The organism is Pseudonocardia nigra (assembly GCF_019396355.1).
Lineage (GTDB): Bacteria > Actinomycetota > Actinomycetes > Mycobacteriales > Pseudonocardiaceae > Pseudonocardia > Pseudonocardia nigra.
The window spans coordinates 1-52,856 of sequence record NZ_JAHKRK010000030.1 but is presented as its reverse complement, the minus strand read 5'-3'; the positions used below and the strand labels follow the sequence as shown (position 1 = coordinate 52,856).

Below are 52,856 nucleotides of genomic sequence, written 5' to 3'. Positions count from 1 at the left end.
TCGGCGGCATCGTCGGCGCGGCCGTCGCGTGGGGCGTCCGGCGCGCGATGTTCTCCAACGTCGCCGGCGTCGGCGAGGGCACGTACGGGTCCGCGGCCGCAGAGGTCACGCACCCTGCCAAGCAGGGCCTGGTCCAATGCTTCTCGATCTACATCGACACCCTGCTCGTGTGCATGGCCACCGGCTTCATGATCCTCGTGACCGGCAGCTACAACGTCGAGAGCGCCGACGGTGCGGCCCTCGCCACCAACCTCGCGGGAGTCGAGGCCGGTCCGGCCTACACGCAGGCCGCCATGGACTCCGTCTTCACCGGCGCCGGCGCGCCGTTCGTGGCGATCGCGATCGCTCTGTTCGCCTTCACGACGCTGGTGGCCTTCTACTACATCTGCGAGACGAGCCTGACCTACCTCACCCGTGGAAGGCATCGGCGCCTCGGCTGGTTGCTCAAGGGCGTTCTGCTCGCCGTGACCTTCTTCGGTGCCATCCAGTCCGCCGACCTGATCTGGGCAATCGGCGACGTCGGCTACGCCTCCCTCGCCTGGGTCAACATGATCTGCCTGCTGTTCCTGGCCAAACCAGCACTCATCGCACTGCGCGACTACGACGCCCAACGCAAGCAGGGCATCGACCCGACCTTCGACCCCGTCCGGCTCGGCATCCCTCATTCCGAGTGCTGGGCCAGGCCGAGCTCGGCGGGCCGCGGCACCGGCGACACGAGCGGTGACAGCGCAGGGAGCTCCCTCACGTCCCGGGAGTAGCCGGACCCCACCGCGTGGGGGCGGGTTCGGCGCCGCGGGCGCGATCCGGCTCGCCGAGGAGCACCCGACACCGTAGTGGCCGGCCGGAGTGACCGTGCGTGCGGCGCTTGGCCAGCTGGAGAACGACGGGATCGCCCACCGACGTCATGGTTCCGGTACTCATGTGAACTTCGTGCGACCGCTCGTGAGCAGCCTGCATCTGAACGTGGGCGCTGAGCAGATGATCCGCTCGACCGGGCACGTCCCCGGGATCGCCGAGATGACCTGGCGTCAGGTGGAGTTCGCACCGAGGTGCTCGACCAGGCCACCCCGGGCCCGGTTCGGTCCGGCACCGGCTGGGGTTTTTCAGACCTGCTGTAGCCATGGCGCGATGTGCTCGCGGTCGATCCGCGTCTGATCCTCGACGATGTCGAGCATGCGCCGGACGCGTTCGGCGGCGTCTCGGGTGAGGCGGAACTCCTCGTCGCGGGTCAGCGGGACCTCAGGGCCGAGCTCCCGGGCCGACGCCACGATCCGGGGAACCAGCTCCCGGAGGTCGTTCCCGTCGTCGGCGGCCAGTCCCGGGTCGAACCCGGCGCCGGCCAGCCGGTCCTCGAGATGCTCCAGCTGATCGGTGAGCCACGCCCATGGGTTCGCGGTCAGGTCCCCGGACCACTCCCGTCCGCACGGCTCGACGCCGTCGAATCGGGAGTGGAAGTGGGCGGCGCTGTACGGGGCATCGGGCCGGTCGAGTCGTCCGAAGATGTCCGCCCGCCAGAACGTCTGGTCCACGACCGTCCGCTGCGCCGCGGACTCGGTTCCGCGGTGCGGCTGCTGCGCGAGCAGTGCCAACTCGAGGCGGGCGCCGTGTTCCATCTCCGCAGCGGTACCAATCTCGAACCACCGTCGTACGGTCACGGCGACGCGGGTGAAGGTGTAGACGATCTGCACGTGGACGCTCCGTTCGTGGTGGATGACCGAACCAGTCGCGCCGGTCACCGTCGATCCTGTACGCGGTAAGGGGCGGCCGCCACCTGCCGACAGCCGGAGGAATGGGGAGGCGGGCTCACCCGAGCTCACCGCGGGACGAACCCGACAGTCCGTTGCCGGTGAGCGGACATCGACGATCATGCGGCGGCTGTGGCTCGGGCGAGCCCGAGGTCGAGCGACCCGGGTGCGGCCTCCTGCTCGCCGAGCGGCTGCACTGGTACTTGCGGGCCCGCACCCCACGGGAGGGGCGACCCCGGCTCGCCACCACCCTGGCCGCCGCACCGGGCGACGGCGTCGACCGCGGGACGGCCTGGTGACGCACGCCGGCAAGTACCTGGTGCTCGATGGTGAGCCGGCCGACGTCACCGGCAACCCCGCGATGTCGGTGCCGTTCGGGATCGACTCCGATGGAATGCCGGGATCCACGTGCGCGGCGGGTTCGGCGACGAGGCCGTTCACGTCCGGCTCGCGACCCGGCTGACGGCGATCGCGGGCGACGACGGTGGTGAGAGCCCGCAGCTCCGGGCAACGCCTCGCCACCGTCGTTCGATCATCGCCTCGCGGTGCCTCCGCCCGCGAGGACTTCCCCTCGACTCTTTACGTCTGCACCCGCCACGTCATATGCTCGTCTTCTGTAACGCACGTTACGTACACGGTAACGCGGAGGGTGCGATGGAGGCCGGTCAGAACCTCATCGGCGGTGGCTGGCGAGCGTCGGACTCCGGCGCGACGTTCGTGACCGTCGATCCCACGAACGGCGAGACGATCGGGGTGGTCCCCGACGGCGGTGCCACCGACATCGACGCGGCGGTGACCGCAGCCCGCGACGCCCTCGGTGATCCGCAATGGGCGCGCATGTCGCCGAGCGAGCGCGCGCGGTTGCTGTGGCGCGTCGCCGACCTGCTCGAGCGCGACGCCGAGGAGATCGCCGTCCTCGAAACCCGCGACCAGGGCCAGCCGCTGCGGATCGCGCGCAACGTGAGTGTCGCCGGCGCCGTCGAGCACTTCCGGTATTACGCGGGCTGGTGCACGAAGATCGATGGCCGGGCGCCGGCGCACTCGCGCGCGGACGCGTTGAACTACACCAGGCGCGTACCGGTGGGCGTCTGCGGCCTGATCACGCCGTGGAACTTCCCGTTGCTGATCGCCGCGTGGAAGCTCGCACCCGCCCTGGCGTGCGGCAACACCGTGGTGCTCAAGCCGGCGGAGCAGACGCCGCTGACCGCGTTGCGCCTTGCCCGGATCTTCATCGAAGCGGGCTTTCCTCCGGGTGTGGTCAACGTCGTGACCGGGGGTCCGGAAGCCGGCCGCGCGCTGGTCGAGCACGACGGCGTCGACAAGGTGTCCTTCACCGGTTCCACCGAGGTCGGACGCAGCATCGTCCGTGGCTCGGCGGGCAACCTCAAGCGGCTGTCGTTGGAGCTCGGCGGCAAGGCCGCGAGCGTGATCGTCGGCGACGCCGACCTCGAACGTGCCGTGGCGGGCAACCTGCAGAGCGGCATCCAGAACTCCGGGCAGGTGTGCGCGGCGTCGTCCCGCTTCTACGTCGCCCGCCCGCGGTACGAGGAGTTCGCTGAGCGGCTCGCCAAGGCCGCCGCCGCCGTGCAGCTCGGACCCGGCCAGGACCCGGACACGCAGATGGGCCCGGTGGTCGGCGAGGAGCACCTGTCGCGGGTGGACGGCTACGTGCGCAGCGGCGTCGAGCAGGGGGCGGCGCTGCTCACCGGTGGAGCCAGGGCGGCGGGGCCGCTCGCACGCGGCAGCTTCTACCTGCCCACCGTCTTCGCCGATGCCGACGACGGGATGCGGATCGCTCGCGAGGAGATCTTCGGCCCGGTGCTCACCGTCATGCCCTTCGACGATCTCGACGAGGTGGCGGCGCGGGTCAACGACTCGGAGTACGGGCTGGCGGCCTCGGTGTGGACCCGGGACCTGGCGACGGCGCACCACCTCGCCGATCGGATCCACGCCGGATGCGTGCGCGTGAACATGGTCGCCGGCATCGATCCGGCCGCGCCGTGGGGCGGCATGAAGGCCAGCGGTTGGGGCCGCGAGATGGGCACCGAAGCGATCGAGGACTACACCGAAGTCAAGAGTGTGTGGATCGGGTTGGAGTGATCATGACGAACACCCTGAGTCCGAGCGACGTCGGCGCGCGCAGCGCCGCCGAGCTGAGCCGGCTGGACCAGGCCCACCTGCTCCATCCCCATGCGGTGGTGGGCCGCGCGGCCCCACCGTTCGTCGTGGCGAGTGCGCAGGGCGCGCTGCTGCGCGACGTCCATGGCAGGGAGTACGTGGACGGCACCTGCGGCCTGTGGCAGTGCGCTGTCGGGCACGGCAGGGCCGAGCTCGCCGACGTCGCCGCGGAGCAGATGCGGACGCTGGAGTTCTACGCGTCCTTCTGGAACCTCTCCAACGCGCCCGCGATCAACCTGGCCACGCGGCTGGTCGAGATCTCGCCCCCCGGCCTGGACACGGTGTTCTTCACCAACGGCGGGTCGGAGGGGAACGAGACGGCCATCAAGCTGGCCCGGCTGGCCTGGCACGCGCAGGGCCGGCCGGAGCGGACGGTGGTCCTCTCCCGGCTGGGCGCCTACCACGGGGTGGGGTCGGCGTCGCTCGCCGCCACCGGGCTGCCCGTCTTCCACGAGGGCTTCGGGCCCCTCAACCCGGGCTTCGTCCACCTGAGCAAGCCGCACGGCAAGCGGCTCGGTGCCGACGCCACGGATGTGCTGGTGGCCGAGCTCGAGCAGACCATCGCCGAGATCGGGGCGGAGCGGATCGCGGCGTTCATCGGTGAGCCGCTGCTCGGCGTCGGCGGCATGGTGCCACCGCCGCCCGGCTACTGGGAGCGCGTGCAGGAGGTGCTGCGCAGGCACGGGATCCTGCTGATCCTCGACGAGATCGTGACCGCGTTCGGCAGGCTCGGCCACTGGTTCGGCGCTGAGCACTACGGCATCGACGCGGACATCGTGGTGACGGCAAAGGGCCTGTCCAGCGGGTACGTGCCGATGGGGGCGGTACTGATCGGCGGGCGGGTGAAGTCCATGCTCGACGGAACGACCTTCAAGCACGGCTTCACCTACAACGGGCACCCGGTGGGCGCGGCCGTCTCGCTGGCCAACATCGACTTGATCGAGTCCGAGGGCCTGCTGGAGCGCGCCCGTGCCCTCGGCGCCCGGATCGTCGAGGGACTGCGCGTACTCGACGGGGACCCGCGCGTGTTCGAGGTGCGTGGTGTCGGCATGGCTTTCGGTGTCGAGCTCGACATCGACGATGCCACCCCGGTCGCCGACGCCGCCCGCGACCGCGGGGTGCTGGTCCGCGCCTCCGGTCCGACGATCGTCATGTCGCCCCCGCTGGTGCTGTCCGAGGCGCAGGCGGACACGCTCGTCGCCGGAGTGGTCGAGGCGGTGCGGTCGCTGTGAGCGGGGAGTACGGAGTCGATCCGGCTCGGGTGGACTCAATGCTCGAGAAGGAGACGTTGCGGTTCGAGCAGAGCCACCCGAGGTCGCGGCTCCTCAACGAGCGTGGCCGCAGCTCGATGCCGCGTGGCGTACCGCTGCACTGGATGGCCAACTGGCCGACGCCGTACCCGGTGTACCTCTCCGCCGCTCGCGGCGCGCAGCTGACCGACGTCGACGAGAACTCCTACGCCGACTTCTGCCTCGGCGACACCGGCGCGATGTTCGGACACGCCAATCGTGCAGTGGCCGACGCGATCGCCGAGCAGGCCGGCAACGGATCGACCACGATGCTGCCCACCGCGGACGCGATCGCCGTCGGCGAGGAGCTGACGCGCCGCTTCGGGCTGCCGTACTGGCAGTTGGCGACGTCGGCGACCGACGCCAACCGGTTCGCCATCCGCATCGCGCGCGTGATGACCGGCCGGGACAAGGTGCTGGTGTTCAACGGGAAGTACCACGGCTCGGTCGACGAGACCCAGGTATCCCTGCAGGACGGTCGGATGGTTCCGCAGCCCGGCGTCGCCCGCAACGCGGTCGATCTGGAACGCACCACGGCCGTGGTGGAGTTCAACGACCTCCCGGCGCTCGAACGAGCACTCGCCGCGCGGGACGTCGCCTGCGTGCTGACCGAGCCGGTGCTGACCAACGTCGGCATGGTGCCTGCCGAACCGGGCTTCCACGAGGCGCTGCGCGACCTCACACGCAGCACCGGCACACTGCTGATCATCGACGAGACCCACACGATCTCCACCGGCCCCGGCGGCTACACCCGGGCCCACGGCCTGGACCCCGACCTGTTCGTGCTCGGCAAGTCGCTCGCCGGGGGCATCCCCGCCGCCGTGTACGGCATGACCGCCGAAGTGGCCGCTGCGTTCGAGCGGTACACGGCCAAGGACGACTACCGGATCAGCCACGCCGGGTTCGGCGGCACGCTCGTCGCCAACGCCCTGACCCTGCGGGCGCTGCGGGCGACGCTCGAGCAGGTGATGACCGATGAGGCGTACGCGTACATGAGCGCACTGGCCGAGCGGTTCGAGCACGGCGTCGCGAGAGTGGTGGCCGACCACGCGCTGCCCTGGCACATCACGCGCATCGGGGCGCGGGTGGAGTACCTGTTCAGCCCGCGCGCGCCGCGTGACGGCGGGGAGGCGAAGCGGTTCCGCGCGCCGCGACTGGAGGCGGCGATCCACCTGCACCTGCTCAACCGCGGTGTCCTGCTGACCCCCTTCCACAACATGGCGCTGATGTGCCCGGCGACCACGGAGTCCGACGTGGACACGCACACCGAGGTGTTCGACGAGTGCGTGTCCGAGCTGGTGTCATGAGCGCCGCCGCACTGGTCACCGGCTGCTCCAGCGGGATCGGACTGCGCGTCGTGCACACCCTGGCCCGCCACGGTTACCGGGTCCACGCCGGTGTCCGGTCGCCGGAACGCGCGCCGGAGCTGCACCGGATGGCCGCGGACGGGCTGGACGTGCACGTGCTCCGGCTCGACGTCACCGATGCGGGATCGGTCGCCGAGGCGGTGGCGGCAGCGGCGCCGCTCGACGTGCTCGTCAACAACGCCGGGATCGGGATGTTCGGCGCCATGGAGGCGCTGCCCGAGCCGGACCTGCGCCGCCTGTTCGACACCAACTTCTTCGGTCCGCTGCAGGTGATCCGGGCAGCGTTGCCGGGCATGCGTGCGCGCGGCCGCGGTGTGATCGTGAACATCGGTTCGGTGGACGCGTGCCTGCCCGGCCGCCCGATGACGTGGTCCTACGCGGCCAGCAAGCACGCGTTGGGGGTGGCGAGCGAGGGGCTCGCCGTGGAGGTGGAGCCGTTCGGTGTCCGCGTCCGGCAGCTCGATCCGGGGTTCTTCGCCACGAGCATCCTGGACAACCGGCGCAGGCGCGAGAGCGGCTCCCTTCGGGAGGAGGGGCCGTACGCGCCGTTCCGGGAGGCGATGGAGGCAGCCGTGGCCGCCGCCGTGGCGGGGGCGGGCGACCCCCAGGACGTCGCCGACGCCGTGCTGGAGGCGATCACCGACGGGCGGGCCTTTCCCGTGCGGAGGCTGGTCGGGATCGACGCGGTGCAGGCCGTCGCCGAGGAGAGCGGTAGGACCGAGGAGGAGTCGGTGGCCACCTGGAAGCAGTCGATCGGGCTGGCGGAGTCGCCCCGATGACCGGGCAGGACATGACGGGCCGGGTGGCGCTGGTGACCGGGGCCGCATCCGGGATCGGCCGGGCGAGTGCCCTGGCCTTCGCCCGGCGCGGGGCCACCGTCGTGCTCGCCGATATCGACGCGGCCGGGGCCGAGGCGACCGCCGATCACATCACCCGCGACGGGGGGACCGCGCAAGGACACCGGGTGGACGTCGCGGAGGAGAGCGACGTGCGACAGCTGATCGCCACGATCGCCGACCGGTACGGGCGGCTGGACTTCGCCCACAACAACGCCGGGATCTCCGGCGCCGCGGGGCCGATCAACGCGATGGCGAAGGCCGACTGGGACCGCACGATCGCCGTGAACCTCACCAGCGTGTTCCTCTGCCTGCGTTACGAGCTGGAGCTGATGGCCCGCCAGGGTTTCGGCTCCATCGTCAACACCGCCTCGGTCGCCGGGATCACCGGCAACGCGACCCTCGGTGCGTACGCGGCGTCCAAGGCGGGCGTCGTCGGGCTGACCAAGGTCGCGGCGATCGAGCATGCGCCGGCGGGAATCCGGGTCAACGCGATTGCCCCGGGATTCACGCTCACCGGCATGACCCGCCAGTCGATGGCCGAGAACCCGGAGTGGGCCCGGGCGGCGCTGGCCGCGGAGCCGGTCGGCCGCGCCTCCGAGCCCGAGGAGATCGCTGATGCCGCGGTGTGGCTGTGTTCCGACGCGGCGTCCTACGTGGTCGGACACGTGCTGGTCGTCGACGGTGGGATCACCGTGGGCAGGCGCCCGCCGGACGCGGGCGCGCCGCCCGATTGACGGCTGGAGACGCTCCCGTCACGACGGCTTCCCACCGGAACCCGGGTGGTTCGTGCCGGAGACCACGGCGACCTCCAGGAGGTCCCGGCCGATGACGACCGTGCCGGAGAAGCCCTGCTGCGTTGCGGCGCTATGTCGCGTCCGAAATCGCGTCCACGTCGGCCGGCACCAGATGGTTCAACACCAGTGTTCGCGCGCCCGCCGCTTCGGCGATCGCGCCGACATCAGCGACGTCGGTGTGCGAGTCCCGCAGGTGTGCCAGCTGCTTCGGGGGGATCTGCTGGTCGGTGAAGTAGTCGATGTCGATCACTTCGTGGACGAGGACGTCGGCGTCGCGGGCGAGCCGGACGAGGTTGTCCGAACGCGCGGTGTCTCCGCTGAACACCACGGCGCCGTCCGCGGTGTCGAAGCGGAACGCGAACGACGGGTACACCGGGGGGTGGTCCACCAGGATCGCGCTCACGCGCACCCGGTCGTCCTCGAAGACGACCCACGGTTCCACCGGCGGAGCGTACGGCCCGTGGGGTCCCGCGCCGACCGCCGGAACCGTGATGTCGTGTGCGCGGAAGACCGTTCGGATGTCCGGCCGCTCGGTGTCCCGCATCCGCTCGTTGACGTCATAGGCCGTGGCCGCGACGCACGACGCGAAGTAGTCGACCGTGCCCGGTGTCGGGTTCTCCGGGTTCACGGTCGCCACCTGGCCGCCGCCGGACTTCTCCGGCAGACCGGTTGCCCGACCCGGGCCGAACACCTCGATGGGGGTGGCCACCTCACCACCACGGCGGGGTTTCCAGTTGAGCCACACCAGGTTGTAGAGGTCGGCGATGTGGTCGGAGTGCAGGTGGCTGACAAGGACGGCGCGAATGCTGTCGTAGGGCAGGCCGGCCTTGAACACCTGGTTGGCTGCGGCCTGGCCCACGTCGACGACATAGGCCTGCCCGTCCACCACGAGTGCGGAGGCGATGCCGCTGCGGCCGTTGTCGGGGAAGGGACCCCCCGCGGTTCCGAGCAGGACGACCTTGGTGCGTGCGTCGCTGCTGGCAGGCTCCGCCGCTGTGCTGACCTGCGGTAGCAGGGGAGCGGCGGTCACGGCGGCGCCCAGCGACAGGGAGCCGTGGATCAGTGAACGTCGGGTCAGGCTCATCGATGGGCCCTCCAGATTCTGCGCGGGGAAGCCGTTCGATTGGAGCGCCATGTCCGTGTCCGCGACAAAGACCGGATGTCGAGCCTGCCGATAGAAGCCCTCTATATGTCCGTTTGGGGAGTCAGCATGTCGAGGAAGATCCGGGCGGCGGGGGAGAGCACTCCAGGGCGGCGGACGAGATGGATCTCGCGCTTCAGCGCCGGATCCACCGACACCAGCACGGCACCCTCGAGCGCGGCGACCCGGGCCAGTGGGCGGGGTAGCACGGCGCAGCCCGCGCCGGCCACCACCAAGTGCAGCGCGGACTCGCGGTGGCCGACCTCCACGGCCACCGACAGCTCGACGCCCCGGCGTTCGGCTTCCTTGGTGAGCAGGTCGCGGACCAGGGTGCCCGTGAAGCCGGTGACCAGGTCCAGCGTGAGCAGCTCATCGATGCTCATCGTCCCGGTCTTCGGCTCCGGTGTTCCCGGCGGCAATGTGACCACCAGTTCCTGGTTGCCGATGTAGTCGCTCTGGAGCTCCACGAACGGCCGGCTCATCGTGTCGGCGACCCCGAGCTCGGCGGCGCCACTGCGTACCGCCTCGCGCACGTCGTCCCCGAGCTCGGACTGCATCAGGCGCACCTGTACCTGCGGGTGGGCGCGCCGGAACCGGCCGATGACCTCGGCGAGGGGATCGAGGGCCAGGGTCGGGAGGCTGACGAGGTCGAGCCTGCCCGCGGTGAGACCGACGACCTCCTGCACGCAGGCGCGGCCGACCTCCATCTCCCGCAACGCGCGGCGGGCCGAGTCGACGAGTGCCTCGCCCGCGGCGGTGACGCGCACCCCGCGCGGCAGGCGGTGGAACAGCTCGGCACCGAGCTCGCGCTCGAGCACCTTGATGGAGTGCGACAGCGACGGCTGCGCGACCAGCAGCGCGCTGGCCGCGGCGCTGAACCCGCCGTGGTCCACCACGGCCAGGAAGTACTCGAGGTGACGTCGTTCCACGGCGCACTCCTACGGCAGCGTGCCCGCACGGTCAACACTCCTGCCATAGGCGGCATCTATCCGGACGCGTGAAAAAGGGTCTGGCAGCGACCGCTTCGAGCGCGCTGAGGGCCTTCCCGTGACGCGCCGCACATGCTTTACTGCCCGTAATTTGGCAACCGGAGTTGCAGTGTAGGTAACACAATCGGTCTCCGCGCATCCGCGTTCCCGTGTCGGGGCCGGGCATCCAGGACCTGAGGAGAAGCATGCGACCAGGCACGAAGCTGGTGACGCTCGCGGCGGCGATCACCACCACCGCCGCGCTGGCGGCCTGCGGACCGACCAATGCCGAGCTGAGCAGTGTGGGCCAGGAGGAGGGCGGCAGGCAGGCGATCACCGTCGGTGCGCTGCCCATCGCCTCCAGCGCCGCCCTGCACCTCGGCATCGACAAGGGCTACTTCGCCGAGGAAGGGCTCGACGTCACGGTGCAGTCGATCCCGAACCCCGCAGGCGCCATGGCGGCGTTGCAGGGCGGACAGGCGCACTTCGCCTACACGCCGTCGATGCCGATGCTGACCGCGCTGTCGCAGGGCATCGACCTCAAGGTGGTCGCGGCCGCGGACGGCTACCCGGAGGGCGCCTACGAGCAGTGGGAGGCGAGCGGGCGCACGACCCAGCCCGACGACACCGCCGTGCTGGTGGGTGAGCAGAGCCCGATCTCCTCGCCGCGCGACCTGGAGGGCAAGATCGTCGCAGTGCCGGCCAGGAAGGCCCAGCTCGAGGTGACCATCGCGTCCTCGGTCAAGCAGGCAGGCGGTGATCCGGCCAAGGTCAAGTGGATCGCCCTCAGCTTCCAGGACATGATCCCGGCGCTGGAGAGCGGGCGGGTCGACGCCATCGGCGAGGTGACCCCGTTCGTCGAGCAGGCGAAGTCGAAGGGCGCGCGGGTGCTCGACTACCCGGGCATCAGCACCTTCCGCGAAGGTGCCGTCGGGCTGTGGGTGGCGACGGGCTCCTTCGTGGAGTCCAACCCCGACGTGGTGCAACGGTTCCGCCGGGCGATGCACAAGGCCAATTCCTACGCCAACGAGCACATCGACGAGGCGCAGGTCAAGGCGGCGGAGGTCACCAGGATTCCGCTCGAGATCCTCGAGGCGGGCGAGCCGCCGTACTGGCCGGACGCCGTCGAGCCGGCTGAGATCGACCGCGCCGCGCAGGTGATGGTGGATCTCGGGTACCTGACGGCGAAGCCCGCGACCGACGCGCTGGTGGTGTGAGGTCATGGCTGTCACCACGGGTCGCCGCACGGACCCGGCGGCGTCACGGCGAAGCTTCTCGGCAGGAGCCGCGGCCATCGCCGTCGTGCTCTGCCTGGTCGTGTGGGAGGTACTCGCCCGCGGTCCGCTGGCGGGCGGCCCGTTCCCCACGGTCGGGCAGATCGCCGGGGCGCTGATCGAGCTGGTAGGCCTGCCCGCCTTCTGGGCGTCGCTGGGCGAGACCGTCGCCACGGCGTTGATCGGGCTCGGCGCCGCCGTCGTCGTGGGTGTCGTGCTGGGCAACCTGCTCGGAGCAGTGGACTTCGCCTACCGGAGCACCCGGCTGATCATCGAGGTGCTCAAGCCCATCCCCCCGATCGTGGTCATGCCGCTCGTGCTGCTGTTGCTGGGCCCGAGCCCCGAGATGGGCGTGTTCCTGGTGTTCTTCGGTTGCGTCTGGCCGGTCCTCATCCAGACCGTCGCCGGGGTGCGCGACGTCGATCCGGTGCTGGTGGACACCGCCCGGTCCTTCGGATTCAGCCGGATGCAACGGGCCGTGCGGCTCGTGCTGCCGAGCGCAGGCGCCTTCATCGTGACCGGCGTGCGGATCGCGGGCTCGGCCGCATTCGTGATCGCCGTCGTCGCCCAGCTCGTCGGTGGCGCGCCCGGCATCGGGCACGACCTGTTCGTCGCGCAGAGCGCCGGGCTCTACCCGCAGATGTACGCGCTCGTGTTCGTGATGGGCATGGTCGGACTCGCGTTCAACCACGCCCTGCGCGCCTTCGAGAAATGGGTCCTGCACTGGCACCCGTCGGTGCGGAAGGAGGTGCTCCGGTGAACCGACGCATCCGTTCGCTCGCGACCGAGCTGTGGCTGCCGGTGCTCGTGGTGGTGCTCTGGTGGTGGGCCTCGGCCCGGGCCGACCTCGTCTTCTACCCGCCGCTCTCCGACATCCTGCAACGGTTCCAGGAGATGTGGCTGTTCGACCGCTTCCTCTCCGACGTCGTACCGAGCCTGCGCAACCTCGCGGTCGGCTACGTGGTCTCCGCACTGGCCGGGGTGGGCCTCGGCGTCATCGTGGCCAGACTGCGGCTGGTCCGCGCGGCGATCGAGCCGATCGTGCACTTCCTCCGCTCGATCCCGCCGGTGGCGCTCGTGCCGCTCGCGATCCTGGTGCTCGGCTTCGGCCCGGAGATGAAGATGACGATCATCGCGTTCAGCGCGGTGTTCGCCACCCTCATCGCCACCCTCGACGGGGTGCGCGCGGCCGACCCGCTGCTCGACGAGGTCACACAGGTGTACCGGATCTCCGGGCGCGACAAGCTGTTCCGGGTGATCCTGCCCGCGGCGGCGCCGCAGATCCTCAGCGGACTCCAGGTGAGCCTGCAGATCGCGTTCGTCGTGATGATCACCAGCGAGATGCTGGCCTCCACCGAGGGCATCGGCTACATGACGATCCTCGCCCAGCAGACCTTCGCGATCACCGACATGTGGTCGGGCATGCTCCTGCTCGGCGTGCTCGGTTACTTGCTCAACCTTCTCTTCACCGTGGCCGAGCGTCGTGTCCTGCATTGGCACATCGGCATGCGTACCCAGGCCACCAGCCGATAAGGGGCAACTCATGATGACTGAAGTCGCGACCGAACAGAACATCCCGCAGCGGGAGCAGAGGCTCGTCGTCGACGGGCTGCGAAAGGTCTACGGAACCGGGCAGAACGCCAAGACCGTGCTGGACGACCTGAGTTTCGACGTCGGCGTCGGGGAGTTCGTGTCCATCGTCGGCCCCTCCGGAGCGGGCAAGACCACACTGCTGAAGTGCCTTTCCGGCCTCATGCCGCCCACCGCGGGCACCGCCTACCTCGACGGCGAGCCGATCGAGGGGCCGCCTGCGAAGCTCGCCCTGGTGTTCCAGGAGTACACCCGCTCACTGATGCCGTGGCTGACCGTCGAGAAGAACGTCACGCTGCCGCTGACCGGCAAACTGTCCAAGAAGGACATGAAGGAGCGGGCAGCCGAGGCGCTCGACGCCGTCGCCCTCGCCGACGTGCCCCGGCGCTACCCGTGGCAGCTCTCCGGCGGTATGCAGCAGCGCGTCGCGATCGCCAGGGCCCTGGCCTACCAGCCCGAGGTGCTCGTGATGGACGAGCCGTTCGCGTCGGTGGACGCGCAGACCCGCTTCGAGCTGGAGGACCTGGCGCTCCGCGTGCGCGACCGCTTCGGCATCACGGTCGTGCTCGTCACCCACGACATCGACGAGGCCGTGTATCTCGCCGACCGCGTGGTCGTGCTGGGCGGCGCTCCCTGCGGCGTGCGCGAGATCATCGACGTCGATCTGCCCACGCCGCGCGACCAGGTGCGGACGAAGGCCGAGCCGCGCTTCACCGAACTGCGCAGCAAGGTGTTCGAGCTGATCCGCGCTCGCTGAGCCGAGCCGGAGGCGATCCGGAACGCGAAGAGGGTGGGCGGTCGCGACCGCCCACCCTCTTCGCGTTGTCCCGATCAGGCCTCGTGGACCATCGTGCCGCCCACCACGGTCAGCACCGGGGTGACCGAATGCAGCTCGTGGTCGTCGACCGCGAGGATGTCCTCGGCCAGCACGGTGAGATCGGCGAGCTTGCCAGGGGAGATGGTGCCCTTCTCGTGCTCCCTGCCCTCCTGGTACGCCGGGCCGGCGGTCCACGCCCGCAGCGCCTGCTCCCGGGTGATCCGCTCCTCCGGGCCGCTGACGGTGCCCGACCCCCGGGTCTCCCGGAGCACGAGGGTCTCGACGGCTTGGCGCCAGTCGGGGAAGGTGACCGGGGCGTCCGAACTGTCGGCCACCACGACGCCGTTGTCGAGCAGGGTGCGGATGGGCATGTTGCGGTGCCAGGTGTGCTCGTCCACCAGGCCGCGCAGCCCGTCCGAGGCCTGCCACTTGATCAGGGCGTTGGTGTTGGCCACGAGGCCGTGCTCGGCCATGAGGCGGATCGCGCGCTCGCTCGGCAGGTTCGCGTGGATCAGGACATGGCGTGCGTCCGGCCACGGGTCGGCGTCCATCGCGGCGTGGAAGGCGTCCACCACGGCGTCACACGCACGGTCGCCGGTGGCGTGCACCTGCACCTGGAAACGGCTGCGGTGCAGCAGTGTGATGGCGGCGTTCAAGGTCTCCAGGCGTGCGCTGTCGGTCTTTCCCTCGGTCACCAGCGAGCCGCAGCAGCCGTCGTCGTAGGGCTGCGACATCCACGCCGAGCGCAGGACCGGGATGCCGTCGGCGAAGAGCTTGCAACCGCCGATCCGCAGCCAGTCGTCGCCGAGACCCGACGACGATCCGACGTAGCGCATCGCCTCCTCGAGGACTCTCGTCGTCGTGGTGACCGACGGCCACGTCCAGTTGAGCAAGGTGGTGATCCGCGCGGTGAGCGCCTGGCTGCGCCGCAGGGCGACGTAGTCGCGCAGCATCGTGGGCGTGACGATCGGGTCGGTCACGCTCGTCACGCCGAGCACGTTGAGCTGCCGGATCCCGGCGAGCGTGGCGGCGCGACGCTCGCCGGCCGAGGGTTCCGCGACGTGGTCGGCCACCAGTGCGACCGCCGACTCGTGCAGTTCGCCGGTCGGTTCGCCTGTCGCCGGCTCACGCACGATGTGGCCGCCCTCGGGGTCCGGCGTCGCGGACGTGACACCTGCCGCGCGCAGGGCCCGTGAGTTGGCCAGCGCCGCATGCGCGGAGAAGTGGGTGAGCAGCACCGGATGGTCCGGGGTGATGTCGTCGAGGTCCGTCCGGTTCACCGCGACGCCTCGTGCAGCGACGTCGGCCAGCGCACCGGCAGTCCACCCCCAGCCGCGGATCCAGGTTCCGGCCGGGGTGGCGGCGGTTCGTTCGGCGACCAGTCGCCGGATGTCGGCCATGCTCGACACCGCCCGGTCGCTGACGTCGAGGCTGAAGGGCGGCCGCGACAGCCCGAAGAACTGCAGGTGCAGATGGGAGTCGTTGATGCCGGGCAGGACCGAGCCACCCGCGAGGTCGACTCGCCGCGTGCCCGGGCCGGCGAGCGCGAGGACGTCGCGCTCCGACCCGACCGCCACGATCCGCCCGTCGTGGACGGCTACCGCGGAAGCGACGGAGGAGGTCTTGTCGAGGGTGACCACTCGCCCGGAGTGCAGGATGAGATCAACGGGAGGCATGGAGCTCCGTTACGTAGATGGAAACCGTCGTTTTGTATAAGGTTACGGTTGACGGCACTTGGGGACAAGAAAGGACGGGACGTGGCGAGAACCGACCGCAGCGCAGTGGCCAAAGCCCTGGATCTGCTGACCGCACTGGCCGATGCGGACGGTCCGATGCGACTGTCCGAGCTCGCCGAGCGGGTCGATCTGCACCGGGCCACGGCCTATCGTTCGCTTGCCGAATTGACCGCGCGCAACTTCGTCGCCCGGGACGAGAACGACCGCTACATCCTCGGCTGGGCGCTGCTGCGGATGGCACAGGGCCCAGCCGCGCGCCACGCGCTCGGCGATGTCGCCCGGCCGGTGCTGAGCAGGCTCGCCGCCGACGTCGACCGCATAGCCGGGATCGAGGTTCTCGAACGGGAAGGTTGCCGCGTGATCGAGACCGTACGGTCGGAGCGCTACCAGCGTTTCCTCGGCTTCGGCGGCGAGGTGTTCGAGCCGTGGCGGTCGGCGAGCGGTCTGGTCCTGCTCGCCTTCGGGGGAGCCGAGCAGCGCGAGGGCGCTCTCGAGCGCGCCGCCGAGGCCGGTCTCGACGCGCGCGAGCTCGCCGCACGCCTCGACCGGACCGCAGCGACCGGCTTCGCCTACTCCGCGGGTGGTCTCGACCCGTTGATCGCCGACGTGGCCGTTCCGGTGCTCGAGGCGCGCGGACGGTGCCGCGCCGCCATCTCGGTCACCGGCTTCGTCCAGGATCTCAGCGAGGCCACGGTGGAGGAAGTCTCCGAAGCGGCACGTGCGGCTGCCCGTGAACTGCAGGACGTGCTCAACAACGGCAACCAGGCGGGTCAGCCGCGGGCCGGGCTCGGAGCGGGAGCGGAGGCCGGCGACGGACGTGGTGCGTACGAGCTGACGGCACGGCCAGGCGCCTGAAAGAGCGCGTTCGGCGCGTCTACTCGCCGCGAGGGGTGCACCGGTCCCGCCCCGGCCAGCAGGAGGTACCACTCGCGGTGATCACGGCCGGGCGTATGCCTCGTCTGCAGCGGACAGGTGGGGAAGCTGTCCGGGGGAGCGGGTGCCGAAGGGGATCACGTCCAGATCGTCGGGGACGTGGAAGGTGCCGTTGAACCGGCTGCCGGCGGAGAGCCAGACGGCGCGCGGCGTCGTGCCGGGCACGAGATGGTGCAGCGCCAGCGCCTTCGCCCCGGCGGCGTTCGCGATCTCCACCGCCTGGGCGGGGCTGGTGTGGGATTTCGTGTGGTGGTCGATCGACGCCTGTGCGGTCGGGCCGCCTCCGGCGTAGGTGCGGTGCACCCAGTCGAAGTCGATGGCCTCGTGCAGCAGCAGGTCGGTGCCGGTGGCCAACCGTACGAGGTTGTCGCAGGGAGCGGTGTCACCGGAGATCGTGACCGAGCCGTGCGGGGTATCGAACCGGAAGGCGAACGCCGGTGCGATCGGCGGGTGCTGCACGAGCGTGGCGGTGACGGTGACGAGCTCGTCGGAGTAGACCTCGAACGGTTCCATGCCCGCCGGTGTCGGGTTGTCGTTCGGATGGTATCCGGTGGCCGCCGGAATCCGGATGTCCTCGGGCAGGAAGTAGTCGAACGGGCTGGGGCGCAACGCATCGAGGATCCGGTCGTTGAGATCGGCGGCGTGGGCGGCCATGAAGTGCCTGAACATGCCGGTGATGCCCGGCGTCGGGTCATCGGGAAAAACCGGCTTCGGAACGGCAATGGCCCGAGGGGCAACCGGGGGCAGTGCGCCCCGGTCACCAGGACCGATGATCTCGATCTGATGCTGGTGTTCGGTGAACGTGAAGATGCCGAACACGGCCAGGCTCGCCAAGTCGACCGTGTGGTCGGAGTGCAGGTGCGTGATGAAGATGCCGCGCAACGAGCTGATGGGCAGCCCGGCGAGGTTCAGCTGGCGCCCGACCCCGTGTCCGGCGTCGACGAGGTAGATGCGGTCGTCGATGACGACGGCGGTTGCGATGCCGGAACGCTTGCCCGCATCTGCACCCGACCACCATCGCGGACCACCGGCCGTGCCCAACGTGACGACTCGCGGCCCGAGTTCGCCGTTGTTCGTCCTGGCCAGGGGAGCGGAGGTGCTTCCAGTCACGACGCGATTGGACCGCACCTTGCGCGACCAACACCAATACCAAATTTCACGTCTCCTGATAAACGGCTTCTATGGCTGGGTCCATCACTCGCCAGCTGACGCTGCAGACTCACTTGCGAGAAGCTCGAGCCAGGGGCTCAATTGCATCGAACGGCGCTGCCGGAGCCGGAGCATTGTGTCCACGGTCGCGCGCAGCGCCGTGACCCGGGCGACGTGATCGATGTCTATCGCGCCGACACCTTCTGGAGCTCCGATCACCGCGGCGATGTGCGGTGGGAGAGTGCCGAGCAGTCCGGCAACGGGGCCGGAGCGCGACTCGAGCGCACGGGCCGAGACGCGGACGGAGCCCAGTCGGTCGCCGAGGTCGACGACGGTGTCGGCGTCGAGGACGACGCCCCATCCGGTGTCGCCGATCGTCTCGAGGGCGCGCTCGAGGGTGTCGACGTCGGTGCTGGGCACGACCGAGAGGAGCGGCCGCAATCTGTACCGGCCGGCGAGTTCGGCGAGGGATTTGAACAGCGCGGCCTGGTCAGCGCCGTCGCCCGATGTCGGATGATGATCTGCGGGCCCTCGCGGACCGCTGCTGCGCCGGGCGCGCGCGGCGACGCTGCTCTTGCTCGCCCTGCCCGGTTCCACGTACCTCTACCAGGGCGAGGAGCTCGGCCTGCACGAGGTTGCCGACATCCCGGCCGCCGAGCGGCAGGACCCGGCGTTCTTCCGCAACCCGGGCGTGGACATGGGCCGCGACGGCTGCCGGGTACCGCTGCCGTGGAGCCGGGAGGGCTCGTCGTTCGGCTTCGGCGCGGGGGCGCCGCACCTGCCGCAGCCCGCGTGGTTCGCGGAGTGCTCCGTCGAGGTGCAGGACGACGACCCCGCCTCGGTGCTCTCGCTCTACCGCCGTGCCCTGGCGCTGCGGCACGAGCTGCAGAGCAACGCGGAACTGGAATGGCTGGAAACGGGGCACCCTCACGTGCTCGCGTTCCGCAGGCCGAACGGGTGGATGAGCGTGACCAACTTCGGCGAGGAGCCGGTGGACCTGCCCCCGGGCGAGGTGCTGCTCACGAGTGCCCCCCTCGCCGACGGGCACCTCGTTCGGGGGTCGACCGCCTGGCTGCGCTGAATCTCCCCGCCCCGCCGACAGCTCGAGCGAAGGACCAGGCATCCGTGCACGGTCGGCCGGTGAGCGACGGTGAGTAGGCACGTGTCGGTATGGCGGCGGGCACGACGTCGGCGGCGCCGACGCGGTCGTCGAGCAGCAGCGGCTCGGGCAGCCTTGCGCGCGGCGGGGTCGATGCGGGTGGCGCTGTCGACCACCAGCCGCGCGCGTCGCTCGCGGTTCAGGCGATCCCGGCGAGGTCGCGGCGACGACCCTCCCGGGTGACGACGACCGCCAGGAGGCACAGGGCGAGGGCTGCGATCCACACCCCGCCGAGCAGGGCGATGCTTCCGCCCGCGGCCACGACGAGCGCTGCCGCGATGGCCGGGCTGAACCCGGCGCCCAGCGTCGCGGCGCCCTGGAAGCACAGGGAGGCACCGGTGAACCGCACGGAGGTCGGGAACAGCTCGGCCATGAAGGCCGCCAGCGGCCCGAGGATGACCCCTTGGATCCCCTGGGCCACCATCACCGCAATGGTGAAACCGACGACCGTGCCGCCCTGGACGAGCAGGAGCATCGGGTAGGCGAAGAGCATGGCGCCGGCGATGCCGGCGATGAGGATGGGCTTGCGCCCGAACCGGTCGCACAGCCGGGCGCTGATGATCGTCATGACGAACATGACCACGGCCGCCAGCGCCTGGAGTTGAGCACGCCGGTCTTGTCGGCCCCGTTCACCACCGCGAAGTTGACGGCCCAGACGGTGGCGATGCCGGCGATGGTGAACTGGCTGATGCCGGTCAGCACTCCGAGAACGAGGTTCTTCGGGTACTTGCTGAACACGGTGACGATCGGGGTGCGGCGCTGCTCGGCCTCGGCCTCGAACCTCTGGAAGAGCGGACTCTCGGCAATCTTCAGCCGAATGATCAGGCCGAGGGCCACCAGCAGGATGCTCAGCAGGAACGGCAGGCGCCAACCCCAGCTGAAGAACTGCTCGTCGGGCAGGAGCGTGGTGAGTGAGACGGCCACCGTGGCGAGGATCGCACCCGCCGGCGCGCCCAGGTTGGCGAAGCTGGCGGCGAAGCCGCGCCTCCCGCCGGGAGCGTGCTTGATGGCGATCAGCATGGCGCCGCCCCACTCCCCACCGACCGCGATTCCCTGGAGAACCCGCAGGACGATCAGCAGGACCGGGGCGATGGCACCGATCTGCGCGGTGGACGGCAGCAGGCCCATGGCCGTCGTCGCGGCACCCATCATCAGCATGGAGGCCACCAGGACGCCCTTGCGGCCGATCCGGTCGCCGAAATGGCCGAAGATCGCCGCGCCGAGCGGGCGGGCCACGTACCCGGCGGCGAGGGTGCCCAACGAGGCGAAGCTCGCGAGGGCGGGGCTGAGGGAGTTGAAGAAGACCTCGCCGAAGACCACGGCCGCGGCGGTCGCGTAGAGCAGGAAGTCGTAGTACTCGATGGCGCTGCCCATGAAGCTGGACGCCAGGATGCGCCGCATGTGCCGGCTGTTGAGGCTGTTCTCGGGCGGCTCGGGGGAGCTCTCGGTCGTGCTCGTCATCCTCGTTGATGCGCTCACCATCAGACCTTTCTCGTGACGACGGTGTCGGGGACCGGGCGATGGGCGAAGGAGATGACCTCGAGGTCGTCGGGTACGAAGACGGGTCCGGCGAACGTCTCCTCCGCGCCCCGCCACACCGACGGGTCGGCGTTGCCGGGGACGAGGTGGTGCAGTGCCAGTGCGCGTGCCCCGGCCCGGGTGGCGATCTCTCCGGCCTGCGCCGGGGCGGTGTGCGACTTGCGGTGGTGGTCCAGGCTCGCGGCGGCGGTCTGCGGGTCCTCGTCCGCGTAGGCCCGCTCGGCCCAGCTGAAGTCGATCGCCTCGTGGAGGAGCAGATCGGTGCCGCGGGCCAGGCGCACGAGGTTGTCGCACGGCGCCGTGTCGCCGGAGATGGTCACCGATCCTGTGGGGGTGTCGAAGCGGTAGGCGAACGCGGGGGCGACCGGCGGATGCTCGACGAGGGTCGCGGTCACCGTCACCTGGTCGTCGCGGAAGACCTCGAAGGGCGCCATGCCCGCCGGGGTGGGATTGTCGTTGGGGTGGTAACCGGAAGCGGCAGGGACGTCGATGTCCTCCGGTAGGAAGAACCGGTAGGGCGAGGGCCGCAGGGAATCGAGCATCCGGTCGACGAGGTCCGTCGAGTAGGCCTGCATGAGCGCCGCGAACATCTCCGTGGTGCCGCGCGTGGGGTTCTCGGCGAAGAGGACCTCCGGGTGGTTCGCCGCCCGACCGGACACCGGCGGGAGCACCCCGCGGTTGCCCGGGCCGAGGAGCCTGATCGGTGGGCGGTCGGGGTCCTTGATGTTCATGAACCCGAAGACGCTCAGTGCCGCCAGGTCGATGGTGTGGTCGGAGTGCAGGTGGGTGAGGAAGACCCCGCGCAGCGACGGGATCGAGAGGCCGGCCCGCGAGAGCTGGGCAGCCGCACCCTGGCCGCAGTCCACGAGGTACGTCGCGCCGCCCACCACCACTGCTGTGGCGATGCCCGCGCGCTGCACCCCGTGCTCGTGACGCCACCACCGCGGCCCTCCGGCGGTGCCGAGGGTCACGATGTACGGCTCGAACGATTCGATCTGGTCCACGCGGTGCTCCCGCCGTCGGGCCTCATGGTCGCTCCTTCGCAGGCCGGCCAGGCTGCGGCCGAGCTGAGGCCGGCGCCCCGGCAGTTCGGGGGAGCCGGCCCCCGAGTGCTGCTGGAGGAGATGCCCACCACTATGAGCGCCGTCGCTGCGACCCGAAAATCACAAGTATCTGGAGAACTTCTTTAGAATCACTGAATGCATGACTTCACGCTGCGCCAGCTGGAGTACTTCGTCGCCGTCGTCGAGGAGGGCTCGGTCACTGCGGCCGCGCGACGGCTGCACGTCTCGCCGGGCGGCGTGTCGCTGGCCATCAGCGAGCTCGAGTCGTCGCTGAAGGTCCAGCTCACGCTGCGACGGCGAGCCAAGGGCGTCACGGTCACACCCGCCGGACGCTGGGCGGTCGAGCAGGCCCGGGCAGTACTGGAGAAGTCCGCCGAACTCCAGGAGATCGCCCGCGTCGTCCGCGGCGAGCTCGTAGGTCCGCTGCGGATCGGGTGCTTCACCACCCTGTCGCCGTGGCTCCTGCCGCGGATCATCGCCCACTTCACCCAGCAGTACCCCGGGGTGACGGTCGAGCTGTCGGAGGGACCTTCCGACGGCCTGCAACGCCGGCTGCACGACGGCGAGCTCGACGTCGTCCTCATGTACTCCAACCACCTCGCCCCCGGCGTGGACATCGAGGAGATCGTCCCGGTCCGGCTGCAGCTCGTCCTGCCTCCCACGCACCGGCTGGCAGGCCTGGACGAGGTGCCCCTGCGCGAGGTCCAGGACGAGCCGGCGATCCTCCTCGCCCTCCAGCCGGCGCAGGGGCTCGTCGAGAACATCCTTCGCGCCGCGGGCTTCGAAGCGAAGGTTCGCTGGCGCAGCACGAACGTCGAGACGATCCGCTCCATGGTGGCGCGCGGCCTCGGCTACACGATCATCATGGGCCGCCCCCACGGCGACCGGACCTATGACGGCCTTCCCCTGGCCTACAAACGGATCGCGGACGAGGTACCCCGGAACGCTGTCGTGGTCGCCTACCCCACCGGTACGACCCCGACGGCGAAGGTCCGCACCCTCATCGACTTCTGCCGCCACGAGTTCGCCGAGGAAGGGCAGCCCGTGCAGTAGAGCCCGTGGGATCAGGCCCGAGTGGCGGACGCTGCGAGCGCCTGTTCGATCCACGACACGGTCGTGGCGAGGTTCTGCGTCCACTCGGGGAGCCGGTCGCGGCGGAAGCGGGCGGTGGGCATGGCGATCGAGACGCCCGCGACCACCGTGCTGTCGGCACCTCGTACGGCGCGGCCGATCGCGGTCACGCCGGTCTCCGTCGCCTGGTCGTTGATCGCGAACCCTTGGCGCCGGACGCGGCGCAGCTCCCGTAGGAGCGCCGGCAGGTCCGCAACCGGCGAGTCGACCGCGGAGTACAGCTCGGCGAGCTCCTCGTCGGAGCGGGTCGCCAGCACCGCGCGGCCACCGGAGGCGAGGTGGGCCGGGAGCATGCGGCCCTCGCGGTCGCCGACGCGCAGCACCTGGCTGCATTCGACGGTGGCGACGAAGCGCACCTGGTCGCCGACGACGACCTGGAGGTTCGCGGTCTCGTCGGTCCGTTCGACGAGCGCCTGCAGGTGGGGCAGGGCCAGCCGGCGCATGTCGGCGACCGGCTCGACGGGCGCCTGCTTGCGCAGGACGAGGCCTGCGACGTAGCGGCGGTCCGCGTCCTGCTCGGCGAAGTCGCGGTAGACGAGCATCGCGAGCAGCCGGTGCGCGGTCGACCGGGCGACCCCCAGCCGTTCCGCCGCGTCCGTGACGCGCAGCGGCCCCTCCTGCTGCAGGACGGTGGCGAGACGGAGCGCGTGGTCGACGGAGTCGATCCCGTACGCAGGCGTGTTCTTCATAGCAGAATTCTAGCTCCCGCAGAGCAGAACGGCCGTAGCGTTCCCGGTCATGACAGGGATCGCGACGACGTCGTCGGGTCACCGGGCCGCCATCACGGTCACGGTGCTGTGCTGGGTGCTCGTCGTCTTCGACGGCTACGACCTGATCGTCTACGGGACGGTGCTGCCCGCCCTGCTCGCCGAGCCGGGCTGGGGGCTGACGCCCGCGACGGCCGGGTTGCTCGGCAGCCTCGCCTTCGCCGGGATGCTGGTGGGGGCCTTGCTCGCGGGCTTCCTCTGTGACCGGCTGGGCCGGCGCTGGACGATCCTGGCCTGCACGGTGTGGTTCTCGGTGTTCACCGCGCTGTGTGCAGTCGCCACCGGGCCCGAGATGTTCGGTGCTTTCCGGCTCCTCGCCGGCATCGGGCTGGGTGGCCTGGTTCCCTCGGCGAACGCGCTCGGTGCCGAGTTCGTCGCGCCGCGGCGCCGTTCGCTCGTGGCGACGCTGATGATGTCCGGGGTGCCGATCGGCGGTTCGCTGGCCGCGTTGATCGGGATCGTGGTCCTGCCCGGGCACGGCTGGCGTCCGATGTTCGCGATCGCGCTGCTCGCCGTCGTCGTCGTGTTGCCGATCTGCGTGTTCCGGCTGCCCGAGTCGCCCGCCTGGCTGCGCTCCCACGGCCGCTCGACGGAGGCCGAACGCGTCGAGCAGCGGTTCGGGCTGGTGCCGGAGGAGGGCGGCGTCGTCGAGCGGGTCGGCGTCTCCGCGCTCGTCCGAGCCCCGTTCCTGCGGCCGACCGTGCTGTTCGCGCTCGCCACGCTGGCCACGCTGTTCGCCTGGTACGGCCTGGGCACCTGGTTGCCGCAGCTGATGCGCACGGCCGGATTCGACCTCGGTCCGGCGCTGGCGTTCCTGCTCGCCCTGAACCTCGGCGCCGTCCTCGGGTCCCTGGTGAGTGCGTGGGGAGGGGTCCGGTTCGGGCCGGTCCCGACCGGCGTGGTCGCCTGCCTGGCAGCCGCGGGCGGACTTCTGCTGCTGCTCACCGGACCCGGCAGCGCCGTCTCCTACCTGGCGCTGGTGTTCGCGGGCGTCGGGACACACGGCACGCAGTGCCTCATCATCGCCGCGGTCGCCAGCCACTACCCGGCCGCGCTGCGCGGCTCCGCCCTGGGGAGCGCGCTCGGCGTCGGCCGGATCGGCGCCGTGGCCGCACCGCAGGTCGGCGGGTTGCTGCTCGCCGCCGGGTTCGGGGTCGACGCCAACTTCCTCGTCTTCGCCATTGCCGCCGCCCTCGCCGGCTTGGTCCTGCTGTTCGCCCCGCGGGCGGTTGCGGCGGCCCGGCCGGCCCGTACCGAAGAAGAAGGAGTGACCATCCGATGACCTCCACCCTCTCCCCGGTCTCGCTGACGGCCATCGACGCCCCGGGGCAGCCGACGCCGTCGCCGGAGCTCGAGGAGCTCTACCGCGGGTTCGAGCAGGAGCTGCTCGTGCCGCTGTGGACCGAGATCGGTGACCTGATGCCCAGCAGCCCTCGTCCTGGCGCGCAGGCGCACGCCTGGCGGTGGCAGAACCTGCTGCGGCTCGCGGAGCGGTCGGGCGACCTGGTGCCGGTCGGCCGCGGCGGTGAGCGGCGGGCGATCGCACTGGCCAACCCCGGCCTGGGTGGGGCGCCGTTCGCCACGCCGACGCTGTGGGCGGCGATCCAGTACCTCAACCCGGGCGAGGACGCTCCCGTGCACCGCCACACCCAGCACGCGTTCCGGTTCGTGGTGGAGGGCGAGGGCGTCTGGACGGTCGTCGACGGCGACCCGGTGGCGATGCGGCGCGGGGACTTCCTGCTGACGTCGGGGTGGCGGTTCCACGGGCACCACAACCAGAGCGACGCGCCGATGGCGTGGCTGGACGGGCTGGACATCCCGTTCTCCCACTACCTGGGGACGACGTTCTTCGAGTTCGGTCCGGACGCCGTGGCCGACCGGTCGACGCCTCCGCGGTCGCGCGCCGAGCGGCTGTGGGCGCATCCGGGGCTGCGGCCCGTGTCGCAGCCCGGACCGGCCGACAGCTCGCCGATCGCCGCCTACCGATGGGAGCACACCGACGCCGCGCTGGCCGACCAGCTCGCGCTGGAGGACGCCGGGCACGCGGGTGTCGTCGAGCCCGGCCACGCGGCGGTGCGGTTCACCAACCCGACGACGGGCGGCGACGTGATGCCGACCATCCGGGCCGAGATGCACCGGCTGCGCGCCGACACCCGGACCGCGACCCGCCGCGAGGTCGGGTCCGCCGTCTGGCAGGTGTTCGACGGGGCCGGCCGGGTTCGCGTCGGCGACCGCGAGTGGCCGGTCGAGCGCGGTGACCTGGTCGTCGTCCCGTCCTGGCAGCCGTTGACCGTCACCGCCGAGACCGAGTTGGACCTGTTCCGGTTCAGCGACACCCCGATCGTCGAGCGCCTGCACGCGGACCGCGTCCAGGTGGAAGGAGCACCCGCATGAGACTGGCCACCCTGCGTACGACCGACGGCACCCGCGCGGCCCGGATCGAGGACGGCACGGCCGTCGAGCTGGACGCCCCGGACGTCGGGGCGCTGCTGGCCGATCGGCGGTGGCGCGAGCGGGTCGCCGCGGACGGGCCCCGGCACGACCTCGCCGGGGTCGAGCGGGCCCCGGTGGTCCCGCGCCCCGGGAAGATCTTCTGCGTCGGGCTGAACTACGGCACCCACATCCTGGAGATGGGCCGGAAACTGCCGCAGTTCCCGACGCTGTTCGCGAAGTTTCCCGAGGCGCTGGTCGGGCCGGCCGACCCGATCGCCCTCGACCCGGCATCCGTGGCCGTGCGTGCACGCCGTCGACCTGGCCGCCGGGCTCACGTTCGCCGACTTGCCGGAACCGTTCTGCGCGGCGCTGCTCGACGACGTCGCGCGCCGGCGCGGGGCCCGCCCGGGCCCGGCGCTGCTCCTCGTGACCCCGGACGGGGTCCGTGAGGTGGCGGGAGAGGGCACCCAGCGGCGCGTCGAGCTCCCGCTCGCCGACGCCACCGAGTGGATGACGGGCCGCGCCGACCGTCCCGACCTGCCGGCGTTGCCCCGATGGTTGTGAAGGAGACAGCGATGACTACGAAGATCGACACCGATGTCGTCGTCGTGGGCGGCGGGATCGGCGGACTGGGCAGCGCGCTGGCCCTGACCCGGGCCGGCGTCCGCGTGCGCGTGCTGGAACAGGCCACGGAGTTCGGCGAGGTCGGCGCGGGCCTGCAGATGGCCCCCAACGCCACCCGCATCCTGCGCAGCTGGGGGCTGCTGGAGCGCGTCGTGGCTCGCGGTGTCGTGCCGCAGCGGCTGGCCATGCGCGACGCCGTGGACGGCCAGGAGCTGACCCACCTCGACCTGGCCGACGTCGAGCGCCGCTACGGCGCCCCGTACGTGGTGATCCACCGCAGCGACCTGCACGCGATCCTGTTGGAGGCGTGCCGGGAGGCCGGCGTCGAGCTGGTGACCGACGCCGCCGTCACCGGCGTCGAGCTCGGACCCGACCGCGCGGTGGCCCTCGGCGACGGGCGGCACGACGGCGGGCGGATCGTCCTCGCCGCCGACGGGCTCGGGTCCCGGCTGCGGCGGCGGCTCAGCGCCGACGAGCCGGTCAGCTCCGCCTACGTCGCCTACCGGGGGGCGGTCCCGCTCGAGGACCTGCCCGACACCGGCGGGCTCGCCCTGCACGAGGTCGTGGTGTACGTGGGGCCGCACTGCCACCTCGTGCAGTACCCGTTGCGCCGCGGCGAGATGTTCAACCAGGTGGCCGTGTTCCGGTCGCCGCGGGCGCTCGCGGGGGAGGAGGACTGGGGGACGCCGGACGAGCTCGACACCGCCTTCGCGGACACGTGCGAGGCCGTCCGCTCCGCCCTGCCGAACCTGTGGCGCGACCGTTGGTGGCGGATGTACGACCGGGAGCCGATCGACGGCTGGGTGGACGGCAGGCTCGCCCTCACCGGCGACGCCGCCCACCCGATGCTGCAGTACCTCGCGCAGGGCGCGTGCCAGGCGCTCGAGGACGCCGACTGCCTCGCCGCGCAGGTCGGCAAGCAGGCCGGCGCCGAGCAGCTGGACCGCAACACCCTCGACCGGGACACCCTCGACCGGGACACCCTCGACTGCGACACCATCGACTGGGACACGGCGCTGCGCGACTACGCCGACGTCCGGACGGCGCGTACCGCCCGGGTCCAGCGCACTGCGCGGGCCTGGGGCGACCTGTGGCACTGCGATGGGCTGTTCCGGTCCGTGCGCAACGCGATGCTCCGCGACCGGGAGCCCACGGACTACCGGTACGTCGACTGGCTCTACGGCGTCTGACCGCCGCGCGGCAGGTTCCTCGGCGGCGTCCGGGCCTTCGTCGCGACGTCGTGGAACACCTTTTGGTCGAGTCCGCTGTCCGCCGTCGAACCTGTCCATATCGAGGGTTCGGCAATCGTTGAGATGGTGGAAGCGGGCGACGAGGCCTGCCCGAGCCGAAGGGAACGCAGCTGCGATGACGTACTACATGCTCCGGCCTGCAGCGAGCGACGGGGCCGCGCGCCCGCCGATGACCGGGCAGGAGATCGAGGAGACCACGCAGGCGGTTCTCGCGCTCGAGGCCGAGATCAAGTCGGCCGGGGCGTGGGTGTTCGGCGGGCGGCTCCACGACCCCTCGACCGCCACGGTGGTGCGGGCGACCGGGGACGACGTGATGACCACCGACGGCCCCTTCGCCGAGACCAAGGACCACCTCGGAGGCTTCTACGTCCTCCAGGCCGACGACCTGGACGGGGCGCTCGCCTGGGCGTCGAAGGTGTCGGCCCTCATCCGGACGTCCATCGAGGTGCGGCCCTTCGTGGCCGAGATGACCTCCTGACCGACTGCCATCGCCGTGACGAGCGACAGTGCCGCGATCGGCCGGATCTTCCGCGAGGAGTCCGGCCGGTCGTTGGCTGCCCTGATCGGGATCTTCGGTGACGTCGACCTGGCCGAGGACGCGGTCCAGGAGGCGTTCACCGTCGCCGTGCGCCGGTGGCCCGAGGACGGGACCCCACCGAACCCGGGTGCGTGGATCACGACCACGGCGCGCAACCGGGCCGTGGACCGGCTCCGCCGCGACGCACGCGGCTCGGAACTGATCGAAGCGGCGGCCCGGACCACATCGCCGGGGTGGGACGGTGACCCTGCGACGGCGGCGGCGGAAGGCGAGCCCGTGCCGGACGACCGCCTGCGCCTGATCTTCACCTGCTGCCACCCGTCGTTGGCCCCGCAGTCCCAGGTCGCGCTCACCCTCCGCCTGCTCTGTGGCCTGTCGACGGCCGAGGTGGCCCGCGCCTTCCTCACGGTCGAGCCCACGATGGCCAAGCGCCTGGTGCGGATCAAACACAAGATCAAGGCAGCCAACATCCCCTACCGGGTCCCGGACGAGCCCGAGCTTCCCGACCGGCTGCGGACGGTGCTCACCGCGATCTACCTGATGTACACGACCGGTCAGGGCAGGCCGCGCCCGGAGACCGACCTGTGCGCGGAGTCGATCCGGCTCGGGCGGATGCTGCGCCGGCTCATGCCCGACGAGCCCGAGGTCGCCGGCCTGCTGGCCCTGATGCTCCTGACCGAGTCCCGCCGCGGGACCCGGACCGACGAGCTCGGCGCGCTCGTGCTCCTGCGGGACCAGAATCGCGCCGGCTGGGACCGCGCCCTGATCGGGGAAGGTCACGGTCTCGTCCGCTGGTGCCTGCGCCGCAACGAGCCGGGACCCTTCCAGCTGCAGGCCGCGATCGCCGCGGTGCACGCCGACGCCAATTCCTTCGCCGACACCGACTGGCCCCAGATCCTCGCCCTCTACGACCAGCTCCTGGCGGTGGCACCGACCCCGGTCGTGGCGCTCAACCGGGCCGTGGCACTGGGCGAGGTCCGGGGACCGGCGGCCGGGCTCCGCGAGATCGACGCGCTCGCGCTGGCCGACTACCACCCGTTCCACGCCGCGCGCGCGGAGTTCCTGCTCCGTCTGGGCCACCGCGACGAGGCCGCCGGCGCTTTCCGGCGCGCCGGCGAGCTCGCCCCTCCCGGAGCCGAGCGGGACTTCCTGCGCGACCAGGCCGAGCGGGCGCGCACGTCGCGATGAGCCCATCACCCGCCCGGTAGGAGAGCATCCGGACCTGATCGGCACCCGCTCGGATCGATGGAGTCGACGGCCGCTCGCGCGGCGTGGCGCAACTCGAGGTATCAGCAGCAGCCGGGGTCACTCCTCCCCAGCGACCACTCGACCCCTTGGGCCGCCGATCGGGCGCCCGTGGACGCGAGTCGACGGCGGGCAGGGTCGGCGATCCGGGAGGCGGCATGGGACAGCGAAACGATTCGGTCGTCGTCGATCTCGAGGCGTCCCGCCGCCGCCGGACCCGCAACCGTGGCCCGGATCCGGCGCTCGCGCTGACGTTGCTCGGCGGTTTCGCGCTCGAGGTGGCGGACGAGGTCGTCGACGTGCCCGCCGGAGCGCAGCGGCTCGTCGCGCTGCTGGCCCTGCGCGGCCGGACCAGCCGCAGCCGGCTCGCGGGCACGCTGTGGCCGGAGACCACGGAGCACCGTGCGCTCGCGAGCCTGCGGACCGCGATATGGCGGGTCAACCAGGTGGCGGACCGCCTCGTCGCGTGCACCAGCGGCACCGTCGATCTCGGTGCAGGAGTCGACGTGGACGTCCGACGGCTCGTCCGGGGAGCGCTCGTCATGCTTCGCGAACGGCCGACGGGTGCGGTGGAGGATGCCCAGGACCTGCTCGAGGACGGCGACGAGCTGCTGCCGGACTGGGAGGACGAGTGGCTGCTCGCCGAGCGGGAGCGACTGCGCCAGATGCGCCTGCACGTCCTGGAGACGATCGCCGCGCGGCTGTCGGTGAGCGGGCACCACGGGCTCGCACTGGAGGCCGCGCTCGCGGCCCTCCGGGTCGACCCGCTGAGGGAGAGCGCCCACCGGGCCGTGATCCGGATACACCTCGCAGAGGGAAACGTCGCCGAGGCCCGGCGCGCCTTCGACCAGTGCTGCCGGGTGCTCGTCCGGGATGTCGGGGTGGAGCCGTCGGCGGCGACGAGCGGACTGCTGCCGCGGGCGCCCCGGTCGCCGGGCCAGGTGCATTCCGCCGTGCGCGTGGGCGATGTGCCGGTCGGTTGAGGTGCGGCCGGTGGTCGGGTGTATCAGCGGCCCGCCCGCCGCCTCCTCCTCGCAGCCGGCCACCCGGCCGGCAGAGGAACGACCACCGTTGGAGGGGTTGTGACCGGGACCAACGAGCGGCGCTACTGCGTGCTGGCCGTCAACGGGCCCATGGCGGGCCGGACCAGGGCCGCGCTGATGGACGAGTTCAAGTGGCAGGGGGGCACCCGCATCCGGGTGGGGTTCACGGACGGCGATCCGGAGCTGCAGCAGCGGGTCCGCGCCGTCGCCGAGCAGTGGACCGGCCCGGAGATGGCGAACCTGCGGTTGCAGTTCGTGCCCGACTCCGAGACCGCGGACGCCGACATCCGGGTCGCGTTCAAGCAGGGCGACGGTTCCTGGTCCTACCTGGGCACGGTGTGCCGGCAGATCCCGGCGGCGGAGCCGACCATGAACTACGGGTGGCTCACGCCCCAGTCGTCCGACGAGGAGGTGCGCGAGGTCGTGCTGCACGAGTTCGGCCACGCCCTCGGGCTGATCCACGAGCACCAGAACCCGGACCGCCCGATCGCCTGGAACCGGGCAGCGGTGATCGCCGACCTCTCCGGGCCACCCAACAACTGGGACGAGGCGACCATCGAGCACAACATCTTCAAGAAGTACGACCCGGACGAGGTCACGACCACTCCGGTCGACCCGCGGTCGATCATGATGTACCCGATCCCGGCGTCCTGGACCACGGACGGGTTCTCGGCGGGGTTCAACACCGACCTCTCCGACGTCGACCGCGCCTTCATCCGCGACGCCTACCCCTGGTGACCGACTACGCCGTCGTCGTCGGTGTGACCAGGTACCCGGAGCTGGCCGCCGACGGCGCGGCGCCGGATCTGCAGGGCCCGGACAACGACGCGCAGGACGTGTACGGGTGGCTGGTCGACCCGGCGGGCGGCGGGCTGGACCCGGCCGACGTGAAGCTGATCCACACCCCGGGACCGGGGTTCGACCCCCTCGACCCCCAGCCCGCGAGGGGGCCGGTCGAGGGGGCCCTGAGCTGGGTCGAGAGGCAGACGAGGAACACCCCGGGCAACCGGCTCTACCTGTACTTCTCCGGGCACGGGTTCGCCCCCGTGCTCGAGGAGGGGGCGCTCTTCACGGCCGAGGCCTCCCAGCCCGTCCCGTTCTACGTCTACGCGCACGGCTGGCTCCGGGCGTTCCGCAGCATCCAGTGCTTCCGCGAGTACGTGCTGTGGATGGACTGCTGCATGAACTTCCAGCTGTCGATCCCGGTCAGCGAGCCGCCGATCCGGCGGGCGGCGGGCACCCGCGTGCCCGGCCCGGCGTTCGTCGGGGTGGCGGCGCAGACGGGGAGTGCGCTGGAGCATCGGATGGCCGACGGCAAGGTGCACGGCGTCTTCACCTGGACCCTGCTCACGGGGCTGCGCGGCGGGGCGTCGGACGAGCGTGGCCGCATCACCGGCGAGAGCCTGCGGACCTTCCTGTTCAACGCCATGCCGGAGTTCCTCCCCGAGGAGGTCAAGCGGGGCACCGCGGTGGATGTACGGCCGTTCGTCCGGGCTGACGACGGCATCGTATTCTGCCGGTTGCCGGCCAGGCCGAGGCACCGGGTGCGGCTCCGGATGCCGGCGGACGTGGCCGGCGAGCAGCTGACCCTGTGGACCGGCGGGCCGCACCGCCGCGTGGTGTCCGAGGTGCTCACCGGTCCGGTGTGGACCGGATCGCTGGTCCGCGGGCTCTACGTCGCCGAGGTCACCGGCGTCGGGCTGCGGCACGGGTTCCAGGTCAGCGGCGCGGGTGACGTCGAGGTCGCCGTGACCCGGCAGGGGTCCGCGGTCGTGGAGGCCGACGGGTCGGAGCTGTTCGTGCTGGATCTCGAGGCGGAGAACGCCGGCGCGACGATCGTGGTCACCGATCATCGTTTCGAGCGCGTCCTCACCGAGACCGGCAGGCTGCGGGAGCGTGACGCGCCGGGCGTGTACAAGATCCGCGTGTCGTTCGGACGCGACATCGCGACGGTGTCCGACGAGATCGTGCTGCTCGACCGGGACCTCGTGGGCGCCAGGCCCGCCGCCCCGCAGCTCTCGTCCCCGGCGCCGCTGCGCGCAGGCACCGCCACCGCGCTCGACCGCGGCGCGGCGCCGTCACGCGCACCCGCGGAGCCGCCCGGAGACGTCGCGGCGCCTGCCGCCGGGCGCGCACGGGTGGCGATCCAGGCGACGCATCCGCAGCGTCCGGCGCCGGGGAACCCGCCGGCCGGGTGGGAGCTCCGGGACGTCGACGGCGAGCGCGCCGCCGACCTGGTCGAGGACGGCAGCCCGGACGTGACCGGAGCGGACGTCGTCGCCACCTGGGAGGGCGAGGTGGCCCCCGGCGGGTACTTCCTGCGGCGGCACGTGCCCGGCGGCCACGTGTTCGAGGGTGTGGTGGTGGCCTCGGCGGGCTGGACCACCCAGATCGCCCTGCGGGGCGCCGGAGGTGCCGGGCCGGGGGTCGACGCCGCGGTCTTCATGCACGCGTCCGACGGCCGACCCGGGCCGGCGGGGCAGGACGCGGTCGTCGAGGCGGCGCGGATGGCGCTCGGACAGGGCGCCAACCCGTTCGGGGAGGGGCGGGGAGCGGAGCTGCAGGACCTCCTGCTGCACCGGTACGAGGACCCGATCGCGAAGATCATCGGCTGCCATCTGCTGATCGTCGCGATGGACGCCGCACCGGTCCCCGACCCCGCCACCACCGCACTGCTCGACTCGGCACTGCGCGACCTGCACGCGATGGTGGGGGCCGGACATCCCGACGTCGCCGCGCTGGGCCTGCGAGCGGCCGACCCGCGGCTGCGCACGGAGCGGCCGTTCACCCTGCCGCCGGTGTTCCGGCGCAGCTGGCAGCTGATCACCGAGGCCAGCTACGACCGACCCGACCTCGTCCCGGCGCAGCTCTGGGCCCGTGTGCACGCGTCGACGAGCGTCGGCCCGTTCTTCGTCTGGGCCGCCGACGACCGCACGCGCGCCGCGCACGCCCAGCAGCTCGGCCGGTGGGTGACCGAGAACGCCGGTGCCCCCGAACCGGCGGCGGGGACCACGCGCCGGGGTGCCCGCCCGCCCGCGCAGGGGGTCGGGCGGCGCGGGCCGCTGCCGGACGCGCTGCGCGACGCGGCCCGCAGGCTGCACGTCCCCGCCGGGGCGGCCGCCGCGCTGTGGGTGGGCGGCGCCGATCCGCCGCGGCGATCACCCGCGCGGGGCTGACGTGCACGAGTTCCCGGTCACCGCCGAGCTGTCGGTCTCGTTCCAGCGGTACGCCTACCCGCCGACGGGTGTGATCAGCGCGCTGCCGGCGAGCTGTGGCGCACTGCCCGTCGTCGCGGCCGGGGACGGCCGCCTGCTGGTGCCCGCACCGCAGGGGGAGGCGTTCTGGGTCGGGTTCGTGGCCACCCACGGTGCCCCGGTCTCCGCGGTCCGGGCCGTGGCGGTGCTGCACGGCGGGGAACGGGTCGACCTCGCGACCGGGGCCGCGCCGGAGCCGGATGACGATGCCGCGTTCCGGGTCCCGCCGCGGTTCGCGGCCGAGGGCGTGCCACGGGGGAGCGGGACGTGGTGGGCGCTGGCGCGGCATCCCGGCGCGGCCGCCGCGCCGGCCTGCCGGAGCCTGGAGCTGGCGGTCCGCTCCGGGCCTCCCGGCGGCGGGACGCGGGTGACGGCCCAGGCGTACCTCGTCGGCGTCGCGGAGTTCGAGGCGCGGGCGGGCGTGCGCCTCCCGCCGCTCGACCCGGGCGCGCGGTACGGCGGATGGCGGCTGCCGTGACCCGGTATCAGGGCGGGGCGCTGCGAACTCCTCGACACGGCGCTCCTCGGTGGGGGAGCTGCCCGGACCGGGGAGGTGTGACGTGACCGGACCGCACGACCGGACACCGGGGTCCGCGAACGGGTCCGCAGCGGTGGGCCCGTCGATGCGGACGCACTACATCCACATCGGCGCCGCCGATGTGGCCGGGCACCCGGTGCGGGTGTGCGTCGACCGCTGCGCAGGCGGGTCGGCGACGCCGGTCGGGACCATCCCGGCCGCACTCCCGTCCCTGTGCGGGCGGCCCGCGGAGCAGGCCGTCCAGGAGGCGATGCTGAGCGTCACCGACTCGGCCGTGCCGGTGGATGCCGTCGGCAGGTACCTGCACGACCTGCTCGACGCGGCGGGCGCGGCGGCGCCGTGGGCCGTGCAGCGCGACACCCGCTCACCGGTCCGGACGATGCTGCACATCGAGCCGCCCGCGCTCGCGGCGATGCCGTGGGAGCTGCTCCGCTACCCGAACGAGGTGCTGCCGTTCCAGGACCGCACCAACCCGAGCGTGCGCGTCCGCACCCCGTGGCTGGCCCCGGAGCCGATCACGCTGCCGGTGCGGGTGCTGGCCGTGGTGTCCGACCCGGACAACGCGGCGCTGGCCGCCGACGACGAGCTCGACGCGCTGTACGGCGCGCTCGCCCGGCTGCCCGGGCAGTGGCACGTCGAGCTGCTGCGGGCGCCGTCGGACGAGGTGCTCTTCGCGACCTACGCCGGACTGCGGCCGCACGTGCTGCACGTCATCGCGCACGGCGTCCCGGAGCCTGCGCCGCCGCACGGCGCGGCGCTGCAGATGCTCGCCGGGAAGACCGGCGAGGGCTGGCTGCTGCGCACGATGCACGTGGCCAACGAGGTCAGGGCCCACCCCCCGCGGCTGGTCGTGCTCAACGCGTGTCGCAGCGCGAGCACCGGCGACCAGCAGCTCGCGCGCAGCCTGGCCGGCTCGTTCCTCGAGCACGGCAGCGCGGCGGTGGTCTCGATGCAGGGCGACGTGCGCTCGGCCGCCGCCGCTCGCTTCGTCGCGCGGTTCTACCGGGCGTTGGCCGAGGGCGACACCGTCGACGTCGCGGTGGCGAGCGGCCGGGTCGCGCTGCGCAACGCCGCCACCGACCCGCGCGAGTGGGCACTGCCGACGCTGACGGTGCGCGCCGACCCCGGGGCACTGCTGCGCGTCGTCCCGCCGGTGCAGCTGCCCCCCGGCTACCCGGACGCGAGCCTCTCCTTCGGCCCGGTCAGCAGGCTGGTGAACCACTCGGGCTGCCGTCGGCAGCTCTGGGACGCGGTCGACCCGGAGCGCCCCGGCCCCGACCGCAACCGCCTCGTCGTCATCCACGGGGGCCGGAAGGTCGGCAAGAGTTCCGTCGCCCGGTCCGCCCTGCTGACCTGCCACCTGCGGGGACGCCAGGTCGCGCTGGCCGCCCTCGGTGACCAGCCGCTGAACTTCGAGGACGCGCTGCGCCGCATCCGCGACGAGCTGTCGGCGCGGCTCGGCCCGGCGGTGCTGGAGCCGCGCCGCCGGTTCGACCACGCCATGGCCTACCTGCTCGACGGCCACCTGCCCGAGCTGCCCGGGCCCGGCGGCTACCGCGGCGACGACGGCCGCAAGTTCAGCCCGCCGTCGGACGAGCGGTTCGACAAGCTCGTCGCGGCGGCGTTCGGCGCCTTCCGCACCATGCTCGCCGAGATCGCCGGCGCGGGCGAGCTCACCCTCGCGATCCACCGGCTCTCGGCCGTCGTGGACCGGCACCTGCCCTACGTCGCCGAGCACCTGCTCCGGCCGATCGTCGCCGGGAACCCGTCGAACGTCCGGCTGATCCTCCTGGACGGCACCGCGAAGGTGCCCGACCTGCTGCCCGACGAGCTGGCCGCGCAGGCCGTCACCGTCGCGGTGGAGGCGTTCGACCGCGGCGACCTGGTCCGCCTCGTCCGGGAGTACTGCGCGCGGTCGGGTGACGAGTTCACCGCGGAGTGGAAGGCCCGTACCGAGGAGGTCGGCAGCAAGCTGAAGGAGCCGACGTGGCGACCCGAGGTGATCAAGCGGATCGAGGGCTTCATCAAGATCGGGGAGCTGCTGTGAACGCGTCCGGGCTCGACCTCGCGCGCCGTCTCGACGCGGGCGAGAGCCTCGCGTCGATCACCCTCTCGCGGCTCAGCCCGCCGGCACGGGCGACCTTGCTGCGCTGCGCCGTCCCGCGCGTCTTCGACGCCTCGACCTACGACGCCGTGCTGCGCGCCGACGGCGGGCCCGAGCTGCACCAGCTGCTCGACCGGGAGTACGTCGAGAACGGGTACCCCGGCCACCGGATGGTCGAGGACATGCGGGCGGCCGCGCTGGACGCCTGGTGGCTCGACGCCGGGGCGCAACCGCTGACCACCCCGGTGCCGCCCGCGTTGGTGGAGTTCGCCCGCGGCCTCGCCGCCCACCTCCGCGCCCGCGGTGAGGACGTGGAGGCGCTGCACGCGCTGCGCCTCGTCGACGAGGACGAGGCGGCCGAGCTGGTGCGCGCGCTGGGCCGCGAGGCCGACGCCGTCCTGGACATCGCCGGGTACCAGAAGATCCTGGACGCGCTGGTCGCCACCGACCGGCCGACGCCCGGTCCCGGGCTGGCCGCCCTGCGGGGCGACCGGCTGGCCTACTTCGAGGCGCGCGCGATGTGGGAGGCCGAGTGGTGCCAGTCCGCCCGGTACCTGCCTCGCCCGCCGGCGGAGGTGGCCCTGCGCCGGCTGCTCGACGACGAGGGTCCCCGCGTCCTGCTGCTCCAGGCGCGCGGCGGGATGGGCAAGACCATGCAGATGCGCTGGTTCGTCGCGCGGCACTGCGTGCCGGAGCCGCTGCGCGTCCCGTGCGCGCTCGTCGACTTCGACCGGATCGAGCCGGTCAAGGCGATGCGCTACCCGTGGCTGGTCCTGCTCGAGATCGCGAGCCAGCTCGACCAACAGGTGCCCGGCGGATACTTCGCCGACCTGCTGGCCAGCGACGGCGTGTTCCTTCCGATGCTGCAGCGGCACACCCGCAAAGCCGTCTCGACCCTGCATCCGGGCGCGGTCGACGGAGCGGAGGTGCTCGCCCGGTTCGTCTCGAGCCTCGCGGCGGTGGCGACCGGGACACCGGTCGTCGTCGTGCTCGACACGCTGGAAGAGGCGCTGCTTCGCCCCGCGGGCGATCCCGGCGCGCTCCTGGAGGTGCTCTCCGACCTCCTCGACGCGGTGCCCGGTCTGCGGCTCGTGCTCAGCGGGCGCTACGACCTGCAGGGCAGGCTGGGCCCCTTCGCGCGCAGACACCCGCACGCCGAGCCGCTGAACCTCGGGCCCTTCGCCCCGGCCGAGGCCGGCAGGTACCTGACCACCGTGCGCGGCCTGCACCGGCCGGACGTCGTGGACGCGATCGTCGCGCAGAGCGAGGGGGTGCCGTTCACCCTCGCGCTGTTCGCCGACTTCCTCGGCCTCGCCCCGGCGACCACGGCCGCCGAGATCACCGCGTTCGAGCAGCCCCGGCTCATGTACGTGATCGAGCGGATCGTGGAGCGGATCGCCGAACCCGGTGTGCGCTGGCTGCTGCGCTACGGCGTGGTCCCACGGCGTCTGTCGTTCGACTTCCTCACCGGGGTGGTCGCCCCGCAGCTGGCCGACTCCATGGCCGGGACCTCCCCGCACGACCACCCGGAGCGCGACCAGCGCCCGGTCGACCGCAGCATCCGGATCTGGCCGACCGACGTCCCGGTCCCGGAGTCGCCCGCCGCGTGGCGGGCGCTGTGGGACGAGCTGTGCCGCTACGCGAACACCTCGTCGTGGGTGTCGCCGGACGGGCCTGATGCCGTGAGCTTCCACGAGGCGGTGCTCGAACCGCTCCGGGAGCTGCTGCGCCCGCACCCGGTGTTCCGGCTCCTGCACGCCGACGCCGCGGCCTTCTTCGAACGCCGCGCGCGCGAACAGCCGCACGAATGGTCGGCGGCGATCCGCGAGGCGGTCTACCACCGGTTCCAGGCCGAGGGGCCGGCCGCGGAGGCGTTCTGGGGGGCGGCGGTCGCCGAGGCCTGGCGGTCCCACGGCCCGATCACGGTCGCCGAGGTCGCGGGGGAGGTCCTGGGTACCGAGTACCTTGACGACGACGGGCCCCGGTGGTTCCGCTCCGACCCGTCACAGGCGCGGTCGGTGCCCCTGCTGTCCTGGCAGACCGTCGCGGACGCGCGGATCGAGCTGGCCGACGCGCTGGTCGCCAGGGCACTGGCTGACGGCGCCGGCCCCGGCGACGAGCTGTGGAGCAGCGCCGAGCGGGAGCTGCGCACTGCCCGCCGGCTCGGCGAGACCCGACGCGACGTGGCGCTGCAGGACGTGCGGCACGCGGTGGTCGCCGCGCGGATCCTCGTGGACGCGCGCCGGGACGCGGCGCGGGCGCACACGTTGCTCGACGCCGTGCGGGACCGGCCGATGACCCACGCGCAGCGGGCCCGATGGGCGCACGTCCTCGGCGACGCGCTGCGGCAGGTGGGCGGGCCCGAGGTCCACTACGAACAGGCCTACCAGCTCGCCAGGCGCGCAGGTGACGGGGGCGACGGGGTGGTCCCGATCGTGCTGTCGGCCGCCGACCTCGAGCTCGAACGCGGCGACGTCACGGTCGCCCTGACCTGGGTGGAACGGGCCCGCGCCGCGGCGGTGGGCGACCGCGACCGGGCGGCAGTGCTGATCGCCCACGCCGCCGCGCTCACCCGCGCTGCACGGCCGTACGAGGCGCTGCGGGTGCTCGACGACCTGCCCTGCGCCGACGCCCGGGGGCTGCTCACGACGGCCCGTGCGCAGCTCGTCGCGAAACGCGCGGCCGACGCCGTCGCGACGTGCTCGCAGGGCCTGGATGCGGTGTCCGGGCCGGCGGGCGCCGAGCTGGCCGCAGCCCTGCTCGCGTGCCGCGGCCTGGCCCACGGGCAGCTGTTGGCGTTCGGCCCCGCGGTCGACGACCTGGTCGCCGCCCACGGGCAGGCCCGCCACCACCGCGACCGGCGAGCCGCCACGCGCTACAGCCTCGCCGCCGCACAGCTGCTGCTGCACGAGGTGGGCGATCTCGGCGAGGCGGCGGAGCGGCTCACGGAGGCCAGGGAGATCGCCTCCGGGGACCCCGCCGCCCGGCTGCAGATCGACCTCCTGCAGGCCGAGCTGCGCAGCCGGCTCGGAGGGGAGGACGCGGCGCGCGACCTCCTCGACCGGATGCCCGAGCTCTCGGCGCGTCCGGGACCACTGACCCGGCAGATGATCGAGATCGCGGTCAGCGCGCTGATCGCCGGGCCGGAGGAGCGCGCGGTGCCGCTGCTGGCCGGTGCGCTGACGCAGGTCCGGCCCGCCGGCGCGCGGTCGGCGATGCTGTGGCGGCTCGCTCACGCGTCGCGGACGCTCGGCGGGGTCCCCGGCGGTGTGGCCGACGGTGCGCCCCCCGACATCGTCGCGCTCCTGGAGCCCGACGGCGACGCCGGGCCGCAGGACGGCGCCGTCCAGCGGCTCCTGCGGGCGGGTCTGCTCCACGTGCTCGGCGAGCACCGCGCCGCCGCGGCGGACGCCGGTGCCGCCATGCGAGTGCTCGCCGACTCCCCGTCGGCGGTGCTGGCCGGGCTGCGTGCCGGGGGCGAGCTGCCGTCGGGCGTCGAGCTGCCGCGGGAGGCCTCGATACGCGGAGCCGCCGCCCTGCTGCTCGCGGGCAACGCCTTCGCGGCCGGCGACCTCCCGTCGGCGGTCGGGCTGTGCGACGAGGCCGTGCTGCATCTGGGCCGGTCCACCCGGCGCAACGGCTGGCAGGCGCGAGCGCTGGAGCTGAAGGGGGACCTCGCGGCCGCAGGCGGGGACGGGCGCGAGGCCCGGCACATCCGGGCCCAGGCGGCGGCCGCCTATGCCGCGCTCGGGGACGAGCCGGCGCACGCGGCGACGATGCAGCGGATCGGCGCGGACATCGCGGCCGGACAGGCCCGCGCGGTGCGGCAGGACTTCGCCGAGCTCCGGCTCCGGGAGCCGGCCGGGCCGCGCGGCGATGTCGAGGTCGGCTGGACGTGGCCCGGACAGGAGACCGCTCCGACGGTCACGGTGCCCGCACCGGCGCTGGGGCTCCCGTGGCCGGCGCGCGACGCGCTGCAGAAGGTCGTGGCCCGGCTCGACGCCGACCCGGGCGGCTGGGCCGCGACGGCCGGGCAGTGGCTGCTGGGCGACCGGGGGCCGGGTGGCTGGGGGTTGGGCGGGCCCGGCTCCGGCAGCGCGGAGCTCCGCCTCGACCTCGCACCCGTTGCGGCGATCCTGCCGTGGGAGCTCGTCCGCGACCCGGTGTCGGGCGTGCCGCTGCTGCGGCACCCGGCCGTACGGCTGGTCCACCGGCAGGTCCGCGGCCCGGTCGCGCGCCAGGTGCGCCACCTGCAGCGCGCGCTGAACCGCGTGGGCGCGACCCCGCCGCTCGACGTCGACGGGATCGTCGGACCGGCCACCGCCGCCGCGCTGCGCGCCTTCCAGAGCCGCACCGGCGTCGCCGACGGGGTCGCGGGCGCGAACACCTGGTCGGAGCTCGCCGCCGAGCTGCGCCACGCGGCCACCCGCCCGTTGCGGGTGGTGGTCCTGCAACCCTCGGCGGAAGGCCAGATCGCGCAACGCCGGGGCTCGGAGTACCGGGGCGTCGCCGACGCCGCACGGCAGTACGCCGCCCTGGGCGCTCAGGTGCTGCACCGCGAGGTCGGCGCGGCCGACCTCGCGATGCACCTCGTCGGGGAGATCCGGTCGTTCCGGCCCGACGTGCTGCACCTCGGCGCGTCGGTGCGGCGGTCCGGCGGCGCGGTCATGCTGGACTTCGGCGGCCCGGTCGACCCCGTCGGCCTGCACGTCACGGCGATCAACGAGATGGCCCGGTCGACGAGCAGCGCCACCGCAGCACCACTGGTGGTGCTCGACACCGACACGCCACCGAGCCGGCCGGAGGCGGTCCGCGCGCTGCTGCTCCGCAACGAGTTCGCCCATCGGCTGGTCGCGCTCGGGGACATCGACGCGGTGCTGGCCGCCGGCCTGCTCGACGAGCCGGACCCGCAGCGGCCCGCCGTGCCGACGCTGCTGGCGAGCCGGTACCGGCCGGCGGACGTCCTGCGTGCCCTGCACGACGGGGTCGCCGCGGACACCGACCTCCCCGCGGCGCTCGTGACCGCCGTCCCGACCTACGTCCTGCTCCCGGAGGCGCTGTGAGTTCCGGTCCTGGGAACGCCTGGCCGAGGCGCAAGCGGGCCGAGCTGCGCGCCAAGCTCGGCGGGATGCAGGCCGAGCTGGATCGGTGGCTGGCCGACAGCGCCGCAGGGGGGCCCGAGGAGAAGCACCACACGCAGGTGCGCCGGATCACCGCCGACCTCCGCGGCCTGGTGAGCCGCATCCGGACCGACGTCGACGCGCCCGACCTCACGGCGACCTGGCAGGTGGTCGAGGAGCACATCCTCGACCTGCACCGGATCTGGGGCTTCTTCCGGGCCCCGCTGATCACTCGCCGCAACGCCGAGTTCCGGCCGTTCCTCGTCGCGGCGGACGAGTTCGCGTGGGCCTGCTACGCACCCGCGCAGCGGATGGCCGTCGCCGCCGGAACCGTCGGGATCGAGGCCGTTCGGCAGCCGCCGCTGGTCTGCCTGACCGCGGACGCCGGGCCGTACAGCATCCCGCGGGGGAGCTCGTACGCCGCAGACGTCTCCGGTCTGGTGAGCGACGCCTCCCGCCTGGTCGCCCAGGCGCTCCCCGTCCCCGTCGTCGGTGTGCCCTGGTCGGCGCTGCACCATCTCCCGGAGATGCTGGTGCTCGGGCACGAGGTCGGACACCACGTGGAGGACGACTGCGGCCTCGGCGCGAGGGTCGCCGGGCTCGTCGCGGCCGCGACCGGCGGCGACGCGGCCTGGGCCCGGTGGGCGGGCGAGGTGTTCGCCGACGTGTACGGGGTGCTCTGCGGCGGGCCCGGGTTCGCCGGCGTGCTCGGCGACTTCCTGCTGGTGAGCGGCCAGATCGGCAACGGGGACGGGGACTACCCGCCCGTCGACCTGCGGCTGGCGGTCGTGCTGGCCGCGTTGCGGGCCGGCGGGTGCGCCGGCGCCGCCGACGAGCTGGCGGACCGTTGGGCGCGGGAGGTCCGGGCGGTTCCGGACGACCGGGCCGCGACGGACGTCGTGGCCGCGCTGCTCGCCGGGCCCTACCCGGAGCTCGGCGGGAGCCCCTTGTGCGCGGTGATCGACTTCCGGACCAACGCGGAGCACGCCGCGACCGCGGCGGGCGAGCTGCTGCAGAACAGCACCCCACGTACCGCGGACGTCCGGACCCTGCTCAGCGGCACCGCACTGGCCTTCCTGCGCGATCCGGAGAAGTACGCCGACCTGGCGGGGCCGCAGCGCAACGGCCCGGGGATCACCGCCAGGGTGCTCGCGCGGGTGTCCGGGCTCCAGCAGGCCGGGATCCGCGGTCGAGGGGAGGAACCAAGCGGACCTGCGGCCGACCCCGCCCCGACACCCGACGAGCAAGCGGAGCTCTACGACCTACTGACGGCACGACGCGTGACCTGACACCCGCCGTGCACACCGTGGGGTGTCCGTGCATACGTCGGGCGATGTGCACGGACACGACGCGGTGTGCTTCGTGGCCTTGGTCAGGCGACGCTCACGGCGCATCCAGGTCGATCTCGTACCGGAGGTCGCCTGCGGTGGCGCGCACCTGGACGGCCTCCGTCAGGACCCGGTGCAGTTCCAGGAACTCGGCCGCGCTCTCGGGCGTCGGTGCCTCGTCGACCCGGGCGAGCAGGCTCGTCGCGGTGAGCTCACAGCCGGCGACCGCGCGGACGGCGGCCGCGCCGCGCTCGGGCATCGCGACCGTGACCGTGCGCTGCACCGGATCGACCCTGCGCTCCAGGAGCTTCCCCTCGTGGGCACCGGCGAACAGGTCGACGCACAGCTCGTTGTCGACCAGGTGGCCCACCTGCACCCCGGAGTACGCGACGCCCAGGGTGGTGCCGGACAGCGTGAAGGTCTTGCGGAACGTGGTCGGTTCGTGCCAGGTGGTTCCCCCACCCGTCCCCGCACGTCGCGCCCGCCCGTCCTCGACGAGCATCTCGCGGAGCCGGCCGGCCGCGAGCGGGCTCTGCGTGGGCTCGCCACTCGCGTACGTACAGGTCACCCCGGCGGAGGCGCCGTCGACGACGCAGTCGTAGGCGTTGAAGTTGTCGGGGAAGACGCGCTCCACCTCGCTGTGTCCCGAGACCCCGATCCGGACCGGGCGGTGCTGGGGCCACAGGACCGGGCGCTGCCCCAGCAGGGCCACGTCGGTGCCGATGTAGCGGTGGTTCGGTGTCCACACCGTGTTCTGCACGACCGGGCCGTCGCACTCCACCCCGCCCCGGTCGCGGTACTGGTGGCTCTTGAAGGTTCCGCTGACCGTCCGCGGGATGCCGTCACGCAGGACGAACGCATGGGTGACGCGGCCTCCGTTCCGGTCGACCACGACCAGGGCTTGCCGGTTGTAGAGGACCACCGTCTCCAGGGGGTCGGCGTCCCAGCGCCGCGGGTCGCGCACGACGTCCCGGGCCGCCGGGTCCGCGCCGACCTCGTCGGGCAGGGCGCGGATCGCGTCGAGCACCGGCCCGTCGTCCACCCAGGTCCGCTCCGAGTCGGTGTCGCGGGCCCACTCGGCCCACAGCGACGCCTTGAGCCAGACGAGGACGTTGCGCACCTGCAGGCCTTCGACGACGGTGAACTCCTCCGGGTCGCCGATCGGTTTCAGGTTGGGGTCGTCGTGTTCGAGGGCCTGCATGTTCCAGGCGTTCTCGTGCTGGTACATCAGGAACGCGAGCCACGCCGTCTCGTAGAGCTGGTTGCGGGCTCCCGCGGGCCAGCCGCGCAGCGCGTTCTCGACGATGTCGGTGATCTCGCCGAGGGTGCCGCCGATCCACTCCGCGGGCGTCGCGCGCCACGCCTGCTGCCAGGAGTCGAAATGGAAGGCGTTGCCGTACAGGTCCGTGGTGCGGATCCCGCCGGGGTCCAGTGCCGCGTCGATCGACTCGATGATGTCGATTTCCCCGACGGAGTCGACGTCCGGGTCCAGGTCGTCCGCCGTCACGACGTGCAGCCAGGTGCGGTGCGCCGAGACCCATTCCAGGAAAGCGCACCACTTCTCCCGCATCTGCGGGACGGGCTCGAACCAGCCGTTGTTGCACGCCTTCTCGAAGTCGTCGCCGTAGACGAGCAGGTTCCGCTCGCGCAACCGTGGGTCGAGGGCCATTCGCAGGAAGCGGCGGCGCACCGCGAGGGAGGGCTTGCCGAAACGGTAGGCCTCGTGCGGGTTCCCCGGATCCCCCGCGAACGATTGGTCCTTCAGCGTGGTGTCGATGAAGAGGACGGATACGCGGCTCACCTCGTCGGTCCACAGCATGGTCGGGCCGAGATCGGTCTTCGCCGCGTCCGGTCGCGGGACGACCGACGCGACGTTGTCGTAGTACCCGGTCGCGGAGTCGAGCACGACGTAGCCGACGTGGGGGGACCGCAGCGTGGCGACGGTCTCCGCGCGCTGCCGGTAGAGCCTTTGGTCGGGGTAGAAGACATCCGGCGCCAGGTCCTGGCCGAGATAGGTCCTGATCACCTCCGCGCAGGCCGTCACGTCGCGGATGTTGGCCTCGGCGGAGTAGTACGGGATCCGGTGCGATCCGTACCCGGCGGTGGCGGGATGCATCAGCCCGGCCTTGACGTCCTGCTGCATCGTGTCGAGCTCGGCGGGGCAGTCGTGCGCGACCAGGACGAGGACACCCGCGTTGACGGCCAGGTGGTATTTCACCCCGAACCGGCGGTGCATCGTGAACCCGTCCAGGTACCCCCCGGGATGCACGTCCCTCGTGGCCGGGCGGCTCGAATACCGCCCCTTCTCGTCGCGCATGGTGACCTGCATGTACGTGCGCGGTGGGGCGTAGCCATCCGGCGCCGCGCCGCCGCTGAACGGGACCTCGAGGAGGTCGTTGATCGCCTGGATGCAGAAGTGCGCGATGAGCAGCCGGGTGCGGCCCCGGCCACCCCCTTCGGCCTCGGTGACCATGCGGCCACCCGCGTCGACCACGACGGGGGAGCCCTCCGGGTCGGGCGCCGACAGCGTCACCGTGTCGGCGTGCCAGTCGACGAACGGCACGCGGTGGCGCGGGTTCGTGTGCACCGCACCCGGATCGACGTCGTACCACCTGCCGCCGACGCGCAGCCGCAACCGGATGGGACCCTCCGCCGGGATGTCGTCCAGGTCGATCCGGACGTGGGTGACGCCGTCGTCCCGCCGCACGTGCCCGATCCATGCCGGGGCCGGATCGACGAGGTCGCCGCTGCGGCCGCCAATCATGTGCTTGGCCGTGAACTGCGGCGCGGCCACGAGCAGCGAGAACGGGCCGAGCACGACCGGGTCGAGACCGGCGGGGGCCGCGGTGACCCGGTAGAGGATCTCGGTCATGGGCTCGACGTCGCGGATGACGGCCTCGTGGTAGCGGTTGCCGCGGCCCAAGCGGGACAACGAAAGGCGGTACGGGCCGATCGCGAGTGGTTTCGGCCCGGTCACGGGCTCGCCGTCGATTTCCTCGAGCCGGGCTCGGAACGCCGCGTCGATCGGAGTCAGGTCGGTGGGCGGGAGGATTGTCACGCCGCCGGGCCGGGACACGACCTTCCACGCCACGGTGATCGTTTCCATCGGTCGCGGATTCCGGTCCGACCAGGTACCGACGAGCAGATGAACGTCCAGGTTGCCGTTCGCGCGCGCAACGAGGCGCGGAAAGGCGTCCGGAGCGTAGTGCCATGCGGTGTATCCGGCGCCGGCCATGTCAGCCCCTGAGTGATCGCTGTCCGGGGTCAGAGTGTTCCTGGGCCGCGGCGTCGTGCTCGCGAAACCGTGCACGGTGCTGCGGGTCGCCCCTGAGGTCGTGCCCGCCGGGCACGTTGTTACCCCGGACTGCGGCCACCCCGTTGGTGATCCTCTTTCCGGGGCGACCGCGGGATATTCGGTCGCGCAATCCCCTTTCGGGGGGAACCCGCTCGGCTGCAAGGACCAGTGCGGTCACCCGTCGATCAATTCCCGGGCGTTTCTTCTCGACGCGCGAGTGTCGAGTTGCTAAGAATAGTCGGCTCGTGCGGACCGCGTGTGCGGGGAGGAGGCAGCGTTGTCGTCGAAGGATCGTGGACACGCTGTGGGTGCCCGGCAGCCCACCGGTGCGTGGAAGGCGCCATGACCGTCACCCGGGCGCCCACGGACCGGACCGGGAGCGCGGCCGGGGAGCGGGCCGGGGTCGTGGTGCGCGTGCTGGGTGTGCTCGACGTGCTCGCGGACGGGCGGGACGTGCCGCTGGGCGGCCCACGCCAGCGCGCAGTGCTCGCGCGGGTGCTCGCCGCCGGCCCCCGCGCGGTCTCGGCCGAGGAGATCGTGTACGACGTCTGGGGTGAGCGAGGGGTCGGCTCGACCGTCGCGTCGGTCCACGCCTACGTCTCCCGGCTCCGGCGGCTGCTCGGCGAGGACGCCATCCCCCGGCGGCGCGGTGGCTACGTCCTGGACCGCCGCGTCGTCGCCGTCGACGCCGAGGCGTTCGTCGAGGAGGTGGACCGGGGGAGGCGGGCACTCGCCCGGGGGAGGGAGACGGACGCAGCGACCGCGCTCGAGACCGCGCTCGGCCGGTGGCGGGGGCCACGGGCGTACGGGAACCTGGGGGACGCGCCCTTCCTCGCCGCCGAGGTCGCGCGCCTCGAGGAGCTCAGGCTGATCGCGGCCGAGGCGCTGGCCGACGCCCACACCCGGCAGGGCCGCGGCGGCGAGGACGTCGCGCTGCTCGAGGAGCTGGCCGCGCGCGATCCGCTGCGGGAGCCGCTCGCCATCCGTCTCGTCACCGCGCTGTACGCCGCGGGCCGCCAGGCGGACGCGCTGGCCGCGTTCGAGCGCTGCCGCCGGTCGCTCCGCGAGCAGCTCGGCGTCGACCCCGGAGGCCCGCTGCGCCGCGTGCACGCGGCGGTGCTGGCGCAGCAGCCGCCGGTGTCGGTGACGACCACCGGGCCCGCGCCGCCGTGGAACCTGCCGCCGCGCAACCGGTCCTTCGTCGGCCGCCGGGCGCATCTCTCGGCGGTCGGCCGGGCGCTGGACGACGACGTCCACCGGCCCCGGGCCGTCGCGCTGACCGGTCTCGCCGGGGCGGGCAAGACCGAGCTCGCCCTCGAGCTGGCCTACCGCCGTCGCCGCGAGGGGCGGGTCGCGTGGTGGATCGCCGCCGAGGATCCGACGGGCACCGCACACAGCCTCGACGACCTGGCCGTGGCCATGGGGATCACCCACCACAAGCGGGAGGAGGAGACGAGGGCCGCCCTGTGGGTCGAGCTGGACCGGACGCCCGGATGGATCCTCGTGTTCGACAACGTCGACGAGCCCGGCTGGATCGAGCCGTTCCTGCCGACCGCGCTGCACGGCGACGTCATCATCACCTCGCGGAACCCGGCGTGGCGGCGACTGGCCCGGCCGATCGCGGTGCCGCCGCTCGCCCGGCCGGAGTCGGTGATGTACGTGACCGAGCGCAGCGGCGACCCCGACGCGGAGGCGGCCGACGCCCTCGCCGACCTGCTGGGGGACCTCCCCCTCGCGCTCGAGCAGGCGTGCGCCTACATCGAGCAGACCGGGATGTCCGTCCCGGACTACGTCCGGCTCTTCCGGGAGCGCCGGGCGAGCCTGCTGCTGCGGGACGCCGCCGGTGGCCCCACCGTGACCACGACGTGGGGCCTCGCGTTCGACCGGCTGTGGCGTCGATCGCCGCGGGCAGCGGCCGTCCTCGAGACGATGGCCTTCCTCTCGCCCGACGCGATCGAGCTCGGGACGCTGGCGCCGCTCGCCGACGACGAGCTGGATCTGCAGGACGCGCTCGCGGAACTGCTGCGCCTGTCCCTCGTGGACCGCAAGGGGAACGTCCTCCGGGTGCACCGGCTGGTGCAGGACGTCGTCCGGGCCCGGCTGTCGCCCGAGCAGCGCCGCACCTTGCTGGAGCAGGCCGCCGACCTCTGCGTGGCCGACGCGCCGCGCGGCGCGGCCCACCTGGTCCTGCTCGCGGCCCACAGCGAGGCGATCGGCGTCGTGCCGGACGGTCTCGTCGGGTCGTTGGCCGCGGTGGCCCGCCGGTTCGCGGGACGCGCGCTCTACCCGGCGGCGGAACAGGTCCTGGCGGCCGCGCTGCGCCTGGCCCGGGTCCAGGGCGGGGATGCCGACCCGGTGCTCGAGGGAGCCCTGACCTGCCAGCTGGGGGAGGTGCTCGACGCGGCAGGCCGGCTCGGCAGGGCGCTCGAGCTGCACCGGCGGGCCGTCGAGATCCTCGACCGCGTGCCCGTGCCGAGCGACGTCGTCCGCGCGCACGCCCACAACCGGCTCGGGCACGTGCTCAACTGCGCCGACGACGTCGGCGGTGCCATCGCCGCCCACGAGCGCGCGCTGGCGACGCTGCAGGACGCGGGGCGGGCCGATCTCGCGGCCGCCGTGCTGGTGGATCTCGGGTACACCCTGTGGAGCGCCGGCCGGCTCGCGCGAGCGGACGAGACCCTGCGGGCGGGCCGGGCGTTGCTCGAACGGCAGGGCCACCGGGACGGTCGCGACTGGGCCCATGCCACCGCGGGCCTGGGCCTGGTCGAGCAGGACAGGGGCCACCTCGACGAGGCGGTCGCCCACCAGCGCACGGCGATCGAGGCGTTCACGCGCGTGTGCGGCGCCGCCCATCCCGACACCGCGCAGGCGTGGGACAAGCTCGGGTACGCCCTCCGCCTGCAGGGCAGGGCCCAGGAGGCGGTGGAGGCGCACACGCGCGGCCTGCGCCTCCTCGAGCGCGTGCTGGGGGTGGACGACTCCCGGGTCGCCATGACGCTGACCAACCTCGGGCTCGCCCTCCTCGACACCGCACGGCCTGCCGAGGCGGTCACGGCACAGGCCAGGGCCCACGCGATCTTCCGATCGGCACTCGGGCCGACGCACGCCAGCACGATGCTCGCCGCCCGCCGGTGGGCCGTCGCACTGGCGGTGGCGGGCCATCCCGGTCGGGCGCGCGTCCTCCTGGAGGAGGTCCTCGACGTCGCGACGGCCCGGGCGAGCGACAACGACGCGGAGCGGGGACGGATCGCGGCGGACGCCGCCGCGGTGTACACCGCCGTCGGTGACCTCGACCTCGCCAAGCTCTGGCGCAAGCGGGCCATGGCCGCGCTGAGCGCACCGCCGGACGCCGAGCACCCACAGCCGTAGGCGTTGCAAGGTCGGTGCAAGCCCTGGGGGCCAGGGTGACCGGGCGCTTCCCGCTCGCCTCCCGAGGGAGTCCCCATGACCACCGTCGCGCCTGCCCCGACCTCCGCCCCGTCGGCCTCGGTCGAGCACCACGAGACGATGACCGCCGGTGCGCTCGTGCGGGCGGCCGGTGGCGGGGATCCCCGGGCGTGGGCGGAGCTCGTCGCGCGCTACGAGGGGCTGGTGCGCACCGTGGTGGCCGCGTACCGGCTGCAGGAGGCGGACGCCGCGGACGCGGTGCAGAGCACGTGGCTGCGAGCCGTGGAGCGGGTCGGCACGGTCCGCGACCCGGAGCGGTTCGGCGGCTGGCTGAAGACCACCGCCGCCCGCGAGTGCCTGGCGATCCTGCGGCACGCGCGCCGGGAGCTGCCGGCCGACGCCGGGATGCCGGACGTCGTGGCCGCTGCCCCCGAGCCGGAGGCGGTCGTGCTGGAGGAGGAGGTCCACCGCGCGGTCAACGCGGCGGTCGCCGGCTTGACCGGGCGCCGTCGGCTGCTCGTCCACGAGCTGTTCTACGCCCCCGAACCGCGGTACACCGAGATGTCCCGGGCGACGGGGATACCGCTGGGCAGCATCGGGCCGACGCGTGGCCGCGTGCTGCGGAGCTTGCGGAGCGGCATGGAGAAGGCCGGGTTCGGCACCGCGGGGAGGCCGACGGAGCACCGGCTGCTGCGCGTCGGCACCGGTGTGCAACCGGCCGGTGGGGGATCGGACGTGCCGGTTTCGCAGCGGTGCGCGCTGCGCGCGGCGGGAGCGGCTCCCGCCCACGGCATGTGAGGACCTGCCCCGGCGCGCGGCGGCCGCTACGGCTCGGACAGCTCCACCCGGTGCAGCTGGAAGGTGCCGCCGGCCGCACCCCCGACGAACTCGGCCTCCGCTCGCAGCACGGCCCCGGGGGCCGGCCGGCCGGCGGGGTCGAACGCGAAGGCGTCCACCTCGTCGCCGGGACGGACGAACTGGCCTCCGTGCTCGACGGTCACCGAATCCACCAGCAGGCGGAGCAGCCACTTGCGGGGGGAGTCCGCCGACCGGGCGGCCTGCACGCACGTACCGGTGATGCGGGCGAGGTTGGGTGCGGCCGGTACCCCGCCCGGTGGGCCCGAAGTCACCGCTCGACGGTAGCGCGCCGGGAGCGCGGCAACCGGGTCGCCGGAGCCGTCGCACCGGGGCGATCCATCAGATGAGGTAGGCGGTGTAGAGCCACTCCCCGTCGACGCTGACGTGCATGGGCCGGCCGTGGGCGACCGCTTCGTTGCACATGTCGAACAGGTTGCCGACCCCGTCCGCGGCGCCGTCCTTCAGCCGTCGCCACCCGATCCCCTCGACGTCGACCCAGGCGAACTGCTCGGTGTGATGGGCGTAGGTCGCCCTGATCCGCTGGTTGTAGAGCCACTGTGGACCAGCGGTCGTCGCGGAGTTGCTCACCCGCGCGCTGACGTCGTTCCCGGTCCGGGTGATGTCCGTGACCGCCACCCCGGAGTCCGATCCCGCGTAGGAGCGGCTGCTCGGGGTGGAGCCGGGATCGAAGGTGGTGTTGGTCGAGCTGGGGAAGACGTCGTCGGCGTCGCCCCGGTTCGCGTTGAGGTTGAGGTCGCGGCGCCCGTCGCACTGCTCGACATCCACCAGGTAGTGCGACTCGTCGGTGTTGTTGGAGCGGGAGTCGTCGCAGTGCTCGATAAGCATCCCGCTCGCGGGGATCTGGTCGTCGAAGCCGTCCTGCCGGCGGTTCGACAGCAGGAAGTACTCCTGCGCCGTCGCGCTGCCGACGGGGAGCTTCACGACCTGGGCGTTCGCCCCGTACGGCTCCAGGGTGATCTCCTGGGTGCCGCCGAACACGGTCACCGGCGTCACCCAGCCCGCCTTGAGCTTGCACCAGGCCGTCGGATGGGCCGGCCGGTCGCCGGCGCCGTTCCAGCTCCCGGCCGCCATCAGGTCCCACCTGCCGGTGCCGGCGGAGGAGTAGTCGGTGTCGTAGAGGTCGGGCCAGCCCAGCAGCAGGTGGCCCAGCTCGTGCGCCATGACGCCGACCCGGCCGTCCTCGGGTGCCATGAAGTACGTCGAGATCGTGACGCCGTTGCGCACCTGCGGCTGGATGCCCCACTTGTGCGACCACAGGTCGTTCGTGTTGCCCGTCTGCTCGGCGCCGCTGCCGGCGCACACCAGCACCAGTGCCTCGACGACGCCGTCGCCATCCTTGTCGTAACCGGAGAAGTCGACGTCCGCGGCAGCGAGATCGAGCACGTCCTCGACGAGTCCTTGGGCGTTCTGCGGGTGACTGCCGAAGCCGAAGTTCCCGCCTGTGTAGTAGCTCTTGGGCTGCGGGGCGCGGTACCACCCGGCGACCGCGCCGCCCGAGCCGTTGACCGTGCCGTCGACGTCCAGCTGACCGTAGGAGGCCCCCTGGTAGAAGTCGCGCATGCTGCCGGTGGCGTAGGTGCCCAACGAGAAGAGCAGGTCCCGGTAGCGCTGCTGGTCCTGCGTGGCCTGCGCGTCGGGGAAGTCGACGAGCAGCACGAGAACCTTCCGGGAACCGAGCACCGGACCGAGGTTGGCCCCGGGTGCGGACAGTGTGTCCGGGCGCGTCCCCGCCGGGCGGGCCAGGATCTTCACCAGGCTCTCCGGGTCCAGCAGGGCGTCGCTCGGCCGGTCGGGAAGCTGCTCCCCGGCGTACAGCGCGCGCTTCGACGCGATCACCCGGTCGAGCAGCCTCGGGTCCAGCGGCATGGCGCAGGACGGTCCCGGCGATGACACGAGTGGCTGTGACATGGTTCCTCCCCGGTGGGTGTCGCGCAGGATCGTCGCTGCTCAGGACTTGCCGGACGGGCCGGCGGGCGGCGCGGGCAGATCGTCGAGCGGTGCCGGCGCCGGCGCGCCGGTGCGGGAGCTCGGCAGCTGCTCCAACGGTTCGGGAGGAGGGCCTGCGGCGGACGCGCCGGCGGCACCGGCGCCGGGCGCCAACTGCTCCAGCGGCAGCGGAGGAGGCGGCTCACCGGAGGCCGCGGCTGCTCCGCCACCGGTCGCGCCGAGCTGGTCGAGCGGCAGCGGGCCGGGACCGGCACCCGCGGCACCGGCGGTGACCGCCGCAGCGGGAGCCCCGAGTCGCTCGAGCGGCATCGGCGCGTCACCGCCTGCCGTCGAGGCCGTCGAGGCCGCCGCGGCGGTGGGGGGCGCCGCGTCGCCCGGGGTACCGATGTTG

Annotated in this window: 43 protein-coding genes and 1 pseudogene; 30 read left to right on the top strand and 14 right to left on the bottom strand. The window is 72.7% G+C overall.

Going from position 1 to position 52,856, the window contains the following annotated elements; all coding sequences use genetic code 11:
* Positions 1–758 (top strand): alanine:cation symporter family protein (locus tag KME75_RS10720; RefSeq protein WP_219414445.1); only part of this gene is annotated, 758 nt, incomplete at its 5' end.
* A 345-nt stretch (positions 759–1,103) separates the two neighbouring features.
* Here the strand turns inward: KME75_RS10720 and KME75_RS10710 are convergent.
* Complete coding sequence (locus KME75_RS10710) at positions 1,104–1,736, bottom strand: hypothetical protein (protein ID WP_219414443.1); 633 nt, start codon at positions 1,734–1,736, stop codon at positions 1,104–1,106.
* Positions 1,737–1,846: 110 nt separating this feature from the next.
* Here KME75_RS10710 and KME75_RS10705 point away from each other — a divergent pair, with 110 nt between their 5' ends.
* The 6 genes from KME75_RS10705 (at position 1,847) to KME75_RS10680 (ending at position 8,152) form a co-directional block, all read left to right on the top strand.
* On the top strand, positions 1,847–2,044 hold the full coding sequence (locus KME75_RS10705; protein ID WP_219414442.1) for a hypothetical protein: 198 nt from the start codon (positions 1,847–1,849) through the stop codon (positions 2,042–2,044).
* A gap of 355 nt (positions 2,045–2,399) precedes the next feature.
* Positions 2,400–3,845, top strand: coding sequence for an aldehyde dehydrogenase family protein (locus KME75_RS10700; RefSeq protein ID WP_219414448.1), 1,446 nt, complete (start codon positions 2,400–2,402; stop codon positions 3,843–3,845).
* Between the two features lie 2 nt (positions 3,846–3,847).
* Positions 3,848–5,155, top strand: a complete 1,308-nt coding sequence (locus KME75_RS10695; protein WP_219414441.1) for an aminotransferase family protein — start codon at positions 3,848–3,850, stop codon at positions 5,153–5,155.
* Positions 5,152–6,519 carry an aspartate aminotransferase family protein gene (locus KME75_RS10690; protein WP_308282684.1) on the top strand — a complete coding sequence of 456 codons (1,368 nt, stop codon included), beginning with the start codon at positions 5,152–5,154 and terminating at the stop codon, positions 6,517–6,519. The genes KME75_RS10695 and KME75_RS10690 overlap by 4 nt, the downstream gene beginning before the upstream one ends.
* Positions 6,516–7,358 carry an SDR family oxidoreductase gene (locus tag KME75_RS10685; protein ID WP_219414439.1) on the top strand — a complete coding sequence of 281 codons (843 nt, stop codon included), beginning with the start codon at positions 6,516–6,518 and terminating at the stop codon, positions 7,356–7,358. Before KME75_RS10690 ends, KME75_RS10685 begins: the two co-directional genes overlap by 4 nt.
* The gene (locus KME75_RS10680) at positions 7,355–8,152 is read left to right on the top strand and encodes an SDR family NAD(P)-dependent oxidoreductase (protein WP_219414438.1); all 798 of its coding nucleotides are present in this window, start codon (positions 7,355–7,357) and stop codon (positions 8,150–8,152) included. The genes KME75_RS10685 and KME75_RS10680 overlap by 4 nt, the downstream gene beginning before the upstream one ends.
* Before the next feature lie 130 nt (positions 8,153–8,282).
* Here the strand turns inward: KME75_RS10680 and KME75_RS10675 are convergent, their stop codons facing one another.
* On the bottom strand, positions 8,283–9,347 hold the full coding sequence (locus tag KME75_RS10675) for an MBL fold metallo-hydrolase (RefSeq protein ID WP_219414437.1): 1,065 nt from the start codon (positions 9,345–9,347) through the stop codon (positions 8,283–8,285).
* A gap of 50 nt (positions 9,348–9,397) precedes the next feature.
* Positions 9,398–10,282, bottom strand: a complete 885-nt coding sequence (locus tag KME75_RS10670) for a LysR family transcriptional regulator (RefSeq protein ID WP_219414436.1) — start codon at positions 10,280–10,282, stop codon at positions 9,398–9,400.
* Between the two features lie 245 nt (positions 10,283–10,527).
* Between KME75_RS10670 and KME75_RS10665 the strand changes: the two genes are divergently transcribed.
* From KME75_RS10665 to KME75_RS10650, 4 genes are read left to right on the top strand one after another with little or no spacing between them, the layout of a single operon-like run.
* Complete coding sequence (locus tag KME75_RS10665) at positions 10,528–11,538, top strand: ABC transporter substrate-binding protein (protein ID WP_219414435.1); 1,011 nt, start codon at positions 10,528–10,530, stop codon at positions 11,536–11,538.
* 4 nt (positions 11,539–11,542) lie between these two features.
* Entirely contained in the window at positions 11,543–12,355 is an 813-nt protein-coding gene (locus KME75_RS10660; RefSeq protein ID WP_219414434.1) for an ABC transporter permease, read from the top strand.
* Entirely contained in the window at positions 12,352–13,128 is a 777-nt protein-coding gene (locus KME75_RS10655; protein ID WP_219414433.1) for an ABC transporter permease, read from the top strand. The genes KME75_RS10660 and KME75_RS10655 overlap by 4 nt, the downstream gene beginning before the upstream one ends.
* A gap of 10 nt (positions 13,129–13,138) precedes the next feature.
* Complete coding sequence (locus tag KME75_RS10650; protein ID WP_246631846.1) at positions 13,139–13,942, top strand: ABC transporter ATP-binding protein; 804 nt, start codon at positions 13,139–13,141, stop codon at positions 13,940–13,942.
* A 74-nt stretch (positions 13,943–14,016) separates the two neighbouring features.
* On the opposite strand, the gene KME75_RS10645 is transcribed toward KME75_RS10650, so the two are convergent.
* Positions 14,017–15,678, bottom strand: coding sequence for an amidohydrolase (locus tag KME75_RS10645; RefSeq protein WP_219414432.1), 1,662 nt, complete (start codon positions 15,676–15,678; stop codon positions 14,017–14,019).
* Here KME75_RS10645 and KME75_RS10640 point away from each other — a divergent pair.
* Positions 15,652–16,593: an IclR family transcriptional regulator gene (locus KME75_RS10640; RefSeq protein WP_219414431.1), complete on the top strand. Its 942-nt coding sequence runs from the start codon at positions 15,652–15,654 to the stop codon at positions 16,591–16,593. The genes KME75_RS10645 and KME75_RS10640 overlap by 27 nt on opposite strands.
* 81 nt (positions 16,594–16,674) lie before the next feature.
* Here the strand turns inward: KME75_RS10640 and KME75_RS10635 are convergent, their stop codons facing one another.
* Positions 16,675–17,781, bottom strand: a complete 1,107-nt coding sequence (locus KME75_RS10635; RefSeq protein ID WP_219414430.1) for an MBL fold metallo-hydrolase — start codon at positions 17,779–17,781, stop codon at positions 16,675–16,677.
* Positions 17,782–17,865: 84 nt separating this feature from the next.
* Positions 17,866–18,240, bottom strand: a complete 375-nt coding sequence (locus KME75_RS10630; RefSeq protein ID WP_219414429.1) for a hypothetical protein — start codon at positions 18,238–18,240, stop codon at positions 17,866–17,868.
* Between the two features lie 121 nt (positions 18,241–18,361).
* Here KME75_RS10630 and KME75_RS10625 point away from each other — a divergent pair, with 121 nt between their 5' ends.
* Complete coding sequence (locus tag KME75_RS10625) at positions 18,362–18,901, top strand: alpha-amylase family glycosyl hydrolase (protein ID WP_443690180.1); 540 nt, start codon at positions 18,362–18,364, stop codon at positions 18,899–18,901.
* Positions 18,902–19,118: 217 nt separating this feature from the next.
* Here KME75_RS10625 and KME75_RS10620 read toward each other — a convergent pair whose 3' ends face one another.
* The 3 genes from KME75_RS10620 to KME75_RS10610 are packed head-to-tail and all read right to left on the bottom strand — an operon-like array spanning position 19,119 to position 21,522.
* Positions 19,119–19,547 (bottom strand): MFS transporter, encoded by a 429-nt coding sequence (locus KME75_RS10620; RefSeq protein ID WP_219414427.1) that lies wholly within the window; start codon positions 19,545–19,547, stop codon positions 19,119–19,121.
* Positions 19,544–20,440 carry an MFS transporter gene (locus KME75_RS10615; RefSeq protein WP_219414426.1) on the bottom strand — a complete coding sequence of 299 codons (897 nt, stop codon included), beginning with the start codon at positions 20,438–20,440 and terminating at the stop codon, positions 19,544–19,546. The genes KME75_RS10620 and KME75_RS10615 overlap by 4 nt, the downstream gene beginning before the upstream one ends.
* A gap of 20 nt (positions 20,441–20,460) precedes the next feature.
* The gene (locus KME75_RS10610) at positions 20,461–21,522 is read right to left on the bottom strand and encodes an MBL fold metallo-hydrolase (RefSeq protein ID WP_219414425.1); all 1,062 of its coding nucleotides are present in this window, start codon (positions 21,520–21,522) and stop codon (positions 20,461–20,463) included.
* A gap of 195 nt (positions 21,523–21,717) precedes the next feature.
* Here KME75_RS10610 and KME75_RS10605 point away from each other — a divergent pair, with 195 nt between their 5' ends.
* Positions 21,718–22,635, top strand: coding sequence for a LysR family transcriptional regulator (locus KME75_RS10605; RefSeq protein ID WP_219414424.1), 918 nt, complete (start codon positions 21,718–21,720; stop codon positions 22,633–22,635).
* 11 nt (positions 22,636–22,646) lie between these two features.
* On the opposite strand, the gene KME75_RS10600 is transcribed toward KME75_RS10605, so the two are convergent.
* Positions 22,647–23,402, bottom strand: coding sequence for an IclR family transcriptional regulator (locus tag KME75_RS10600; protein ID WP_219414423.1), 756 nt, complete (start codon positions 23,400–23,402; stop codon positions 22,647–22,649).
* 49 nt (positions 23,403–23,451) lie between these two features.
* On the opposite strand from KME75_RS10600, the gene KME75_RS10595 reads away from it, so the two are divergent.
* From KME75_RS10595 to KME75_RS10530, 14 genes are all read left to right on the top strand, one after another.
* Positions 23,452–24,762, top strand: coding sequence for an MFS transporter (locus tag KME75_RS10595; protein WP_219414422.1), 1,311 nt, complete (start codon positions 23,452–23,454; stop codon positions 24,760–24,762).
* On the top strand, positions 24,759–25,874 hold the full coding sequence (locus KME75_RS10590) for a cupin domain-containing protein (protein WP_219414421.1): 1,116 nt from the start codon (positions 24,759–24,761) through the stop codon (positions 25,872–25,874). The genes KME75_RS10595 and KME75_RS10590 overlap by 4 nt, the downstream gene beginning before the upstream one ends.
* Complete coding sequence (locus KME75_RS10585; RefSeq protein ID WP_219414420.1) at positions 25,871–26,362, top strand: fumarylacetoacetate hydrolase family protein; 492 nt, start codon at positions 25,871–25,873, stop codon at positions 26,360–26,362. Before KME75_RS10590 ends, KME75_RS10585 begins: the two co-directional genes overlap by 4 nt.
* Positions 26,340–26,477 (top strand): hypothetical protein, encoded by a 138-nt coding sequence (locus KME75_RS10580; RefSeq protein ID WP_219414419.1) that lies wholly within the window; start codon positions 26,340–26,342, stop codon positions 26,475–26,477. Before KME75_RS10585 ends, KME75_RS10580 begins: the two co-directional genes overlap by 23 nt.
* Before the next feature lie 11 nt (positions 26,478–26,488).
* Positions 26,489–27,727, top strand: coding sequence for an FAD-dependent monooxygenase (locus tag KME75_RS10575; RefSeq protein WP_219414418.1), 1,239 nt, complete (start codon positions 26,489–26,491; stop codon positions 27,725–27,727).
* A gap of 175 nt (positions 27,728–27,902) precedes the next feature.
* Complete coding sequence (locus tag KME75_RS10570; RefSeq protein WP_219414417.1) at positions 27,903–28,265, top strand: YciI family protein; 363 nt, start codon at positions 27,903–27,905, stop codon at positions 28,263–28,265.
* Between the two features lie 9 nt (positions 28,266–28,274).
* The gene (locus KME75_RS10565) at positions 28,275–29,513 is read left to right on the top strand and encodes an RNA polymerase sigma factor (RefSeq protein ID WP_308282685.1); all 1,239 of its coding nucleotides are present in this window, start codon (positions 28,275–28,277) and stop codon (positions 29,511–29,513) included.
* Positions 29,514–29,728: 215 nt separating this feature from the next.
* A complete protein-coding gene (locus tag KME75_RS10560; RefSeq protein WP_219414416.1) occupies positions 29,729–30,553 on the top strand; it encodes an AfsR/SARP family transcriptional regulator in 825 nt (274 codons plus the stop codon).
* Between the two features lie 99 nt (positions 30,554–30,652).
* A complete protein-coding gene (locus KME75_RS10555) occupies positions 30,653–31,351 on the top strand; it encodes a M12 family metallopeptidase (RefSeq protein ID WP_219414415.1) in 699 nt (232 codons plus the stop codon).
* Positions 31,348–33,789: a caspase family protein gene (locus KME75_RS10550; RefSeq protein WP_219414414.1), complete on the top strand. Its 2,442-nt coding sequence runs from the start codon at positions 31,348–31,350 to the stop codon at positions 33,787–33,789. Before KME75_RS10555 ends, KME75_RS10550 begins: the two co-directional genes overlap by 4 nt.
* A gap of 1 nt (position 33,790) precedes the next feature.
* The gene (locus KME75_RS10545) at positions 33,791–34,345 is read left to right on the top strand and encodes a hypothetical protein (protein ID WP_219414413.1); all 555 of its coding nucleotides are present in this window, start codon (positions 33,791–33,793) and stop codon (positions 34,343–34,345) included.
* Between the two features lie 82 nt (positions 34,346–34,427).
* The gene (locus tag KME75_RS10540) at positions 34,428–36,452 is read left to right on the top strand and encodes a CHAT domain-containing protein (RefSeq protein ID WP_219414412.1); all 2,025 of its coding nucleotides are present in this window, start codon (positions 34,428–34,430) and stop codon (positions 36,450–36,452) included.
* Complete coding sequence (locus KME75_RS45785) at positions 36,449–41,572, top strand: peptidoglycan-binding protein (RefSeq protein WP_219414411.1); 5,124 nt, start codon at positions 36,449–36,451, stop codon at positions 41,570–41,572. The genes KME75_RS10540 and KME75_RS45785 overlap by 4 nt, the downstream gene beginning before the upstream one ends.
* Positions 41,569–42,918: a hypothetical protein gene (locus tag KME75_RS10530; protein WP_219414410.1), complete on the top strand. Its 1,350-nt coding sequence runs from the start codon at positions 41,569–41,571 to the stop codon at positions 42,916–42,918. Before KME75_RS45785 ends, KME75_RS10530 begins: the two co-directional genes overlap by 4 nt.
* A gap of 94 nt (positions 42,919–43,012) precedes the next feature.
* On the opposite strand, the gene KME75_RS10525 is transcribed toward KME75_RS10530, so the two are convergent.
* Positions 43,013–46,063 (bottom strand): hypothetical protein, encoded by a 3,051-nt coding sequence (locus KME75_RS10525; protein WP_219414409.1) that lies wholly within the window; start codon positions 46,061–46,063, stop codon positions 43,013–43,015.
* A 531-nt stretch (positions 46,064–46,594) separates the two neighbouring features.
* On the opposite strand from KME75_RS10525, the gene KME75_RS10520 reads away from it, so the two are divergent.
* Positions 46,595–49,621: an AfsR/SARP family transcriptional regulator gene (locus tag KME75_RS10520; RefSeq protein ID WP_219414408.1), complete on the top strand. Its 3,027-nt coding sequence runs from the start codon at positions 46,595–46,597 to the stop codon at positions 49,619–49,621.
* Between the two features lie 75 nt (positions 49,622–49,696).
* Positions 49,697–50,437: an RNA polymerase sigma factor gene (locus tag KME75_RS10515; RefSeq protein ID WP_219414407.1), complete on the top strand. Its 741-nt coding sequence runs from the start codon at positions 49,697–49,699 to the stop codon at positions 50,435–50,437.
* A 26-nt stretch (positions 50,438–50,463) separates the two neighbouring features.
* Here KME75_RS10515 and KME75_RS10510 read toward each other — a convergent pair whose 3' ends face one another.
* The 3 genes and pseudogenes from KME75_RS10510 to KME75_RS10500 all read right to left on the bottom strand — a co-directional run.
* Entirely contained in the window at positions 50,464–50,769 is a 306-nt protein-coding gene (locus tag KME75_RS10510) for a hypothetical protein (RefSeq protein WP_219414406.1), read from the bottom strand.
* A 67-nt stretch (positions 50,770–50,836) separates the two neighbouring features.
* A complete protein-coding gene (locus KME75_RS10505) occupies positions 50,837–52,384 on the bottom strand; it encodes a M6 family metalloprotease domain-containing protein (protein WP_219414405.1) in 1,548 nt (515 codons plus the stop codon).
* An 81-nt stretch (positions 52,385–52,465) separates the two neighbouring features.
* Positions 52,466–52,856: pseudogene (locus KME75_RS10500) on the bottom strand (hypothetical protein); the annotation flags it as partial.

Excerpts from the sequence above, each read along its gene's own strand:
- KME75_RS10700 (WP_219414448.1), top strand. The coding sequence starts at position 2,400 with ATGGAGGCCGGTCAGAACCTCATCGGCGGTGGCTGGCGAGCGTCGGAC.
- KME75_RS10695 (WP_219414441.1), top strand. The coding sequence starts at position 3,848 with ATGACGAACACCCTGAGTCCGAGCGACGTCGGCGCGCGCAGCGCCGCC.
- KME75_RS10685 (WP_219414439.1), top strand. The coding sequence starts at position 6,516 with ATGAGCGCCGCCGCACTGGTCACCGGCTGCTCCAGCGGGATCGGACTG.
- KME75_RS10680 (WP_219414438.1), top strand. The coding sequence starts at position 7,355 with ATGACCGGGCAGGACATGACGGGCCGGGTGGCGCTGGTGACCGGGGCC.
- KME75_RS10675 (WP_219414437.1), bottom strand. The coding sequence starts at position 9,347 with ATGGCGCTCCAATCGAACGGCTTCCCCGCGCAGAATCTGGAGGGCCCA.
- KME75_RS10665 (WP_219414435.1), top strand. The coding sequence starts at position 10,528 with ATGCGACCAGGCACGAAGCTGGTGACGCTCGCGGCGGCGATCACCACC.
- KME75_RS10660 (WP_219414434.1), top strand. The coding sequence starts at position 11,543 with ATGGCTGTCACCACGGGTCGCCGCACGGACCCGGCGGCGTCACGGCGA.
- KME75_RS10650 (WP_246631846.1), top strand. The coding sequence starts at position 13,139 with ATGATGACTGAAGTCGCGACCGAACAGAACATCCCGCAGCGGGAGCAG.
- KME75_RS10645 (WP_219414432.1), bottom strand. The coding sequence starts at position 15,678 with ATGCCTCCCGTTGATCTCATCCTGCACTCCGGGCGAGTGGTCACCCTC.
- KME75_RS10620 (WP_219414427.1), bottom strand. The coding sequence starts at position 19,547 with ATGACGATCATCAGCGCCCGGCTGTGCGACCGGTTCGGGCGCAAGCCC.
- KME75_RS10615 (WP_219414426.1), bottom strand. The coding sequence starts at position 20,440 with ATGACGAGCACGACCGAGAGCTCCCCCGAGCCGCCCGAGAACAGCCTC.
- KME75_RS10605 (WP_219414424.1), top strand. The coding sequence starts at position 21,718 with ATGCATGACTTCACGCTGCGCCAGCTGGAGTACTTCGTCGCCGTCGTC.
- KME75_RS10600 (WP_219414423.1), bottom strand. The coding sequence starts at position 23,402 with ATGAAGAACACGCCTGCGTACGGGATCGACTCCGTCGACCACGCGCTC.
- KME75_RS10595 (WP_219414422.1), top strand. The coding sequence starts at position 23,452 with ATGACAGGGATCGCGACGACGTCGTCGGGTCACCGGGCCGCCATCACG.
- KME75_RS10590 (WP_219414421.1), top strand. The coding sequence starts at position 24,759 with ATGACCTCCACCCTCTCCCCGGTCTCGCTGACGGCCATCGACGCCCCG.
- KME75_RS10585 (WP_219414420.1), top strand. The coding sequence starts at position 25,871 with ATGAGACTGGCCACCCTGCGTACGACCGACGGCACCCGCGCGGCCCGG.
- KME75_RS10575 (WP_219414418.1), top strand. The coding sequence starts at position 26,489 with ATGACTACGAAGATCGACACCGATGTCGTCGTCGTGGGCGGCGGGATC.
- KME75_RS10570 (WP_219414417.1), top strand. The coding sequence starts at position 27,903 with ATGACGTACTACATGCTCCGGCCTGCAGCGAGCGACGGGGCCGCGCGC.
- KME75_RS10560 (WP_219414416.1), top strand. The coding sequence starts at position 29,729 with ATGGGACAGCGAAACGATTCGGTCGTCGTCGATCTCGAGGCGTCCCGC.
- KME75_RS10525 (WP_219414409.1), bottom strand. The coding sequence starts at position 46,063 with ATGGAAACGATCACCGTGGCGTGGAAGGTCGTGTCCCGGCCCGGCGGC.
- KME75_RS10520 (WP_219414408.1), top strand. The coding sequence starts at position 46,595 with ATGACCGTCACCCGGGCGCCCACGGACCGGACCGGGAGCGCGGCCGGG.
- KME75_RS10515 (WP_219414407.1), top strand. The coding sequence starts at position 49,697 with ATGACCACCGTCGCGCCTGCCCCGACCTCCGCCCCGTCGGCCTCGGTC.
- KME75_RS10505 (WP_219414405.1), bottom strand. The coding sequence starts at position 52,384 with ATGCCGCTGGACCCGAGGCTGCTCGACCGGGTGATCGCGTCGAAGCGC.